General features: G+C 51.7%; 52 protein-coding genes and 3 tRNA genes (1 of these 55 running past the window's edge). 27 read left to right on the top strand and 28 right to left on the bottom strand.

Annotation, left to right across the window (positions count from 1 at the left end; genetic code table 11):
- The 4 genes from BOC67_RS17915 to BOC67_RS17900 form a co-directional block, all read right to left on the bottom strand.
- Positions 1-1,682, bottom strand: partial view of a TonB-dependent receptor gene (locus BOC67_RS17915; protein WP_291912036.1) — the 5' portion only. It extends 895 nt beyond the left edge of the window; the window shows 1,682 of its 2,577 coding nt (coding positions 1-1,682); its start codon is at positions 1,680-1,682; its stop codon lies beyond the left edge, outside the window.
- Between the two features lie 212 nt (positions 1,683-1,894).
- Entirely contained in the window at positions 1,895-2,446 is a 552-nt protein-coding gene (locus BOC67_RS17910) for a DUF445 domain-containing protein (RefSeq protein ID WP_291912035.1), read from the bottom strand.
- Between the two features lie 102 nt (positions 2,447-2,548).
- A tRNA-His gene (locus BOC67_RS17905) sits at positions 2,549-2,622 on the bottom strand.
- A gap of 22 nt (positions 2,623-2,644) precedes the next feature.
- A tRNA-His gene (locus BOC67_RS17900) sits at positions 2,645-2,718 on the bottom strand.
- A gap of 399 nt (positions 2,719-3,117) precedes the next feature.
- On the opposite strand from BOC67_RS17900, the gene BOC67_RS17895 reads away from it, so the two are divergent.
- Both BOC67_RS17895 and BOC67_RS17890 read left to right on the top strand, forming a co-directional pair.
- Positions 3,118-4,323, top strand: coding sequence for a hypothetical protein (locus tag BOC67_RS17895; protein WP_291912033.1), 1,206 nt, complete (start codon positions 3,118-3,120; stop codon positions 4,321-4,323).
- Positions 4,324-4,454: 131 nt separating this feature from the next.
- Positions 4,455-5,000, top strand: a complete 546-nt coding sequence (locus BOC67_RS17890) for a hypothetical protein (protein WP_291912031.1) — start codon at positions 4,455-4,457, stop codon at positions 4,998-5,000.
- On the opposite strand, the gene BOC67_RS17885 is transcribed toward BOC67_RS17890, so the two are convergent.
- The gene (locus BOC67_RS17885) at positions 4,997-6,097 is read right to left on the bottom strand and encodes a lipase family protein (protein ID WP_291912030.1); all 1,101 of its coding nucleotides are present in this window, start codon (positions 6,095-6,097) and stop codon (positions 4,997-4,999) included. The genes BOC67_RS17890 and BOC67_RS17885 overlap by 4 nt on opposite strands.
- Before the next feature lie 137 nt (positions 6,098-6,234).
- On the opposite strand from BOC67_RS17885, the gene aspA reads away from it, so the two are divergent.
- From aspA to BOC67_RS17865, 4 genes are all read left to right on the top strand, one after another.
- The gene (gene aspA / locus BOC67_RS17880) at positions 6,235-7,638 is read left to right on the top strand and encodes an aspartate ammonia-lyase (protein WP_291912028.1); all 1,404 of its coding nucleotides are present in this window, start codon (positions 6,235-6,237) and stop codon (positions 7,636-7,638) included.
- Between the two features lie 14 nt (positions 7,639-7,652).
- Entirely contained in the window at positions 7,653-8,801 is a 1,149-nt protein-coding gene (locus BOC67_RS17875; protein ID WP_291912027.1) for a type II asparaginase, read from the top strand.
- A gap of 43 nt (positions 8,802-8,844) precedes the next feature.
- On the top strand, positions 8,845-10,185 hold the full coding sequence (locus tag BOC67_RS17870; RefSeq protein WP_291912026.1) for an anaerobic C4-dicarboxylate transporter: 1,341 nt from the start codon (positions 8,845-8,847) through the stop codon (positions 10,183-10,185).
- Positions 10,186-10,254: 69 nt separating this feature from the next.
- A complete protein-coding gene (locus BOC67_RS17865) occupies positions 10,255-11,421 on the top strand; it encodes a porin (protein WP_291912025.1) in 1,167 nt (388 codons plus the stop codon).
- 69 nt (positions 11,422-11,490) lie between these two features.
- On the opposite strand, the gene BOC67_RS17860 is transcribed toward BOC67_RS17865, so the two are convergent.
- On the bottom strand, positions 11,491-13,914 hold the full coding sequence (locus BOC67_RS17860; RefSeq protein WP_291912024.1) for an MG2 domain-containing protein: 2,424 nt from the start codon (positions 13,912-13,914) through the stop codon (positions 11,491-11,493).
- Between the two features lie 126 nt (positions 13,915-14,040).
- Between BOC67_RS17860 and BOC67_RS17855 the strand changes: the two genes are divergently transcribed.
- Positions 14,041-15,276, top strand: a complete 1,236-nt coding sequence (locus BOC67_RS17855; RefSeq protein WP_291912023.1) for an NAD(P)/FAD-dependent oxidoreductase — start codon at positions 14,041-14,043, stop codon at positions 15,274-15,276.
- Between the two features lie 79 nt (positions 15,277-15,355).
- On the opposite strand, the gene BOC67_RS17850 is transcribed toward BOC67_RS17855, so the two are convergent.
- Together BOC67_RS17850 and folK are read right to left on the bottom strand one after the other, a co-directional pair.
- Positions 15,356-15,985 (bottom strand): deoxynucleoside kinase, encoded by a 630-nt coding sequence (locus BOC67_RS17850; RefSeq protein WP_291912022.1) that lies wholly within the window; start codon positions 15,983-15,985, stop codon positions 15,356-15,358.
- Positions 15,986-15,995: 10 nt separating this feature from the next.
- A complete protein-coding gene (folK, locus tag BOC67_RS17845; protein ID WP_291912021.1) occupies positions 15,996-16,475 on the bottom strand; it encodes a 2-amino-4-hydroxy-6-hydroxymethyldihydropteridine diphosphokinase in 480 nt (159 codons plus the stop codon).
- 86 nt (positions 16,476-16,561) lie between these two features.
- Here folK and sppA point away from each other — a divergent pair, with 86 nt between their 5' ends.
- The 5 genes from sppA (at position 16,562) to BOC67_RS17820 (ending at position 21,243) form a co-directional block, all read left to right on the top strand.
- Positions 16,562-18,319, top strand: a complete 1,758-nt coding sequence (sppA, locus tag BOC67_RS17840; protein ID WP_291912020.1) for a signal peptide peptidase SppA — start codon at positions 16,562-16,564, stop codon at positions 18,317-18,319.
- A gap of 105 nt (positions 18,320-18,424) precedes the next feature.
- Positions 18,425-19,531: an ABC transporter permease gene (locus BOC67_RS17835; protein WP_291912019.1), complete on the top strand. Its 1,107-nt coding sequence runs from the start codon at positions 18,425-18,427 to the stop codon at positions 19,529-19,531.
- 39 nt (positions 19,532-19,570) lie between these two features.
- Positions 19,571-20,104 carry an SRPBCC family protein gene (locus BOC67_RS17830; protein ID WP_291912018.1) on the top strand — a complete coding sequence of 178 codons (534 nt, stop codon included), beginning with the start codon at positions 19,571-19,573 and terminating at the stop codon, positions 20,102-20,104.
- Between the two features lie 3 nt (positions 20,105-20,107).
- Complete coding sequence (locus tag BOC67_RS17825) at positions 20,108-20,647, top strand: SRPBCC family protein (protein ID WP_291912017.1); 540 nt, start codon at positions 20,108-20,110, stop codon at positions 20,645-20,647.
- 101 nt (positions 20,648-20,748) lie between these two features.
- Positions 20,749-21,243, top strand: coding sequence for a DUF2911 domain-containing protein (locus BOC67_RS17820; protein WP_291912016.1), 495 nt, complete (start codon positions 20,749-20,751; stop codon positions 21,241-21,243).
- 98 nt (positions 21,244-21,341) lie between these two features.
- Here the strand turns inward: BOC67_RS17820 and bioA are convergent, their stop codons facing one another.
- From bioA to BOC67_RS17800, 4 genes are all read right to left on the bottom strand, one after another.
- Entirely contained in the window at positions 21,342-22,619 is a 1,278-nt protein-coding gene (bioA, locus tag BOC67_RS17815; protein WP_291912015.1) for an adenosylmethionine--8-amino-7-oxononanoate transaminase, read from the bottom strand.
- 53 nt (positions 22,620-22,672) lie between these two features.
- Positions 22,673-25,219 (bottom strand): ATP-binding protein, encoded by a 2,547-nt coding sequence (locus BOC67_RS17810; RefSeq protein ID WP_291912014.1) that lies wholly within the window; start codon positions 25,217-25,219, stop codon positions 22,673-22,675.
- 373 nt (positions 25,220-25,592) lie between these two features.
- Positions 25,593-27,542 (bottom strand): LTA synthase family protein, encoded by a 1,950-nt coding sequence (locus tag BOC67_RS17805; RefSeq protein WP_291912013.1) that lies wholly within the window; start codon positions 27,540-27,542, stop codon positions 25,593-25,595.
- A gap of 134 nt (positions 27,543-27,676) precedes the next feature.
- Positions 27,677-28,348, bottom strand: coding sequence for a response regulator transcription factor (locus BOC67_RS17800; protein ID WP_291912012.1), 672 nt, complete (start codon positions 28,346-28,348; stop codon positions 27,677-27,679).
- Between the two features lie 164 nt (positions 28,349-28,512).
- Between BOC67_RS17800 and BOC67_RS17795 the strand changes: the two genes are divergently transcribed.
- Complete coding sequence (locus BOC67_RS17795) at positions 28,513-29,367, top strand: polysaccharide lyase (RefSeq protein ID WP_291912011.1); 855 nt, start codon at positions 28,513-28,515, stop codon at positions 29,365-29,367.
- 530 nt (positions 29,368-29,897) lie between these two features.
- Here BOC67_RS17795 and BOC67_RS17790 read toward each other — a convergent pair.
- Positions 29,898-30,569, bottom strand: a complete 672-nt coding sequence (locus BOC67_RS17790) for an MgtC/SapB family protein (RefSeq protein WP_291912010.1) — start codon at positions 30,567-30,569, stop codon at positions 29,898-29,900.
- Positions 30,570-30,715: 146 nt separating this feature from the next.
- On the opposite strand from BOC67_RS17790, the gene BOC67_RS17785 reads away from it, so the two are divergent.
- Entirely contained in the window at positions 30,716-31,090 is a 375-nt protein-coding gene (locus BOC67_RS17785) for a hypothetical protein (RefSeq protein ID WP_291912009.1), read from the top strand.
- A gap of 196 nt (positions 31,091-31,286) precedes the next feature.
- Here BOC67_RS17785 and BOC67_RS17780 read toward each other — a convergent pair whose 3' ends face one another.
- Positions 31,287-32,936 (bottom strand): SusD/RagB family nutrient-binding outer membrane lipoprotein, encoded by a 1,650-nt coding sequence (locus BOC67_RS17780; protein WP_291912008.1) that lies wholly within the window; start codon positions 32,934-32,936, stop codon positions 31,287-31,289.
- Positions 32,937-32,947: 11 nt separating this feature from the next.
- Positions 32,948-36,037 (bottom strand): SusC/RagA family TonB-linked outer membrane protein, encoded by a 3,090-nt coding sequence (locus BOC67_RS17775; RefSeq protein WP_291912007.1) that lies wholly within the window; start codon positions 36,035-36,037, stop codon positions 32,948-32,950.
- Positions 36,038-36,403: 366 nt separating this feature from the next.
- On the opposite strand from BOC67_RS17775, the gene BOC67_RS17770 reads away from it, so the two are divergent.
- The 5 genes from BOC67_RS17770 to BOC67_RS17750 all read left to right on the top strand — a co-directional run bounded on the left by BOC67_RS17770 (position 36,404) and on the right by BOC67_RS17750 (position 43,242).
- Positions 36,404-37,432 carry a pectinesterase family protein gene (locus BOC67_RS17770; RefSeq protein ID WP_291912006.1) on the top strand — a complete coding sequence of 343 codons (1,029 nt, stop codon included), beginning with the start codon at positions 36,404-36,406 and terminating at the stop codon, positions 37,430-37,432.
- A gap of 66 nt (positions 37,433-37,498) precedes the next feature.
- Positions 37,499-39,805 carry a WG repeat-containing protein gene (locus tag BOC67_RS17765; protein ID WP_291912005.1) on the top strand — a complete coding sequence of 769 codons (2,307 nt, stop codon included), beginning with the start codon at positions 37,499-37,501 and terminating at the stop codon, positions 39,803-39,805.
- A complete protein-coding gene (locus BOC67_RS17760) occupies positions 39,798-42,023 on the top strand; it encodes a WG repeat-containing protein (protein ID WP_291912003.1) in 2,226 nt (741 codons plus the stop codon). Before BOC67_RS17765 ends, BOC67_RS17760 begins: the two co-directional genes overlap by 8 nt.
- A gap of 111 nt (positions 42,024-42,134) precedes the next feature.
- On the top strand, positions 42,135-42,692 hold the full coding sequence (locus BOC67_RS17755) for a lipocalin family protein (RefSeq protein ID WP_291912002.1): 558 nt from the start codon (positions 42,135-42,137) through the stop codon (positions 42,690-42,692).
- 106 nt (positions 42,693-42,798) lie between these two features.
- A complete protein-coding gene (locus BOC67_RS17750; RefSeq protein ID WP_291912001.1) occupies positions 42,799-43,242 on the top strand; it encodes a hypothetical protein in 444 nt (147 codons plus the stop codon).
- Positions 43,243-43,313: 71 nt separating this feature from the next.
- Here BOC67_RS17750 and BOC67_RS17745 read toward each other — a convergent pair whose 3' ends face one another.
- The 5 genes from BOC67_RS17745 to BOC67_RS17725 all read right to left on the bottom strand — a co-directional run bounded on the left by BOC67_RS17745 (position 43,314) and on the right by BOC67_RS17725 (position 46,826).
- The gene (locus BOC67_RS17745; protein ID WP_291912000.1) at positions 43,314-43,733 is read right to left on the bottom strand and encodes an organic hydroperoxide resistance protein; all 420 of its coding nucleotides are present in this window, start codon (positions 43,731-43,733) and stop codon (positions 43,314-43,316) included.
- Positions 43,734-43,820: 87 nt separating this feature from the next.
- A complete protein-coding gene (locus BOC67_RS17740; RefSeq protein ID WP_291911999.1) occupies positions 43,821-44,597 on the bottom strand; it encodes an alpha/beta hydrolase in 777 nt (258 codons plus the stop codon).
- A 58-nt stretch (positions 44,598-44,655) separates the two neighbouring features.
- Positions 44,656-45,423: a thioredoxin family protein gene (locus BOC67_RS17735; protein ID WP_291911998.1), complete on the bottom strand. Its 768-nt coding sequence runs from the start codon at positions 45,421-45,423 to the stop codon at positions 44,656-44,658.
- Between the two features lie 19 nt (positions 45,424-45,442).
- Positions 45,443-45,895: a hypothetical protein gene (locus BOC67_RS17730; protein ID WP_291911997.1), complete on the bottom strand. Its 453-nt coding sequence runs from the start codon at positions 45,893-45,895 to the stop codon at positions 45,443-45,445.
- 7 nt (positions 45,896-45,902) lie between these two features.
- Positions 45,903-46,826: a heme-binding domain-containing protein gene (locus tag BOC67_RS17725; protein WP_291911996.1), complete on the bottom strand. Its 924-nt coding sequence runs from the start codon at positions 46,824-46,826 to the stop codon at positions 45,903-45,905.
- 255 nt (positions 46,827-47,081) lie between these two features.
- Here BOC67_RS17725 and BOC67_RS17720 point away from each other — a divergent pair, with 255 nt between their 5' ends.
- The 3 genes from BOC67_RS17720 (at position 47,082) to BOC67_RS17710 (ending at position 49,041) form a co-directional block, all read left to right on the top strand.
- Positions 47,082-48,104 (top strand): sensor histidine kinase, encoded by a 1,023-nt coding sequence (locus BOC67_RS17720; protein ID WP_291911995.1) that lies wholly within the window; start codon positions 47,082-47,084, stop codon positions 48,102-48,104.
- Positions 48,101-48,844, top strand: a complete 744-nt coding sequence (locus BOC67_RS17715) for a LytTR family DNA-binding domain-containing protein (RefSeq protein WP_291911994.1) — start codon at positions 48,101-48,103, stop codon at positions 48,842-48,844. Before BOC67_RS17720 ends, BOC67_RS17715 begins: the two co-directional genes overlap by 4 nt.
- Positions 48,845-48,964: 120 nt before the next feature.
- Positions 48,965-49,041, top strand: a tRNA-Pro gene (locus BOC67_RS17710).
- Positions 49,042-49,191: 150 nt separating this feature from the next.
- Here the strand turns inward: BOC67_RS17710 and BOC67_RS17705 are convergent.
- A complete protein-coding gene (locus tag BOC67_RS17705; RefSeq protein WP_291911993.1) occupies positions 49,192-49,533 on the bottom strand; it encodes a helix-turn-helix domain-containing protein in 342 nt (113 codons plus the stop codon).
- A gap of 83 nt (positions 49,534-49,616) precedes the next feature.
- Between BOC67_RS17705 and BOC67_RS17700 the strand changes: the two genes are divergently transcribed.
- On the top strand, positions 49,617-50,417 hold the full coding sequence (locus BOC67_RS17700; protein WP_291911992.1) for an SDR family oxidoreductase: 801 nt from the start codon (positions 49,617-49,619) through the stop codon (positions 50,415-50,417).
- A gap of 50 nt (positions 50,418-50,467) precedes the next feature.
- Here the strand turns inward: BOC67_RS17700 and BOC67_RS17695 are convergent, their stop codons facing one another.
- The 5 genes from BOC67_RS17695 to BOC67_RS17675 form a co-directional block, all read right to left on the bottom strand.
- Positions 50,468-51,451 (bottom strand): hypothetical protein, encoded by a 984-nt coding sequence (locus tag BOC67_RS17695; protein WP_291911991.1) that lies wholly within the window; start codon positions 51,449-51,451, stop codon positions 50,468-50,470.
- 79 nt (positions 51,452-51,530) lie between these two features.
- Positions 51,531-51,890, bottom strand: a complete 360-nt coding sequence (locus BOC67_RS17690; RefSeq protein WP_291911990.1) for a DUF2200 domain-containing protein — start codon at positions 51,888-51,890, stop codon at positions 51,531-51,533.
- 93 nt (positions 51,891-51,983) lie between these two features.
- Positions 51,984-52,724: a hypothetical protein gene (locus tag BOC67_RS17685; RefSeq protein WP_291911988.1), complete on the bottom strand. Its 741-nt coding sequence runs from the start codon at positions 52,722-52,724 to the stop codon at positions 51,984-51,986.
- Positions 52,705-53,019, bottom strand: a complete 315-nt coding sequence (locus tag BOC67_RS17680; RefSeq protein WP_291911986.1) for a hypothetical protein — start codon at positions 53,017-53,019, stop codon at positions 52,705-52,707. Before BOC67_RS17680 ends, BOC67_RS17685 begins: the two co-directional genes overlap by 20 nt.
- A gap of 60 nt (positions 53,020-53,079) precedes the next feature.
- Complete coding sequence (locus BOC67_RS17675) at positions 53,080-53,838, bottom strand: DeoR/GlpR family DNA-binding transcription regulator (protein WP_291911984.1); 759 nt, start codon at positions 53,836-53,838, stop codon at positions 53,080-53,082.
- 52 nt (positions 53,839-53,890) lie between these two features.
- On the opposite strand from BOC67_RS17675, the gene nudK reads away from it, so the two are divergent.
- Both nudK and BOC67_RS17665 read left to right on the top strand, forming a co-directional pair.
- The gene (gene nudK / locus BOC67_RS17670; RefSeq protein WP_291911983.1) at positions 53,891-54,469 is read left to right on the top strand and encodes a GDP-mannose pyrophosphatase NudK; all 579 of its coding nucleotides are present in this window, start codon (positions 53,891-53,893) and stop codon (positions 54,467-54,469) included.
- A gap of 62 nt (positions 54,470-54,531) precedes the next feature.
- The gene (locus BOC67_RS17665; RefSeq protein WP_291911982.1) at positions 54,532-55,071 is read left to right on the top strand and encodes a hypothetical protein; all 540 of its coding nucleotides are present in this window, start codon (positions 54,532-54,534) and stop codon (positions 55,069-55,071) included.
- 196 nt (positions 55,072-55,267) lie between these two features.
- Here the strand turns inward: BOC67_RS17665 and BOC67_RS17660 are convergent, their stop codons facing one another.
- Both BOC67_RS17660 and BOC67_RS17655 read right to left on the bottom strand, forming a co-directional pair.
- Positions 55,268-55,852 (bottom strand): hypothetical protein, encoded by a 585-nt coding sequence (locus tag BOC67_RS17660; protein ID WP_291911981.1) that lies wholly within the window; start codon positions 55,850-55,852, stop codon positions 55,268-55,270.
- An 85-nt stretch (positions 55,853-55,937) separates the two neighbouring features.
- Positions 55,938-56,549, bottom strand: a complete 612-nt coding sequence (locus tag BOC67_RS17655) for a DUF2185 domain-containing protein (RefSeq protein ID WP_291911980.1) — start codon at positions 56,547-56,549, stop codon at positions 55,938-55,940.
- A gap of 77 nt (positions 56,550-56,626) precedes the next feature.
- Here BOC67_RS17655 and msrA point away from each other — a divergent pair, with 77 nt between their 5' ends.
- Together msrA and BOC67_RS17645 are read left to right on the top strand one after the other, a co-directional pair.
- Entirely contained in the window at positions 56,627-57,115 is a 489-nt protein-coding gene (gene msrA, locus BOC67_RS17650) for a peptide-methionine (S)-S-oxide reductase MsrA (protein WP_291911978.1), read from the top strand.
- A 240-nt stretch (positions 57,116-57,355) separates the two neighbouring features.
- The gene (locus BOC67_RS17645) at positions 57,356-57,544 is read left to right on the top strand and encodes a hypothetical protein (RefSeq protein WP_291911976.1); all 189 of its coding nucleotides are present in this window, start codon (positions 57,356-57,358) and stop codon (positions 57,542-57,544) included.
- Positions 57,545-57,671 lie beyond the last annotated feature (127 nt).

The following is a 57,671-nucleotide window of genomic DNA, read 5'->3' as shown; positions in this document are numbered from 1 at the left end:
AGGAATACGCTGGGGAAGAATCCCGGCGTAGCCTTGGTGGGTTTATAGGTGATACCCTGGTTCTCTCCGCTATAAATATATTGCTCCACCCGCAAACCGGCCTGGTAGCCGAAGTTGCCGATGGTGTTGGCAAAGTTCACATATCCTGCGTAGATCTGCTCCTTGTATTTGTAACGGGTGGAGAGGGAGTCTACAAATTCAAATTCGTTTTTGATCGTGTCCTGGTTAAACACGTTGTACTGGCTGTTGTAATTGCGCAAAGTCGCTTTAACGCCCACTTCCAGCTTGCCATTTTTACCAATCGGGTTGGTGTAGTCCGACTGCATGGTGATGAAGGTGGTTTTACCGCCGGTATTGTTGTTTTGCATCACAGGCTGTCCGAGGGGCGTGCCGGTAGCTGATTGCGCCTGGGTGATGTAATCCCCGTTGCGGCTGTTATTGCTGCGGTTAAACTGGAATGCTGCGGTGAGCTCCTGGTTTGGTTTTGCAAAAGCGTGGCGGTAATCGAGCGCCGTCGTGTAATGGCGGAAGCTCATGTTACTGTTGTTCAGGCGGTCGTTACGGCCGGTCACTACCTGGTTGGCGTTGGCAAAAGTGCTGAGGAGGTCCTCAGTGTTTTTAAAATCGCCGCCGCCGATATTTTGGGAGAGCGAGATGGTGTTCCGGTTGTCCATGTAATAGTCCACACCCACGCGTCCGAACTGGAACAGCGGTTTGTTGGTACTGTTGCTGTTCTGCGTCAGGTAGTTGGTATCCCCCTTAGCGCCGAAGTTGGTACGGTTGGTAGTTCCTTCGCCCCACATCTGGTTGGCGTTGATATTATAGTTGGCAGAGACGTTGAACTTTCCCTGCCGTACTGCCAGGTTAGCGCCGGCGTTGTACTTATTGTTATTGCCGATGCCAGCCTGCACGGAACCGTTAAAGCCTGCCTTACGGTTCTTCTTCAGAACGATGTTCAGGATGCCGGACATACCCTCTGCGTCGTATTTCGCGGAAGGGTTGGTCACCAGTTCCACGCTTTCGATGGCGTCCGCGGGGATCTGGTCCAGCGTGAGGGTGGAAGGCTTCCCGTCCACGAAGATGTTGGGAGCGGCGTTGCGTACGGTTACGTTTCCATCGAGGTCGATGTTTACGGAAGGCACGCTTTTCAGCACATCCTGGGCGGTACCGCCTACGGAGGTGAGGTTACGGTCTACGTTAAATACTTTCTTATCGATACCCATCTGGAAAGCGCTCTTCTGGCCGGTTACTTCCACGCTGTTGAGCATTTTCACATTTGGTTTCAGTTTGATGTTGCCGAGATCCTGTTCGCTGGTTTGACCGGTGATGGTCACTTTTTTCGTCAGGGTAACGTACCCCATGAAGTTGATGCGAACGATGAAGGGGCCGAAAGGCAGGTTCTCCAGGCTGAAGTCCCCATTGGATTTGGTGAGCATGCCGGTCACCACGGAGGAGTCCTTCGCGCGGAGAATGGCTACGGAGGCGTATTCTATCGGTTTGTTGGTGCTTTCGTCCAGTAATTTCCCGTAGATATGTCCTATCTGTGGCATATTGGGGCGTTGGCCCTGCTGGCGTGCCTGTCCCTGTTGGGCGGACGGTGTTTTAGCTCCGCCGGGCGCCTGCGCGTACGTATGTATCTGCCATAACATAATACCAGCAACAATTGCATAGCATTTTCTCATCCTGATCGATTTAAACCGGTTTTAATTTTCGGGTCATCACAAAATTACCGGGGGGTAGGTATGAATGGCGGGATATTATGATGAGCGGAAATTTTACGGGGAAAGTGTGGTAAAAGCGCCGTCGGAAGGTCTTAACAGTAGTTAACAGAGGAAGCGGGGAAAGGGGGCGGGCAGCGCCTTTCCAAGGGGCGCTGTCCGTATCAGTTAAAAGCTCAGGCGGCGAGCATAACCAGTAACAGGCAGAGGCCTCCGATGATCAGGCCGGATACGGCGCCCAGCACTTTGAACCCGGTCAGTTCCCTGCCCAGGAAATGGGTGACTGCCAGTTGCATTTGTTCCGCCGTGGTGTTGCGGATTTTATCGCTGATGATCTTTTCCAGGTTCAGGTCTTTTTCCACGTTACCGAGGTATTGGTGGATCATAACGGGGAAGAGGGCATCCAGTTCCGCTACCAGGTGGGATTTTATCTGGTTAATGGTACTGTCGCCGATGAACATGGACAATACCGGCATGGCTTTAGGCAGCCTGTCCCGCAGGAAGCCGTCCAGGTGGGTTTCCACCACGGGTATAATGCTTTTGATCTTTTCCGGATCTGTGAGTTTTTCTTTGATGGCGGCAAAGGAGAATTGTTGGCCGGCGAGGGCGCCCAGTTCGTTTGCCAGTGTTTCGCGGCGTTTGGGCAGTTGGCGCAGCAGTATTTGTACAGCAATGGTGTTGATCAGCCAGCCGGCCAGCGCAGCGATGATGGGTAATGTATATAGCATGAATTGCAGTGTCTTTTGATGGCGATAAAGATAGCAGAATAAGCGGAGTTGGAGCGAAACAAAAAAGGCCGATTCATGTGAATCAGCCTTTCGTTTTAGTAGGGTGGACGAGGGGTCTCGAACCCCCGACCCTCAGAACCACAATCTGATGCTCTAACCAACTGAGCTACGACCACCGTCTGTTCCAAAATTTTTTAGGGTGGATGAGGGGTCTCGAACCCCCGACCCTCAGAACCACAATCTGATGCTCTAACCAACTGAGCTACAACCACCGTATTTCCTTTATTAACGAGGATTTCACCGTTTATGAAACCCTTCTTTTCGTTGTTGGGAGTGCAAAGATAAGAGAAAGTATTTTTAAAATCCAAATTGATGTAAAAATTTTTTTCCAGCAACTTATAAATTATAGAAATCACCTATTTGGATTGTGCGCCAGTAAGATGCTACCGGACTGATTAAACACAAGCCCCGCATCATGCTTTCCGGCAAGCGGAGGTACTTCCGAAATCGCATTTTTCTGATTATCTTTGCGGACTTTCCCATTTCATTCCCGTTCTTATAAACTATTGGAAATCAATATGTTGATTTTTGAATAGCTATTGAATTACGCCATGCGTGTAATTCCACGCAGCTTATTGCTTAAAGATTTAATTTTTAATTGTATATATATTATGGATCAGCTTAAACTGAAATTACAGGAATACTATCAGCGCTATCAGCAGTTGGACCGTAAGGTAAAGCCTGGAAACGAGGTGGATGGAAATGAGGACGTGCTGGACATGGAAAACGATATTCTCTCACAGTTTGGATTGCCTACTTCGCGGCGCTTCGTACAGATCCTGCACGATTTTGTGGAGCACCGCCCGGTAAACGACCAGCTGTTGGACTACGTGAGCCGTAAACTCCGCTCGGCCGCAAGGAAATATCTGCTCGCCCCCGTGGTATCGGATATTGACCTGCTGCAGGCCGCCCGTGAACAAAAAAGATCCCCGTACGACGTGCTGCCGGAACTCGGTTACCCGGCGCATGAATACGCCATCTTCCTCATTGGCGAGTTATTCTACCGCAGGAATATACCGGCCACTGACATACTGGATGAACTCAAACAGATGCAGCATCATGACAGCTGGAACGACCTGAGCATCCTCAGCAAAATGAATAATTACACCAGCAACGAACTGTACACGAAATTGAAGAAGCAGGGATTACGCTTTGTGGATGATTACATCCAGAACAGCCGCCGCCAGGAAACTTCCAGGCTGGTAAATAAAAGACCAACGCCTTCTGAAGAAGGTTACAAACCGAACTACCGCACCATTACCAAAATACAGGTGGAAGATATCATCTTCGATGAAAACACTTCTCCAAGCCTGTTCGGTAAAATCAAAAACGGCCGTAGCTACAGCCGTATCACCATCAGCCTGGAATACTCTGAGCTGAACCAGATACTCATGAGTTGCGACGACCTCGGCGTAGACATCAGCAATCATATTAAAAAACGCCTGGCCAACCCTACACCGGATAAGCCAATGGTGATAGATTTGAAAGCGGAATTCGGGGATGTACTGAAACTGGATAACTGCTACCTCGAAGTATATAAACCGCAACACCGCGAAGGCAACAAGTGGGTGGAAGATAAAGACAACTTCTACTTCGTGGATAAGATCCTCACCAAAAAGGAATTTGAAAAACGCGCCAAGGAAGAAGAAGTAAAACACAAGATACAGGAATGCCTGGAACTGATCGGAGGCTCCTACGTCTATTATCAGCGCCTGCGCCGCCTCGGCATTACCGACGAGGAAGCGAAGCTGAGAGCCGGCCTTTCCGATGAGCTGCTGTTTAAATTATCCTATTTCCTGAACAAGGTAAAGGAATAACCACACCATGCCGCTTTGACCGTGCAAAACATTTGGAGGGACAGTGCCGCCGGCGCTGTCCCTCTTTTATTTATCCCTGCCCAACGGGTTCAACAAAGCAAAAAGTTCTTTAAGTTTATACAAAAAAACAGATGGAAGAACTGACCTTAGGCATTGGCAGCAGAGTGCAGCATGCGCATTATGGCCCGGGCGTAATCATTGGAATCAGGTACGCGCAATACCAGGTTACTTTTATGGATCATGGGATTAAACTGGTAGATAAAACAGACCCGCTTTTCGAAGTGCTGGTGGCAGAAAATAAAACCACTGAAGTAGAAACCCTGTCGGAAGTGGAAACCTCGATCCTCAAGATATTGCGCCTATGGGGCGGCATGACCGAGGTGGTACCCCTGGGGGATAAATGGAGAAACGGTACCCTCGTCCTGCAACCCGGCGATCCGTCGCTAAAAGCCAAGGAAGTGCCGATAGATGCCTTCTTCCACAAGATCGTCATGCTGCGCGACCGCCTTCGCGTACTGGAGCAAAACATCAACAGCCACAAGGTACTCACGGATGAAGAGAAGATAAACCTTCAACAGTATATCACCCGCATCTACGGTTCGCTCACCACTTTCAACGTATTATTCCGGGATAAGGAACACTGGTTTGTAGGAGAAAAGGCAGGCAGCAGCGATTAATTTGCTGCCGCCTTCCCGTAAATCTGTTCCGTCAGCCACATGTAATTGGGGATATTGTGGTGCCAGAAAATATTCTTGCCATCGAAAGGAAACTTTTCATCATACCCCGCCACCGGATACAATATGACCGGCGCGCCCGCAGGGGAATAACTGTGGCTGGTCACAAACGGAGGCCGCTCATATCCCGGCAATACCTGCTGCACCCGCTTGTACAACGTGTTGCCCAGTATCCGCTGCATACGCCTGCTGGCCCTTTTGGACGGCCTGTCCAGCCGGCCGTATAAATACTTCAATCCTGCCCTTGCCGGCCATTTCTGCTTCTTCAGCGCTTTCTTTATATCTGTAAACGGATTCACCGGCGCAAAATCCCGTGTGGTCTGAATAGAGAACGGCGTTTCCGGTACCCAGTCCCGCGGATTCACCACTCTTAAACCCCATCCATTCCGGGTAATATAATCATAGTCGTATGCATAGTTCAGGTTGCCCGGTTTAGGGGCGGCGCTGCTGTATGTTTTATATACAATATCCTTCGGCATATCCGGCAAGTACTGCAGCCAGCTGCGCAGCAGGAAGGTGATGGCGCCTCCCTGGCTATGGCCGGTGATGATAAAATCGTGTACGCCCTGCCGGTAGTATTCCTTAATCTTCCCTGCAATATCCGGCCCCATGGCCGCCAGGGCAATCATCCAACCTGCATGCACATACGCCTGCGGATCATTGGAAAGCGTATAATCAAACCGGGTACTGTCGCTTAACCGGAGAGAGCCCCTGGCGGGGATCATGCCGGCATAAAAATTTTCCATCCAGGAAACCATGGAGCCAATGGTACCTCTTATATGTATGATGGCCACCTTATCCTCCCGCAGCCACAGGTCCCAGCGGTTGACCATCCCTACTTCCGGGGAGCGGTACACCATTTTGCAATGTTCCGGCATAGGGGTTTTTACCTTCGTCCACGGGGTATCGCCTGACCTGTTTACAATTAACAGCAACTGTTGGTATTCGGCAGCATCAAAGCCGGGTTTTAGCTTTTGTGCATGGATTTCCTGCGCGAATACAAAAATCAGAAAACATAAAAGATAATAACGGTATTGCATGTTTTTCTCCAAAAAAATAAGGTTATAATGTTGAAGTTACTTTAAAATATTGCTGATAGTTGCATAACTCAAAACAATTTGTTAACTGTCATTGTTGTAAAAGCATTTACCTTCCTGTTTTAAATCTTTTAAACATTATGTCAAAAAGAATCGAACATGATTTCCTGGGTGAAATGGAAATCCCACAGGATGTTTACTATGGTATCCAAACCCTCAGAGCGCTGGAAAATTTCCATATTACCGGTATTCCTTTGAAAGTGGAACCCCTGTTTGTACAAGCCCTGGGTTATGTGAAGAAGGCCGCCGCTATGGCGAATCGCGACCTCGGCGTACTGGATAAAACTATTGCGGAATACATCATTAAAGCGAGTGACCGTGTGATCAGCGGTGAGTTTAACGACCAGTTTCTCAGCGATCTGATTCAGGGCGGCGCAGGTACTTCCGTTAACATGAACGCGAATGAAGTTATCGCTAACGTGGCCCTGGAAATGATGGGTAAGAAGAAAGGCGAGTATGAATTTTGCCACCCCAACAACCACGTCAACTGCTCACAATCCACTAACGACGCATATCCTACGGCTTTCCGCATTGCGCTGATCAATAAGCTGACCAGCTACAAACAAACGCTGGCCGAGCTGGGGCAGGCCTTCGAAGCCAAAGGCAACGAATTCAGCAACGTGCTGAAAATGGGCCGTACCCAATTGCAGGATGCCGTGCCTATGAGCATGGGCGATGAATTCCGCGCCTTCGCTACCAACCTCGGGGAAGAAGTGCCAAGGGTGGAAGACAGCAAGCGCCTGATCTCCGAGATCAACATGGGCGCTACTGCCATCGGTACCGGGGTGAATGCACCCAAAGGGTATTCCGAACTGGTAACAAAATACCTGCGTGAAGTAACCGGCCTGGAACTGTCGCTGGCGGCGGACCTGATCGAGGCTACCTACGATACCGGCGCGTACGTACAACTCTCCGGTGTGCTGAAACGCACTGCGGTAAAGGTTTCTAAAATATGTAACGACTTGCGCCTGCTCTCCTCCGGACCACGCACAGGGCTAAACGAAATTAACCTGCCGCCGATGCAGCCGGGATCTTCCATCATGCCGGGTAAAGTAAATCCTGTTATTCCGGAAGTGGTTAACCAAACGGCGTTCTACGTGATCGGGGCGGACCTTACCGTGACGCTGGCCGCGGAAGCCGGACAATTACAGCTCAATGTAATGGAGCCGGTACTGGCATTCTCCCTCTTTACCGCCATCTCCTACATGACCAATGCATGCAGAACCCTCAAGGATAAATGCGTAGTGGGCATCACCGCCAATGCCGAACATACCCGGCAAATGGTGATGAACAGCATCGGCATCGTTACGCAGCTGAACCCTGTTATCGGCTATGAAAAATCCGCAGGCGTGGCCCGCGAAGCCCTGGAAACAGGTAAGTCCGTGCACGACCTGGTGGTGAAAGAGAAGAAGTATATCACCCAGGAAAAATGGGATGAGATCTTCACTTTCGACAACCTGATCCGACCTCAATTCATCCAATAAAAACTATAACAGGTATGTTACGTTCTTCTGTTTTCGTTTATGGCTTACTGTTAGCCTGCATGACGGGTATTTTCCAGGTAACGCCCATGGAGGCACAGGCACAAAAGAAAAAGAAACAACGGGCAGCAACTACCTCCGCAGCGGGCGTCGCCACCCGCCCTGAAAAAAATAAAAACCTGCCTAATATAGTTATCCTGGCTACTGGTGGCACCATAGCCGGCGCCGGCGCTTCAAGCGTTGCCGCCGGCTACACCGCCGGGAAGTTGCCCATCGAAGACCTCCTCAGCGCCGTACCGGAAGCCAATAAAGTGGCCAACCTCGAAGGCGAACAGGTAGCCTCGGTAGGCAGCCAGGCCATGACGGACAGCGTATGGCTCAAACTCGCCAAACGGGTGAACGAGCTGCTGCAAAGCGCTGAGGTGGACGGCGTAGTGATCACCCACGGAACGGACACCCAGGGCGAAACCGCCTTCTTCCTCGATCTCACCGTTAAATCAGACAAGCCGGTAGTACTGGTAGGCGCCATGCGCTCCGCTACCGCCATCTCCGCGGATGGCCCCAAAAACCTCTATGACGCCATCGTGGTAGCGGCCAATAAATCTTCCGCCGGCAGGGGAGTGCTGGTAGCCATGAATGAAGAGATTTTCTCCGGGCGGGAAGTAAACAAAATGAATACCACCAGCACCGCTACCTTCCAGGCGCCAAACACCGGCCCGCTGGGCTATGTGTTTGACGGCAAGGTAGCCTGGTATCATGCCACGTTACGCAAGCATACCACGCAAACCATCTTCGACGTCAGCCAGGTGAATGAGCTGCCGAAAGTGGACATCCTCTATGGCTACTCCAACCCCGATCCCACGCTGGTAGACTGCCTGGTAAACAACGGTACCAAAGGCATCGTCATCGCGGGGGTAGGCAACGGGAACCTTTACCCCACCGTAGAAACGAAAGTAAAGCAGGCCACGGCCAAAGGCATTGTGGTAGTGAGAGCGGCGAGAGTGGCCAGCGGCCGCGTGACGCTCAACGGCGAAACAAATGACAAAGCCCTCGGCACGATTGTTTCAGATGACCTCAACCCCGAGAAAGCAAGAGTATTGTTACAATTGTCATTGCTGAAAACTTCCGACCCTGCCACCATCCAGGGATACTTTTTCGAATACTAGCCTGTTCCGTAGTATTTAATATCACTGTTTATATTCATTAGCTATGATCTGGATCCAGTTTGCCATTTTATTAATGGCTATTTTGATCGGTGCGCGCATGAAAGGCATTGGCCTTGGTGTGATGGGCATGGTGGCGCTCATGATATTCGTATTTGTTTTCCGCATGGCCCCGGCCGATCCGCCGATCGACGTGATGCTGATCATCCTGTCCGTAGTGAGTACAGCGGCCACCCTGCAGGCTGCCGGCGGTATGGAATACATGGTGCGCCTGGCGGAAAAGGTGCTGCGCAGCAAGCCTTCCCTGATTGTGCTGATAGCTCCGTTCACTACTTTCGTCTTCTCCGTATTTGCCGGCACGGCGCATATCACTTACTCCCTGCTGCCCATTATCGCAGAGGTATCCACCAAAAAACGGATCCGCCCGAAAAGAGCGTTGAGCATTTCCGTGATCGCTTCCCACCTCGCCGTTACGGCCAGCCCTATTTCCGCGGCCACCGCGGCGCTGGTATCCATCCTGGGCGGGGCGGTCAGTTTGCCGCAGGTGATCATGGTGAGCATTCCCGCCTGCATCGTCGGCATCCTGTGCGGCGTGGCAGTGTGCTGGAAGAAGGGCGTAGAGCTGGAAAAGGACCCGGTATTCCTGGAAAAGATGAAAGACCCTGAATTTGCCCGCAGCATCGACCTTGATACTTCCGCTACCAGGGAGCCGTTGAAGCCCGGCGCAAAAACAGCCGTCGCGATATTTGGTTTGGCCGTACTGCTGATTGTGCTGGTAGGAGCTTTCCCTAAAATGCTGCCTACGTTTGAACCGGGGCATGCCAACCTCGCCATCAATAACCTCGGCAATATCAAAATGGCTGCCATGATTGAGCTGATCATGCTCAGCGCGGCCGCTGCTATCATGATCTTCACCAAAACCACTGCGGAAGCGGTTTCCAAAGCCAGCCTGTTCACCGCAGGCGCGGTGGCGGTTATCTCTGTATTCGGCGTGGTGTGGATGAGCGCTACGTTCATGCAAACCAACCAGGTTATTATCGAGGGCGCCCTGGGCAATATGGTGCGCTCCGCGCCATGGACGTTTGCCATCGCCATCTTCCTCCTGAGCATGTTGCTCTTCAGCCAGGCTGCCACTACCCAGGCGCTGGCCCCGCTGGGCCTCTCGCTCGGTATTAGTCCGGCGCACCTGGTGGCGATGTTCCCCGGGGCCAACGGCGACTTTATTTTACCCGGCTATCCTACACTGCTGGCGGCCATTAACTTTGACCGCACTGGCAGTACGCATATAGGTAAGTTCCTCGTCAACCACAGCTTTATGATTCCCGGTTTAGTGGCAGTGGGCATGTCGGTGGCGGCGGGGTTTTTCTTTGCAGGTATTTTCCTGTAAGGAGCTGCAGGCAGCTTTCAGTAAGTAATCATTAATAACCATCCTTCATGTACCCTTAATCTAACGTAAATGCGTACACGTAACCGGCTATTACCCATCCTGTTGCTGCTGCCCTTCGTTGCGGCCGCGCAGCAGCAGGAAGCGCAGGATACTATCTTCAAACCCCTGATTAATACCTCCAAGGCTACCCTGTTGCAAAACATTGACCTGATCGCGAATATGCGCTTTGCCGAACGTAACCAGTTCGTCAACGGTACCTTCACCAACGCCAGGTTTGTGAACGAGCAGTTCCGCCTGGAAATCAGGGGCAAGGTAACGGACAAGCTGTACTTCCGCTTCCGCGACCGCTATACCCGCGATCCGGAAACCCAGTCAATTGATAATATCAGTCGCTCTACTGACCTGGCGTACCTCCGCTTTGACCCCACCGAACACTGGAAGATTTACGCCGGTAAGCTCTGTGCAGATTGGGGCGGGTACGAATTTGACGCCAACCCGATCGACATCTACGAATATTCCGACATCATCGAGTATGCGGATAACTTCCTCACCGGCGCCGGCTTTGGCTGGCTGCCCAATAAGCAGCACGAGTTCACCGTACAGTTGCTGAACAGCCGCACCAAATCCTTCTACGAAATTTATGACACCATTCCCGGTATCGACGAGGCGAAGTTTCCTTTCGCCGCAGTGGCCAACTGGCGGGGGAGCTTTGCAGGCGGCAAGTTCCAGACGATTTGGTCGTACAGCATTTTTAAGGAAGCCACCCAGCAGTACATGAACTATTTCGCTTTCGGTAACCAGCTGCAGCTAAAGGGCTTCCGCCTGCAGTACGATTTTAAACTCAGCCTCGAAAACCTGGACCGCAAGATGATTGTAACGGATATGGTGCGCAGCCGCCTGCACACCACCGCCCAGCAGGCGCGCTACATGAGCCACTGGGTCAGCGCGGATGTGCAGCTGAGTAAGATCGTGCATCTGGCCTTCCAGGGCATGGTGGACTTTGCCTACTGGGATGGCAACCCTGACCCCGCCGCTCCTGCCAAATTACGCACCGCCTGGGGCTATATCCCGGGTATAGAAGTCTATCCGCTCAGGGATGTGAACCTGCGCGTATTCTGCAATATGGTAGGGCGTATCTACCGGCATTCCGATTATGCCAAAATTGTACTGGGGCTGGCCAACCATGATAACTACCGCTTTTCCATCGGCATTGTAACGCCGTTGATCGTATTATAACCTGCAATTGTAAAACTAAAAAGGAGCGGCCTTATGGCCGCTCCTTTGTGTATATAGATGGGAATCATCCTAGAATTCCTGTTCGAGGTGCCCTACGGAACCGTCTTCCGCCATACCTTCCACCACCATCCTGAATTTCTTCGTGAAATCGTTGTTGTAGAATTCAATGTTGGCGGTATGCGTGAGCGTATCTACCGTTACGTTCGGATTCCAGTAAAGCGTCAGGCGTTTATCAGGCAGCGCATGTACTTCTTTTTTCACACTGTAATCCGGTGAGTAGAACTGCTTCACAATCGCATAACCGGCTTTTTTATAGAGTTCAAAACCGCGGATGCTCGGATCGTTCTGCGGTACGTTATCGCCGCCCTTCTTCGTGTAGATGGCGATAGCGCCGTTTGCGCCTCCGATGCCCATAAACGGCGGGCGGATCACTTTAATGAGCGCAATGTCCGTCACCGGCAGGGAGGAGAGCATGGAAATATCCGTCTGCATTTCGTTCAGGTATAAGCCCGGAGCGCCGCCACGCCAGCTGATAGACGGGTTGTTGATATCCCCCGTGATTTGGAGGCCCGCTACTTTGGATTGCAGGTACTGGAACACGTTCATAGCAATCGGCGTTTCTTTCGTAAGGTCGAAGGTAATACCATCGCCGCCGGCAAACATCCCGCTCACATAGCGCTTCTCCGTGGTTTCCTGCGGCTTTTCCTTCTTCGCATTTACGTTCACCTCTTTGAGGTACACCATCTTGTTATTGATAGCGCGGTTTACCTTGTTGCTTTCCGCCGCGTTGGCGAGGAAGGATTTCAGGGCCGTGTTATCGATGGGCGGCGGTACCCGCAGCGGGGAAGGCAGTTTGATCAGGGAAGGCTTTTCAAAGAAGTGGTTGTTGAATTTAACGCTGACGTCTTTGTTCTTCTTCGCGATATCATTACCCTGGTAGTAGATGTAGGCCGTATCCGGGAACACCATGCCGGTGATGTGGAACTCTCCTTTTTCATCTACAGGGGCCTGGGCAAAGAGGCTGGAGCTATCAGCCGGCACTTTGATGATCATGTCGATCTGCCCGTTGGTGAGCGGGCGGCCCGTGCCGGACAGCGCTTTACCGTCCATGGAAAGGCCCTGTTCGTACGGGTATTTGATTTGCGGGTAATCGTTGTTCAGGATCTTTTCCCAGCTGAAACGGGTCCAGCCGTTGGTGAGCATCACCAGGTCCAGCGCCTGCAGCGTTTGCGCGGAATCGTTCCGGAAGTACCAGGCAGGGTTGTACACAAAGCCCTTGATGTCCGAAGTGAGCAGCAGGTTGGAGATGATGTTGTTCACATTTTTTGACTCCACAGGTACCGCATCCGCGTCTGTAATCGATACGGAGATGCTGGTATTGATCGTATCCGGGAGGCGTAACACCAGGGTGTTCTTCGTCCTGGCGTCGCGGTGGATATCGGATTCCAGCACATCCATTTGCAGGAGATCGTTTTTCCGCACGAACACCAGGCGTTGCGCAACGGGCAAGCCGGATTTGGTGAAGAGGGACAGCTGCAGGATACCGGAAGGAATATTGTTGGCCGGAATGAAGCCGCTGATGCGGCCATCGGCTACATCCAGGTTGGCTTTATATACCATCTGCTGGTTCATCTGCGCGAGTACCAGCAGCTGATTCAGGCTGGTATCGTTATCCGGGCCGGCAACGGCCTGGTAGAATATCCGGGAGCCTTTGTTATAAACTTTCAGCGTTACGCCTTTGGTTTGCGCGGCCGGCAGGTCAATGGTTTTGGACTGGCCTTTGGCGCTCTTCACTACGGCCTGGTATGTTTCCCCGGCAGCCGGCGTATAGTCGAAGCTGCCCATACCGTCGTGAATGGATTTGATCACGGCCGTTTGTTCTCCCTTGCCGTTCTTCACCGTACCGGTTACCTCGATGGGATAACCGTTCTGGTCAATGGCTTTGAAGGCAACCGTATTTCCCTGGCCTGCGATGGCGTTACCGCCCTCGGGGAAAAACTGCACGGAAAAGTCCTGCGCAACGGTATCCGCATCAGGCGTTACTTTTTTGGCAGGGTCGAATATTTCGAAATTTTTCGTGAAGAAGAAGGCAGGGTCGAAGTTGTTCATCCAGGCGGTGTAAGCGCGGATCTGGTAGGTACCGGGTTTTTGCGTTTCAGGCAGTTCAAACGCCCCGGGCGACATACCACCACCGGCGGCGAAGAGTTTCTTCTGAATAATATTGTTATTCTTGTCCAGCAGTTCTACGTAAAGGTTAGTGGCCTGGGTAGAGGGAAGGCCCTGCAGGGTGATGTATGCCCGGAACCAGATGGTTTCGCCGGCGGCATAGTAGTCTTTGTCCATATGAAGGTACACTTTCTCCTGCGGGTAGCGCCTCACAAATTGCTCCAATGCTTTAACGATGCGGTCCGACCAGTCATCCGGCGGCGGCGCAATGAAAGCCATTGCGGTTACAACTCCTGTCAGCAGCGCTATTGGAAGTTTCCATTTCATGGTTGTCGATTTATCTACAAATTACTAATTAGTCTTAATTGTCCTAAGGAATCCTTAAAAATAGCAAGTTCAAAAGATTAAAGTTATTATTGCGCGAAATACTGGATTTTTTTTAACAAGATTTTAATGAGTTCCAAGGGAAAACGACTGGTAGTGACAGGCGGCGGCGCCGCCGGATTTTTTTGCGCGGTGAATGCGGCCCGTATGAACCCCGGCCTGGAAGTATGGCTGCTGGAAAAAACCGGCAAGCTGTTATCCAAGGTAAAAGTAAGTGGGGGCGGGCGTTGTAACGTTACCCACGACGCGCCTGACATCGCGTATATGGCTAAGCGTTATCCCCGTGGAGGCAACTTTGTAAAGAAGGCCTTCGGGCAGTTCTTTGTGCCGGATACCATCCAGTGGTTCGGGGAAAGGGGCGTGAAGCTGAAAGCGGAAGAGGACGGGCGCATGTTTCCCGTTACGGATTCCTCCCAAACGATCATCGATTGCCTCCTTGGCGAGGCGGATAAATACCTTGTCAATATCCGTACAAACGTGGAGGTGCTGGCCCTTGCACGTGCCGCAGATGGCCGCTGGCGGCTGACGTTAAGCCAGGGCCCTGCCATGGATGCCGATTTTGTGTGCATCGCTGCCGGCGGCTATGCCCAGGAAGGGAAGTTTCAGTGGCTCAAACAACTCGGGCATACCATTGTGCCGCCTGCGCCTTCCCTGTTTACCTTCAATATGCCCGGCCATCCCATCACGCAGCTGATGGGCGTAGCTACCCAGGCCAGCATCCGGATTGCCGGCACCAAACTGCAGCAGGAAGGCCCGCTGCTGATCACGCATTGGGGAATGAGCGGCCCCGCCGCCCTGCGCTTATCCGCCTGGGGCGCCAGGGAGTTGCAGGAAATGCAGTACACCTGCACCGCCATCGTCAACTGGGCGCCGGCGTATAACGAAAACAGCCTGCGGGAAGCCTGGCAATCCCTGCGCTTTGAGCTGGGCAAACAAAAAATTTACAACCGGAATCCCTTCCAGCTGCCGCAGCGCCTCTGGCATTTTTTACTGCAACAGGCAGGCATAGGGGAGGAACTCCGCTGGGCGGACGTGCCGGCAAAAGAGCAGAACAAGCTGCAGAAAATGCTGGTGGCCATGGAGTTTCCGGTGAAAGGCAAAACTACTTTCAAGGAAGAATTTGTAACCTGCGGCGGCGTGGCGTTAAACGAAATTGATCCCGCCACGATGCAGAGCAGGGTTGCGCCGGGGCTCTATTTTGCAGGGGAGGTAATGGATGTGGATGGGATCACCGGCGGTTTTAATTTCCAGCATGCCTGGACCAGCGGCTACATTGCTGCAAAGCATATTACCGGAACACCGTAAAAAAAGGCGGGGCCGTTGCCACGGCTCCGCCTGAACGAAAGTATGCTGGCCCGGACGATGCGGTACGCCTGCCGGGCAACTAGATCTTCATATAATTAACCCCCAACTCGTACTCCTCCTCGAGCGCTTCGAGCAATAACCGGAAGTCGTCCGGATTACGGAGGAAATCCATTTTCGTCATATCCACCATGAGCGTGCGTACAGGATGCTGCTTGATGTACTGCATATACATGTCGTGTACATTGAGCAGGTACTCATCCGGGATGGCCTGCTCGTACGGGCGGTTGCGGTGGCGGATGTTCTCCTGCACCTTGGATACCGGCGCATTCAGGTAAATCAGCAGGTCCGGCTGCACCAGCTGCGGATTGATGATATCAAAAAGTTTCTGGTAAAGGGCGTATTCTTCTTCCGGCAGGTTGATTTTGGCAAACAGCAGGCTTTTGATAAACAGGTAATCGGAAATGGTGCCGTTGGAAAACATATCTTCCGACTGCAGCATGTCCTTCAGTTGTTTATAGCGCTCCGCCATAAAGAACAATTCCAGCGGAAACGCGTACTGCTGCGGGCTTTTATAGAACAGGGGCAGGAAGGGGTTGTCCGCAAACTCTTCCAGGATCAGTTTGGATGAAAAATGTTTGGCGAGCATGCCGGCAACGGTGGTTTTACCGGCTCCTATATTTCCTTCTATCGTGATAAATTTATAGCGCATGTATCTTCTTTTATAATTTGTGGACCGGCGAATCGTCCGGGCAGGATTCCCATAACTGGCGCACCGTTTTATGCATCACCGGATGCAGGTAGTCCGGAATGATATCGTTCAGCGGCCCGAGTACAAACCGGCGCAGGTGCATGCGCGGATGCGGCACTTTCAGGTCTGGCAGGGAAATAATATCCCCGTTAAAAAATATCAGATCGATATCAATCACCCGCGAACCCCATTTCTCCTGCCGCACCCGGCCAATCGTCCGCTCTATTTCCAGCGTGCAGGTAAGCAGGCTATGCGCATCCAGTTCCGTGGCTATTTCCAGCCCCTGGTTAAGGTAATCCGGTTGATCGATCACCCCCCAGGGGGCCGTCTGGTACAAGGCAGATTGCTGTGCCACCCGGCCGGCTCTTTCACCGATCAGTTGAACGGCTCTCCGAAGGTTGCTTTCAGGATCTCCCAGATTGCCACCTATAAGTAATATTGCAGTATTCATGTATAAATCAGGTCCCAAAAGTAGCCATATTCCTTATTTTTGAAAAAAATGTATCTTTCCCAATAGTTTCATATTAACTCGACAACATGCGTTTTTTTAAAGTATTCTTTGCAGCCCTGTTGGCCTTGATCGTGTTCACCGCCATTGGAATGATAACCCTCATGGTGCTGATAGGAAAGGCAATAACCCCCGAAAAAGTGAGTCTTTCCCCAAACAGTGTATTGGTGCTGGAAACCGGCCAGGGATTCCTGGAACAGGAGCAGTCTAACCCGCTGGCCGGCTACCTGGGCGACCTGGAGACGGACGTTCCCGGCCTCTACGAAGCCATCCGTTTGATTGACCATGCCGCCGATGACGATAACATCAAAGGCATCTACCTGAAAATAAATGGCAACGGCAACGGGTTTGCCACCAATGAAGAACTGCGTAAAGCGTTACTGCAGTTCAAAAAATCCGGCAAATTCGTATATGCGTACGGGGAAGTAATTGACCAGGGCGCTTATTTCCTGGCCACCGCAGCGGATAAAGTGTACCTGAACCCCCACGGAGGCATGGACTTCAGAGGATTTGCCACCGAAATCATGTTCCTCAAAGGCGCGCTGGATAAACTCGAAATCAAACCTGAAATTTTCTACTGCGGCAAATTCAAAAGCGCTACAGAGCCCCTGCGGGAAACGAAAATGACGGACGCCAACCGCGAGCAAACTACCCTCTTCCTCGGTCAGCTCTACGGCAACTTCCTCAGCGGTATTGCCGCCAGCCGGAAAATAGATACCGCCACCCTGCACCGCTACGCCAACGAAGCCCTGATACAGGAGCCGGGCGATGCGCTGAAGTACAAGCTGGTGGATGGTTTGAAGTATGACGATGAAGTGACCGCCGAGCTGAAGTCAAAACTGAATATCAAGTCCGACGATAAGATCAACTTCGTATCCCTCTCCAAATACGACGACGCTACCACCCTCAGCAATGGGGACGGGGACAGCAAGATAGCCGTGATCTACGCGCAGGGCAACATCGTTTCCGGGGAAACGGATAAACCTAATTTCATCGCCAGCGATAATTACGTGCGCGACATCCGCAAGGTGCGGGAAGACAAGAACGTGAAAGCGCTCGTCTTCCGCGTGAACTCCGGCGGCGGCAGCGCCCTGGCGTCCGAAGTGATCTGGCGGGAACTGAGCCTGACCAAAAAGGTGAAGCCGGTGATCGTATCCATGGGCGACTATGCAGCCAGCGGCGGGTATTACATCTCCTGCATGGCGGATAGTATTTTCGCGGAACCCAATACCTTAACCGGTTCCATCGGGGTGTTCGGCGTGATGATGAACCTGTCCGACTTCTTCAAAAATAAACTGGGCGTTACTTTCGACGGGGTAAAAACAGCTACCTACGCGGACCTGGGCAGCACCGGCCGGCCTATGACCGATGCGGAAAGACAGCTGATCCAGAACAGCGTGGACGCTACCTATGCGACCTTCAAATCCAGGGTGGCTGCCGGCAGGAAGCTGCCCCCGGCCATTGTGGACAGCATTGCGCAGGGCCACGTATGGAGCGGTACGCAAGCGCTGCAACTCGGCCTGGTAGACCGTTTGGGCGGTATGGACGATGCCCTGGCATCCGCGGCCAAAATGGCCAAACTGAGCAATTTTAAAATAACGGAATACCCGGATGTGAAACCTTCCGTGAGCCGCCTGCTCCGCAATATGGGCGATAAAGTGAGCGCCCGTATGGTGAAAAAAGAGATGGGCGCAGATGAATATAAGACCTACCAGGAGCTGAAGGCCTTGAAGGACCTGCATGGCCAGGTGCTGGCGCGGATGCCGTTTGATTATATCATACGTTAACAGCGTTTAAAAAGATATGGGTAATTGGGAATTGCCGTCAGAAATGATGGTAATTCCCAATTTCTTTTTATGTAGTTTTACGCGGTTTTTAAAATTGCAGATCAGATGAATGGAGCTAAGTACAGTCAGTGGAGAGCGATGTTGGCCATTACGAAAGGTAGCCTGAGAGCGACTTTCAGAAGTCCGTCTTCCGTAGTTTTCAGCCTGGCCTTCCCACTGGTATTTATCCTGGTGTTTGGATTCATTGGAAACAGTACCGTATCTGTAAAGGTGGGTGTAGACCGCCATACAGACATCAATACCACCTATTTTAAGCAATTATCCGCCAATAAAACGCTGAAGCTCATTACGGACGACAGCGAGGCTGAAATGGCCGAAGACCTGAAGAAAGGCAACCTGGTGGCCATTTTGAACATTGAGCAGCAGCGCGCTGCGGACGGGCAGGAACATTACAACCTGCATGTTAAAACCTCTACCGCTACCGATCCCAATAAAAAAGGTATCCTGATGGCCGCTTTGCGCACCGTAACCGGGCAGCTGGACAGCCAGGCCTATCCCCGCCCATCCGTGGCCACCATCCTGCCGGAAGAGGTGCCGGGCCGTATTTACAAAACGATCGACTTCATTCTACCCGGCCAGCTGGGCTTTGCACTGATGAGCGGGGCCGTGTTTACCACCGCCTTCCTCTTCTTCGGGCTGCGCCAAACCCTGGTGCTGAAACGGTTTTTTGCCACGCCCATCAAACGGTTTTACATCGTATTGGCGGAAGCGCTGGGCCGTACGGTATTCCAGGTGATCAGCTCCATTGTGATCATCGCGCTGGGCCATTTTGCCTTCGGGTTTACGCTGGTGAACGGCTTTGTGACGTTTTTGGAAATGCTGGCATTGTCCGCCTTCGGCTGCCTGATATTCCTGGGCTTTGGCTTTATCGTGAGCGGCATAGCGAAAAACGAAAGCACCATCCCCCTGTTTGCCAACATCATTACCCTGCCGCAGTTCCTGCTGGCAGGCACCTTCTTCCCGATAGACTCCTTCCCATCCTGGCTGCAACCGGTCTGCCGGCTGATGCCGCTCACTTACCTGGCGGACGGGCTCCGCGAGGTAGCCTACGAAGGCAAGCACCTCTGGGATATCGGGTTCGACCTCGGCATCCTCACGCTCTGGGGGATCGTCGTGTATATCGTGGCCGTGAAAGTATTCCGGTGGGAGTAAGCGGGGCATTTGTTAGCTTTGTAGTATAAATCCCTGCACATGCAAGCCTTTTTCATCATATTGGGGGCGCTGATTGTATTGGTGCTGGCATTGTTCGTCATCAGCATGATTTTGCCCTCCACCGTGAAGGTGGAGCGTACGCTACAGATCCCTGCCAGCGCGGCTGTACTGTTCCCTTACGTCAATACCCTGAAAAACTGGGAGTTGTGGTCGCCCTGGCAGCAGATGGACCCGCAGCTGAAAATTACCTACGGCGAAAAGGCCAGCGGCGCAGGGGCCGGTTACAGCTGGGATAGCCGTAACCGCAACATCGGCAAGGGCAGCGTAGTGATCACCGTTTCCCGGCAGGATCAGTACATTGCTACCGAAACGGATTTTATGGCCATGGGAGTAGCCAAAGGTTACTTCCGGTTTGAACCCGTACCGGGCGGCACGGTAGTAACCTGGGGGATGGTGGCCGATATGGGCCAGCACCCCGTCCGCAAACTGATGGGGCTCATGATGGACAAATGGGTGGGAAAAGACTTCGAAAAAGGTTTACAAAACCTGGCAAAGATTAGCAGCAAAAAATAAACTATGAGATTTGTAAAATTAGGGATCATCAGTATCGTCGTATTCAGCACACTGATTTTCCTTGGCTCTTTATTACTGCCTTCCACGGCCGTGGTAGAACGTACCGGCGTAATCCAGGCGCCTATTGACACCGTTTACGCCCACATCGGCAACCTGAAAGCATGGGCGGACTGGAACCCCTGGTTTAAGCCGGATACCGCCGCCACCCTGCAGTTTTCCGAATCCGGCAGCGGCGCAGGCGCGTGGTACACGTGGACGGGTACACGCAGCAGCGGCAAGGTGACGGTGATTGACAGCGATCCGAAAAAAGGCATCCATTACAGCATGGATGTGAAAAATATGAAGCCGGTGGACGCGGGTATCGAACTGAAGCCCACGGCGGATGGCAAGGCTACCGCCATCTTCTGGCATATGCAAACGAAACTGGGCATGCTCCCCTGGTGGAAATTACGCGGGTTTATGGCCGACCGCATCTTCGGGCCCGCCATGGATAAGGGTTTGAACACCCTCAGTGCGATTTGTGAAGGGACGCATGAAAACTGATGGAGCTATTTTGCCATTAATCCATATTAACAATTTATTGCACTTATTATGATTAAATTGGCTAATCCTTCTAAACGCTAACTAAATAACGCACATCCAACATGAAACAGATCATCATGGCTACTTTCTTCGTTGCCACCGCAGCTTTGGCTTTCGGTCAGGAAAAGGCAAGAAAGAGCCCAAAAGTAACCGCTGAAGGTAAAGATATCAAAGTAGTGTATGGCCAGCCTTCCAAGAACGGAAGAGAGATCTTCGGTAAACTGGAACCATACGGAAAAGTTTGGCGCACCGGCGCTAACGAAGCTACGGAGATCACCTTCGCGAAAGATGTGAATTTCGGCGGCAAGCCCGTGAAAGCAGGCACTTACACCCTGTTTTCCATTCCTGATCCCAAAACCTGGACCGTTATCCTGAACAAGAAACTGGGCCAGTGGGGCGCTTACGATTACGAAAAGGTGAAAGACCAGAACGTAGCGGAAGTGAAAGTGGAACGTCAGGCGCTGTCTACCCCGGTAGAAAAGCTGACTTTCACACTGCCTGGAAATGCTGTGGTGTTTGAGTGGGATGATACGAAGATATCCGTTCCCGTGAAGTAGAAGCTGATAACAATTTTTTTTAGGGGGAGAGAATTAATGCTGCGGCATTGATCCTCTCCCCGTTCTTTTTACGTATATACGTCCGCGTTATGCCGTGGTCAAATGGTCGCCAATAGGTCGGCAATACACTGGTAAACGCTTTGCAATTGTTCCGCTGTAATGCAGTATGGCGGCAGGATGTAGAGGGTGTTCCCCAGCGGGCGCAGCATAACCCGGCGCTCCCGGAAGAAGCGGTGCAGCTGGTCCGCAATGTTATTCGTGTACCCGTCTGCGTTAGGGGTAATAATGTCGAACGCAAGAATGGTTCCCTGCAGCCGGGGCGCTTTTACTTTGGGCGACTCCCGCAGTTGTTGCAGGAACTGCGCATGCGCTTCGTGTATGCGTTGCCGGTTGGCGGCGCAGGCCGGATCGGTAAAGAGGTCCAGGCTGGCCAGCGCTACGGAGCAGGCCAGCGGGTTGGCTGTAAAGCTATGCCCGTGGAAGAGCGTTTTCAGTTTATCGTTGCTGAGGAAGGCTTCGTATATCCTGCTGGTGCAGGTGGTGACGCCCAGGGCCATGCTGCCGCCGGTCAATCCTTTGGAGAGGCACATCATATCCGGCTGGGTAGCGCAGTTTTCCATAGCGAAGTTTTTCCCCGTTCTGCCGAAGCCGGTCATTACTTCGTCCGCAATGAGCAGCACGCCGTTGGCTTGCAGCCAGGCCAGGAGGTTATCCAGCGGGGCGGCTTCGTACATCAGCATCCCGCCTGCTCCCTGTACGAGCGGCTCAAAGATGAATGCCGCGATGGCGCTGAGGTCCAGCGCTTCGATGGCGGCTTTCAGGGCATCCAGGTTGTCGTGCGCCGGCAGGTCAATGAAGTGAACTTCAAACAACAAATCATCGAACACGCGGGTAAACACGCTGCGGCCGCTTACGCTCATGGCGCCGAAGGTATCGCCGTGATAGGCGTTTTTGAAGGCGATGAATTTGTGGCGGCGCTGCCCTTTGTTATCCCAGTATTGGAGGGCCATTTTCAGGGCTACTTCCACGGCCGTGGAGCCATTATCCGAATAAAATACGCGTTTTTGGCCGGCAGGCAGCAGGGGGAGGAGGCGTTCGGCCAGTTCCACCGCGGGGGCGTGCGTGTAGCCGGAAAAGATGATATGTTGAAGCTGATAGGCTTGCCTGGACAGCATCTCAGCGATATGCGGATGTGCGTGGCCGTGAATATTTACCCACCAGCTGCTGGTGGCGTCGATGTAGGCATTGTCCTGGTCGTCGAACAGGAGGGCGCCTTCCCCGCGGGTGATCGCGATGGGCTGCGGCGCTGTTTGCATCTGCGTGTACGGATGCCAGATTACCTGCTGGTCACGGGCTGCTAAAGTCGGTTGCTGCATCGTCATTAATTTAGGTAGGCAGCGAAGGTACAACAACCGGCAATAATGCGCTACTACTCGTAGTATTTGGCGAGGGCCTTGTAGAGGTCAACGGCGGCGTAGGGTTTGGGCAGCAGGTCCGTTACGTGGAGGATGGCCAGCTTTTCCATGACATCCGGCATGATGTCCGCCGTGAGTACAATGATGAAAGCGTCCGGCTGTATCATTTTTATATGCGGGATGGCTTCGTAGCCGTTCATTTCGGGCATATGCAGGTCGAGGATAATGCCGTCAAAGGGTTGCTCCTTGAGGCGTTCCAACGCCTGTTTGCCGTTGGTGGCGGTGGTAATGCGGGCGCCAGATTTTTTGAGCTGCATTTCGATGATGCGGACGTTGATCACATTGTCTTCCACTACCAGCAGCTTCATGTTTTCCAGGAAGCCGGGCGGGAACTGTTGCGGGGTCTGTTGTTTTTTATGGAGTACAGGGATATCGAATCCAAGGGTGAAGTGGAAGGCGGAGCCTTTGCCCGGCGCGCTCTCTACGTGTATATGTCCCCGTTGTATTTCCACCAGTTTTTTCGTGATAGCGAGGCCCAGCCCGGTGCCGCCGTGGCGGCGGGTAGTGGCGGCTTCCGCCTGCACAAAGGTTTCAAAAACCTTGTCCTGCATTTCCGGCGGTATGCCGATGCCGGTATCCCGCACGGTGAACTGGATATGCGTGCGGTTGCCATGGCATTCCTGCTGGTGTACCTCTATGGATACGGAACCTTTCTGCGTGAATTTGATGGCGTTGTTGATCAGGTTATTGAGTATCTGCCCGAGGCGCACGGGATCGCCGAGGATGTTTTGCGGCAGGTCGTGATCCACGGCGGTGTACAGCTTGATGCCTTTGGCTTTGGCCAGGGGCTGGTAGTTGCTGGCGATGCCGTTGATGAATTCCGGCAGATGGATGGGAATATGTTCCAGCTCAATTTTGCCTGCTTCTATCTTGTTGAAGTCGAGTATATCGTTGATGAGGCCCAGCAGGTGTTTGGCGGAGAACTGCAGGCTCTGGATCACCTCCGCGTTTTCAGGCAGGTGGTTATCCTCCAGGATGCCGGCGATGCCGATGATGGCGTTCAGGGGCGTCCTGATTTCGTGGCTCATGACGGAGAGGAATTCGCTGCGCGCCTGCGCGGCTTTTTCCGCGCTTTCCTTGGCTTTGACCAATTCCATTTCCGTGAGTTTCTGGTTGGTGATATCCATGATGATACCCCTGAAATGGGTGATGATCCCGTTGGTGTAAACGGGGACGCCGACCGTCTTTACCCAGGTGGGCGTGCCTTTGGAGGAGATATGCCGGAGTTCCAGGCAATAGGGTTTATGGTGCTGGAAGAGGTTGCGCCGGGCTTCCTCAAATATGGGGCGGTCTTCCGGGTGGTAGAAGGAAGCGGAGCTTTCCAGGGTAATGGGGTAATCGTGCGGCACTTCCCTGAGTTCAAAAATCTGTTTGGTCCAGAATAATTCGGACGTGGCGGTGTTGAATTCCCAGCCGCCGATCGCCCCCATTTGCTGGCTGATGTTGAGCAGGTGGAGGTTTCGCTCCAGCTCTGCCTTCGTCTGCCGGAGGGCGATCTCGTCCTGCATCCTGGCGGTGATGTTTTTGATCATGATCAGGATGCGTTTGCCGGGGCCGTGGTGGTTTTTCAGGAGCGACATTTTCAATCCGTACCAGTTGTTGATTTCCTCCCGGATGTCGCGGTACTCATATTCCTGTGTTTCTCCGGTACGCAGGAGGGTGTCGGCCAGGTTATCGAACACCGGCGCCATGGAGCCCAGCGCTTCGGAGATGCTGCGGCCTATGATCTGGTCCTTGGGGTGAAAGAGGAGGCAGTCGTTACTACACCAGACTTTGGTGAAAACTTTCTGGTCGTTCATTTCCATCACGATGTCGTCCAGCGTGCCGATGAGCGCGTCGAGGTCGGCCCGTGTTTGCTGGTTCGCTTTTTCCGCCCTGTTCCGTTCTTTTTCCTCGTTATGGGCAAAGAGCAGCAGGGCATAGCTTTGTATCAGGGGCTGCAGCGTATCGATGATGGCAGGCGCGTATCCGCCGGGCCTGTTGCCCAGGCCGATGACGCCTAATATTTTATTATTGTAGATGACGGGGATGCCCAGGAAGGAGGTCAGCGCCAGGCATTGGTCCGGGTAGGCGGCAGCGCTCTCATCCGGTCCGGGCGCGTTGTTGATCAGGGGCGCGGCTTGCCTGATCACCTGTTTGGTGAGCGTGTCCATATTGAGGAATTCCAGCCCGTGCTCCTGGTCTTTGAAGTAGCGGCGTTTCATTTCCTGCAGGTAGCCTGCGGGCGCCGCGGCATGTAGTATGAGTTTGGGAATATGTTGATAGCTCATGGTCATTTCTCCGACGTAGCCGGTGGCGCTGCCTGTGATGGCAAGCAGGTTTTGAAGAAAGTGTTCGAGGGTGAGCGATAAATTTTTATGCAAAGCGAGTGTCTGGTGCATCTCGGAGAGGGAATCGAGGATGCCGGACAGCTGCTGTAATTTGTTTTTTAGCGCTGAAATTTCAGTAATATCTTCCACCGCCGCTTCAGGCAGCAATACAGGTAAAGTCGAGGCCAGCATGAGCGATCAAATTTTAGTTGAATGTTCTGGTTTCTCAGTTTTTCTGCTTGACTCGGAAAATCTCAGTTTTACGCTACTCGTGGGCAACGGTTACGATAAGGAAACAGGTGCGTCTTCAAATGGGTTAATCAGGTAAATAAATTTACTTAAAATATTTTCACAGCCAAGTTTATTTTTCGCACATGCGATGTGCAGATCCTGTGCAAATCAGGGATGTTTGTTGTAACAGTTTTGGGAGGGGATTACCCGCAAAGCAGGGATTGGCTGCTTTGCGGGTAGGGATTTAAAGTGTATAGCGGAGTTGTTGCTTGAGGGGCAATGCGGTTATCATTTACGCATGCCGCCTTTTCTGCTTTACCGGTAAACGGAAATACTATTTACGCATGCCGCCGTTCTTAAACAGCGTATAAGCAGTCTGGTAATTGGCGATGGCTTTGCGCAGCAGCACACTGTCCATCGGTTGCGGTTGCAGGTCGCCGGTGCTATCCTTCACATGAAACGTTTGCGCCTGGTGCTGCGGCCCGAGGATCATCAGCTTTCCGGGTTCCAGGTAGCCGAGCAGCTGATAGGTGCTGATCATGGCGCGTGGCTGGTAATCTGCGGCCAGTACATCCCTTCCGTACAGATTGGTGTTATAGGACCAATTGAGGATTCCTAACAAGGTTGGGTAGATGTCCAGCTGGGAGCACATCACGGGGATTTCGCGGGGCGCCTGGTTTGGCACGTTATACAGGATGCAGGGAATATGGTATTTATTCACTTCAATCTCGTTTTTACCCGCTACGCTGGCGCAGTGGTCTGCCACGAAGATGATGATGGTATTCTTAAACCAGGGCTTTTGCTGCGCCTGTTTCAGGAACTGGCCGATGGCGTAATCCGTGTACTGCACGGCGCCTTCGCGGCTGGTATGGGACGGTATGGCTACTTTTCCTTCCGGGTAGGTGTAGGGGCGGTGGTTGGAAACCGTCATCACGAAATCGAAGAAGGGTTTGCCGGCGGCGTACTTCTCATCGGCTTTCTGCAGTACGGCATGGTAGATGTCCTCGTCGCAAACGCCCCATGCATTCTCAAAATGTACGGCGCTGTCCGGGAAGTTGAACCGTTGCGTCGGGAAGTTGTCGCCCACCAGTCGGTGGCGCAGGCGGTCGTAAATATCAAAGCCATTGTTGCCGAAGAACTGGTTCATGTTATCGAAGTACCCATCGCCTCCGTAGAAGAAGGTACGGTCGTACCCGGCGTGGCCGAAGATGGTGCTGAGGCTGAAGAGTCCTTCGTTATGCTTGCGGCGCACGATGCTCTGGCCCGGCGTGGGCGGCACGGCGAGCGTCAGCGCTTCCATACCCCGCACGGTCCTGGTGCCGGTGGCGTACATGTTGGTAAAGAGGATGCTTTGTTTGGCAATGCTGTCCAGCACCGGCGTGATATGTTGCGTATTGCCGAAACGCTCCATGAAGGTGGCGCTGAAACTCTCGATCGTCACCATGATGACGTTGGGCTTTACGACCGTTCCGGTATCGGCAATGTGGCGGTATATGCTGGAACCATCTTCCAGGAATGTGGCGCCGTCCGATTGTAACAGCTGGCGCATGGCTGCAAACGCCGCTTTATCATCTTCCAGTAAATAATATTTATCGTAGGGCAGTTCATTATTGACGTAGGCGGAGCCGAAGCTGTAAATGCCGGCTTTTGAAAGCTCTTGCTGGTAGCGGTTTTTGCCTGTTTCCGCCCAGCTGTTGCTGACCAGGTAGAGGTGTAAGCCCGCAAAGGCGATGGTCAGGCCGGTGATAAGGAGCCGTACCCGCATAGGGGTGTTGGACTGGAAGCTGGCCCTGAATATACCTGCCCTGGCAGCGAGCCAGGTAAGCAGTGCGGTGCCGGCCAGTACGCCACCAATCAGCAGCGGCAGCGGATAGGATTGATTGATGTTGTTGATTACCTCGTAGGTGTAGAGGAGATAGTCGACGGCAATGAAGTCGAACCGTGCCTCATATTCCCCCCAGAAGGTGAATTCCGCAAAGAAGGAGAAAATGACGATGAGCAGGGCCAGGAAAAATCCGAAGTAGGTAAAGCCCTTGTTGAACCATGACTTATTCCATCGCTGCGGCAACAGCAGCAGGTACACGGAATAGGCAACGGTAAAGAATACGGCCACGCCGAGGTCAAATACCAAACCTTTTCCGAGTATGGAAAGGATGTTGAGGAAAGACAGGGAGGCAACAGGGAAGGCCCAGCATAATAGCGCTAATCGGACAATCGTGGACAGGATAAGGAATAAGGCAGTAAATCCGAACTGCACGGCATACCTGTTAGGTGTAGGTTTCATTATGAAAAATTGATGGGCGAAGGTAAGCTGTTAGATTAAATTTGAATTAATTTTTTTATGAGCGTAATGGGCGCGCCTTTGCAGGCAGGGCTTAGATTTTGAAGATTTTCTGAATTTATCAAGCGGGGTAAATTTCAGCCGAAGCGGTAGCCGGTACCGTACACGGTTTTGATATAGTCGTTGCCGCCGGCTTCCATCATTTTCCGGCGTAGATTTTTGATATGCGTGTAGATAAAATCGTAAGTCCCGGCCTGGTCGTATGCATCGCCCCAGAGATGCCCGGCGAGGGCTGATTTGGTAATGAGCCGGTGCTGGTTGGCGATGAGGTAGAGGAGTAGCTGGTATTCCTTGCCGGTAAGGCTGAGGGGTTGATGGTTGACTTCCACGGTTTGCGAAGCGGGCGTGATGGTGATTTCGTTGAAAGTGATGCTGGTATTGCCGTTGAAGTTTTTGCGGCGCAGCAGCGCGTGGATGCGGGCATTTAATTCGGACAGGTGGAAAGGTTTGGTCAGGTAATCGTCCGCGCCCAGTTGCAGGCCTGCCAGCTTATCTTCCAGGGCGTCTTTGGCGGAGATGATGATGATCCCTGCGTGGGATTGCATGCGTTTCAATGCTCTGATGATGTCCAGCCCATTGCCTTTGGGCAGGTTGATATCCGCTACGATGCAGTCGTATTCGTAATCGTGTACTTTGTGGATCGCTTCCTGAAAATCGCCCGCTGTTTCGCAGATATATCCCTGTCCTTCGAGGTATTCGCGGATCGAGTTACGGAGGGCGATTTCATCTTCAATAATGAGGATCTTCATAAAATAAATATAACGATAATTATTCATTGACAATCATTTATGAAATCGATTGCAAGAAATCGATTGCATTACTAGGAAATTTGGAAAACAGCGCTTATCTTTTTAGTGAAAATTGCAGTTCGATACTGTAGTAGCTATTTCAAAACCCACAAAATTTAAATCGCATGATTTCCACGTTTCGCATGCATGCATTTGCCGTATTAGCGGCCGCCTGTCTATTTTCCTGCAAGAAGGATCAAACCCTGCAAACGCCGGCCGATGATGGCAAGGCTGCGGGAGCGCAAACAGAAGCCATTAAGAGTACCTGGACCACCAACTGGGACAACTACGCTACCGGCACCTGGCTGTCGCAATCGCAGGCCGCCAACGACTTCGGTAACGTCAGCGGTTGGAACTCCGGCCGTACCTACATTTCCAATGGCAACCTGCGCATCACGCTGGAGCCGAATGCACTCAGCGCTGCCGGCGGGGTGGTGGCCAACATTGATGTATCGGACGGTACGGAGTACGAAATGGATTATGACATCCGCTTCCACAGCCAGTTCGACTGGAGCCGTGGCGGTAAAGTAGGCTTTGGGTTCAGCGTTGGTGAAGGCAACACCGGCGGTGATCCGGGCTGGGATGGTAACGGCGGATCCTTACGCCTGATGTGGTATCAGACAGATGCCGGCAGGGTATTCTTCCAGCCTTACATTTACTACAAAGATCAGCCGGGCCAGTATGGGGACACCTTCGGCAAGAGTTACCCGTCTTCCGGCAGCATCCAGAAAGGTACTACCTACCATGTACACATGTACATCAAGAGTAATACCGGCAGCAACACCAATGGCCACGTACAGATCGTGATCAACGGTACGGTTGTACTGGATCAGGACATCCGCTGGACCACCAACGATGCACAGCGCCTGATCAAAGGAGTAACCTTCCACACTTTCCGCGGCGGCAGTCAGAGCTACTGGGAATCTTCCACAACGGGTTATATCTATTATGATAACCTGTCTGTACACAAGATCAACTAGCACAACAAATCCCTCATTCCCGCTCGCACGGGAATGGGGGATTTAATGAAACAGTTCTTTTTATCAGGTATTATCTTTATCCGGTATGGCTGGCGGGATTGAAACGTGGGTAAATGCCCGGCCGGCGGAAATCGCGAAAGGATAATGCGGTGTTGAAAATGGCCGTATGCCAGGCCTGATGTACATATAATCGGTAAAATCAGAGAAGATCTGAAAAGCGCCCCGTCAGCTGCCGATGACGGGGCGCTGTTATTTTCAAAAGGTCTGTGGCGTTAAAAAAACAGGAATACCAGCGCATGGCCCATGCCTTTACATATCCCGGCTAAGGTTTTCCAGGTATGAACAGTAGCATGATAAAGGGTTTTTCTTAAAGCGCCTGGCATAGTACAGTGGTTGTTACAACTATGAAGGCGAATGTCAAAGCCGGATATTGTACGTTTCATAATACAAATCTCGCAGCGGGGTATGACAACCCTGTGTCAGCAGGTTTTTACACTTCAAAAAAAACTTTTTTATACCGGTGGAATGCTTCACTTATTCCACCCAATCTCCCGCACATCCTTCTCCTGTTGCAGCAGCTTTACCAACTGCAACATCGCCTCGTTGTTTATCTTGTCAAACTTCAGCTCAAGGGTATAGTAATCATCTTCCTTCTCCATGAAAAATGCCGCCAGGCTCAATTCCTTCATCGCGGTTACCTGTTGCAACACATTATTGGCGACAACGCCCGAAGGCGTCACCACCCGCAGCGCGTTTTGCCGGAAGCGCCGGGAAACTTTTTTTTCCAGCGGCTGCATTGCCCAGAGTATAATGATAGCTACCAGCGTTGTAGCGCCTGCCGCAAAGTACATGCCGCCGCCGGTGGCCAGGCCAATGGCCGCTACCGTCCATAACCCCGCCGCCGTAGTGAGCCCGCGGATAGTCCCCTGCTTCATAAACAGGATGGTACCCGCGCCGATAAAGCCGATGCCGCTGATCACCTGCGCCGCCACCCGCGAGGGGTCCAGCACCACGCGCTCCGCGCCCAGCGCATCCGAAAAGCCAAAGGCCGATACCATCATAATCAGGCAGGACCCTACGGATACCATCATGTGCGTACGCATGCCCGCGGTCCAGTCCTTCCGTTCCCTTTCCAACCCGATCAGCGCCCCGAAAAGCGCCGCCATCGATAGTCTGATTGCGATTTCCTGCCAGGTTAACATATGCCAAGTTTTACTTTAAGTTAACGAAAACCAGGCTTTTTTCCAGCAAGTGCCACCCGGCTTTCACCCAAAAAAAGGGTGATAATACGGTTGTCAAAAAGATAAAAAGATTGGAATTTCGGGGTCGCCATATCACTTTAGAATGCATGAGTTTATATCAATACTCCAAAAGCTTTTACGTGGGTATAAACATCTTATTAGCAGCAAGTCCATCCTTATACCGCTTCAAACTTCAGCGGTTGTTGTCTGTCTGCGACGGACTGCAGGTTGCCGCATTGCCGGCAAACGAATGGCTCAGTCCTGAAACCATCCACCGGGAGTACGACCTGGTGCTGATCGAAAGCAACGCCGTATTCCGCCGGATCGAAAGTCAGCCCTGGAACGCCCCTTCCGCCTGGCTTCGTTTATCCGTAGCTGTTCGGAAATCATACCCATTATCATGCTGGGCGATGGCAGAAATGAACAGGAAAAGATACACGGACTGCAAAACGGCTGCGACGATTTCCTGGATCGCGCGGTGAGCATTGAGGAATTGGAATGCAGGATATGCAACCTGGTGAGGCGGGCGCGCCGGCAGCGTATGCTGGCGCGGTGAGCGGAGGAATAAGTCGTTCCGTGTAAAATAAACTGCCAATTATCATACAAAAAAAAAGAGCAGGGCCTTACCCCTGCTCTTACAAATTACTCCATCCTTTGCCGCTCTGCGAGCAAAAAAACTCACGGCTTATCCCACCACACCGGCTCCGCCAAATACGTCGGCTTCGCCGCATTCGGATTCGCTTTCAGCACCTGGTCAATATTAAAATTGATCTCATAGCTGGCCACGGCAAAACGGCGCGGATAATCAGTCGGGGAAGGATACCCTTCAATATACACATGCGACGGGCGCTGGTAGCCTTTATACACCCCTGCAGCCGGGTTGTACACCCCGGAAGCATCCGCGCAGAAGTTGTTGCGGCGCATATCCGCCCAGGTTTCCACGCTGAACGACATCGCGATGTATTTCTGGATCATAATATGGCTCAGGGTCAGGCTGCCGGCATTCTGCACCACGGAAGTACTGGCCAGGAACTGGTCTATTTTGGCCGGCGGTATCCCCAGGATGTTCATATGGGAACGGATGCCCGCCTTGTAAGCGATCAGCGCCCCGTTGGCATCGCCCTGGCGGAACTTCACTTCCGCTTCAATAAACCGCATTTCCGCATTGGTCAGCAGCAATCCCTTGGCGTCCCTTTTCGTGTACCAGGAACCGGTAGAGAGCACCCGCTGGCCGGCTGCCGGCGCATATGGATTCTTACGCAGCGGGATGTACACGGAGTCGCCATTGGCGAACTTATTCGTGGTGGCGTTGTAAGCCGGGTTGGAAGGCCCTGTCTTAGGCAGGTCGGATGTCATATCCATGCCTTTGGTCACCAGCCAGCCGGTATCCACCTGCATACGCGGCAGGATACTGTCTATACGCGGGTCCCGCATGTTATTCGCCCCGGTAGGCGCGCCCTGGTAGTTATTCGTCAGGTAATCGATGTAGAGTTTGGTGAAGCGCACGGTAGTACCGGTATTGCTGTATTGCAGCGCTTCTTTGGCGGTGCTGGTCACGGCCGGTCCTTCATCCACATACTGGCGGATGCTGCTTTGCGCGTCCGTCTGCGGCGCATTGGCCAGCGCGTCCAGCACAGCCTGTGCATTAAAGCTGCCTTTCTTGGTGGTATGCAGCAGGAAGCGGGCTTTTAACCCATAGGCCAGGCGGATCCAGTTATCCACGGAACCGTTGTTGAGTACATCCGCCTTGGAGAGTGGCGGCGCTGCCGGGCCCTGCGTCTTTTTCAGGTCGGCGATGGCCTCGTCCAGCAATGCCAGCACTTTTCCATGTATATATTCCCCATCGTCGAATTTCGGCGTATAGGTGCTGGCCATGGCAAACTGATCATACGGCATCATGCCATAGAAGTCCGCCAGGGTGCCAAAGCCCCAGGCTTTGATCACTTTCGCCGCGCCGATGTAATGCCAGGCTTCCACCTTTTGCGCCGCGGTAATCAGCGGGTCCACGTTCACGGCGGTATTCACATACCAGCACTGCCAGGGCCAGTTGGCGCTGGAGGTATTGCTGTACCAGCGGGTGAGGTTCCAGTTATTGTTCGTAGCGGCATTGGTAGCCGGGTACACCACGGCAATCTGCTGCGTGAGGAAGGAGGCGCGGGTGCCGGAGCTTTCGTACGCATCGGAAAACTGGCTGATCAGCGGCGCCAGCCTCATATCGGCCGTAGGCACATCAGTCGTGGCCGTGTTTGGATTATTGTTGACATCCAGCCATTTCTTACAGGAACTAACGGCAACGGATATACTTATAAGGATGAATATTCTTCTCATGGTAGCAGTAATTAGAATTTAAAGTTTAAGCCGAAGGCAAGTCCTCTCGTGGCAGGCACGCCTACATAATCAATACCCACTGATCCGGAACCGGTTACGCCGGCGCCGGCAGCGCTTACCTCAGGATCCATACCGCGGTAGTTGGTAAACAGCAGCAGGTTGGTGCCGGAAATGGTAGCAGTAGCGCCTTTCAGCCAGCCGATGCGGGTCAGCACATTCGCAGGCAGGGAGTAGGAGAGCGCTACGGAACGCAGGCGCATCCAGTTTACGCTCTGGATGAAGAACGGCGCATTGTTGGCATAAACGTCGCGGTAATACTTTTCAGAAGCTTTCACCGTACGGGTCACCTGCTCATATTTCCCGGTAGAAGGGTTCAGCGCCACGCCGGAGAAGGTGAGGTCACTGCCACGGTTCAACGTAGCTTCGGATAAACCGTTAACCGTCATCAGCCATTCGGTGGCGTTGTACACGTCGCCGCCCAGGCGGAAGTCCCACAGCATGGAGAAGTTGAACGACTTATAACTGAAGCTGTTGTTCAGCCCTCCGATCAGGTCTGGCTCCCTGTTGCCCACCGGCAGGGTGGTAAGGGAGGAGATGGTCGGATAGCCGGTGTTATAATCCAGGATAACATTGCCGCTGGAATCGGTGGCCCATTTGGAGCCGCTCAACCCCATGAACACGCCTTTGTTAAAGCTTGCTGCCTTACCCGGGCCTTCCTGTACATCCGTTACATACAGGATGCTGATAGCGCCCGGCAGTTCTTTTACCCTACCCTTGTTTTTGGACAGGTTCAGGGTTACGTCCCAGTTGAAGTCCTTGTTGCGTACAGGGTTGGCGTTGATGGTCAGCTCTATACCCTTGTTCTCGATCACGCCGGCGTTCACGGATTTCAGGATATAGCCGGTAGCGTTACTCACGCGCGGGGAGAGGATCTGGTCCACGCTCTTGTTGTTGTACACGGTGAAGTCCACCCCGAGGCGGTTGCCGAGGAACCGCAGTTCCGTACCAAATTCATACGAGTCGGTATTTTCAGGCTTCAGCTCCGGGTTGCCCTGCTGCCAGTAGTTCCTGTAACCGCCGCCAATGGTGAGCTCCGGTCCGAACAATCCGGTGGAGGTCACGTAAGGATCGGTGTCCTTACCCACGCGGGCCCAGGAGGCGCGCACCTTACCGAACGACAATACGCTGTTCTTCGGCAGCAGTTCGCTGAACACGAAGCTTCCGCTAACGGAAGGATAGAAGAAGGAGCGGTAAACGATGGGCAGGGTGCTGCTCCAGTCGTTACGGCCGGTAATGCCCAGGTACACGAGGCTTTTATAGCTGGCCCTGAACTCGCCATACGCACCCACCAGTCGTTTCCGGCTGACGTTATCCTGCGCGTAACGGTTTTTATTATCTGCGTTGTTGATGGAAATCAGGCCTGGGATGGAGAAGTTTTCCGCCCGTACGGAACCTGTTTTCGTATAGTAGTCCTCTGTATTATGCCCCAGCAGCAGGTTGAAGTCAAAGTCCCCGAACTGTTTGTGCGCGTTCAGCATCAGGTTGCCGCTGGTGAAATTGTAACGGCGGGTGGTTTCGGAGAGCATCCCGTTCTGCCAGGCAATCTTCACGGCTGATCCCGGCCAGGTGAGGCTGGTAAACTGCGTCACGAAGTTATCGATACCGAGGCGGTAGGTCGCATCCAGCCAGTTGGTAATTTTCACATTGGCGTAGATGTTACCCAGCATACGGGTGGTCTTATCGCTTTGCGGACTCTTATTAACGGTCCAGTTGGCGTTGTCGATATCGTCTTCCAGCGCTACGTTGGGCAGGAGGCGGCGCTTGCTGCCGTCCGGGTTTAACCAAACGGACATATCATCGTCCGTAGGCCAGGAGAGGATACTTTGGAGGTAGCCGGAGCCGCTGGCATTGAAAAGGCCGCTACCGGTGAGCGTTTTCTGCGTATTGCTGACCGCGTAGGTGGCATTCACGCCAAAAGTAAATCGGCCCACCTGCTGCTCCCCGTTGAAGCGTACGGAGGTGCGGTTATAATCGGTAGTAGGCACAATACCCGTTTGCATGATATTGGAACCGGAGAGGAAGAACTTACTGTTTTTCGTACCGCCGGAAACGTTAAAGCTGTTATCAAAGGCATGCGCCGTCTGGAAGAAGTTGCGCAGGTTGTCGAAGGCGGATTCGCCGGGGCCGAATTCAGGACCCCAGGAAAAGTAGGTCTGATCGGTGAACTGGCCGCTGTAGGAGGTACCGCGTTTAAACCGGTCCTGCACCTTGGGCAGTTTGTTAACCCAGTTGGTGGTAAAGCGGGGCGTTACGCTGACGATGGTGCTGCCTTCCGCGCCTTTTTTGGTGGTGATCACGATGGCGCCGGCAGCGGCCTGCAGGCCGTATAACGCGGCAGCGGCAGGGCCTTTCAGCACGGTGATGGATTCCACGTCTTCGGGGTTGATGTCCATCGCGCGGTTGCTGTTCGTGGTAGACATGTTTACCGAGCCGTCGAAGGCGCTGTTATCGCCCTGGCCGGTGGAGTTGTTCATCGGCACCCCGTCGATGATGAAGAGGGGCTGGTTGTTGCGTTCCAGGGATGTACCGCCGCGGATGATGATGGAAGCGGAGGAGCCCGGAGCGCCGCCGGAATTGGTGATGTTCAGGCCCGCAATTTTCCCGTTCATGGAGTTGATCAGGTTAGGGTCTTTGTTTTTCATCAGTTCATCCGCCTTGATATCCTGGACGGCGTAGCCGAGGGCTTTACGTTCCTTTTTGATACCCATCGCCGTCACGATCACCTCGTTAAGGCCGGTACGTGTGGGCATCAGGGTTACGTTGATGGTGGCGGACTCGCCAACGGTAACCGTTTGGGAGAGGTAGCCGATGTAGGTAAATTCCAGCGTTTGCCCGGGCGATGCCTTGATGGAATATTTACCCGTGGCGTCTGTAATAGTGTTGGTATTATTTTCCCGGATCCGGACGGTCACCCCCGGCAGCTGTACTTTTTCATCAGAGATCACTGTCCCGGAAATGATTTTTTGCTGTGCCAAAGTAAGGTTGGGCAACAGGAGCGTCATTAACGACAGAATCGCTAATAACCTGAGTTTTGTTCTCATGTTAAACGTTTTAGATGTTGGTTGACTCGCAGTTAATTCTTATCAGATTATAATAGGAGAATAGTATTTCCATCTACATACAAGTTGATTCCCACAATAAGCAAAATTGATAATGTTCCGTTGCAAATTACAGTTTGAAAAAATGCATTTAGCATTGGTACTAATATAGGCTGTTATAATATAATTTTCAAGACTATTTTTAAAAACGGCGCGGTGGCCGGAGGGGGGGAGGGGGGAGAATAAAATGCCGCTTTGCCCTGCGCGTACGTCCGGGCAGACGTACCTTCCCGGCGGTATGCCGAAAAACACCATGAATTTCTAAGCTTTTTTTCAGAATTTAGGAGCTTAACAAATATCGGACACGTTATGAATCGTAAGTCAGGCAGCTACTTGATAAGTATAGCTTTATTGCTGCTGCTCTTCACCGGGAGGAAGGCGGAGGCGCAAACGGCCAACCCGCACCAGTACAAGTATGTATTCACCGTAGCGAAAGACGGCTCGGGGGATTTCAGGTACATACAGGATGCCATTGATGCCATGCGGGTATATCCGCTGATGCCGATTGTATTGTATATCAAAAACGGGGTGTACAACGAGAAGATAGAATTGCCCGCGCCTAATACGGATGTACGTTTCATCGGGGAGAGCGTGGACAGTACCATCATTACCTTCGACGATTATTCCGGCCGCGGAAAGCTGACGACTTTTACCAGCTATACGGCCAAGATTTCCGGCAACCGCTTCATGGCGGAAAACATCACGTTTGTAAATGCGGCCGGGCCGGTAGGCCAGGCGGTAGCCCTGTACGTGGATGCGGACAAGGCGGTGTTTAAGAACTGCCGCTTCCTCGGCCACCAGGATACGATATTCACCGGCGGGGAAGCTTCCCGGCAGCTGTTTGTCAACTGTTACATCGAAGGCACCACCGATTTTATATTCGGCCCGGCGACGGCCGTGTTCCAGCAATGCACGCTGCATTGCAAAGCCAACTCCTACATCACCGCTGCCAGCACTACGCCGGGAAAAGCGTACGGATACGTGTTTATGGATTGCCGCATCACGGCTGATCCGGACGTGAAGTCCGTACAACTGGGGCGGCCATGGCGGGCGGCTGCCAAAACAGTTTTTTTACGTTGCGAGCTGCCAGCCGCTATCGCTGCGGCAGGGTGGAGCAACTGGAGCAACCCGGAGAATGAGAAAACCGTGTATTACGGGGAATACAAGAGCAGCGGGCCTGGCGCCAATGCCGCCGGCAGGGTCAGGTGGAGCCGCCAGCTCACTGATAAGGAAGCCGCACCATATACGCTTGCGAATATTTTTCGTGTAGCCGATACCGATAGATGGTACGAAAACCTTGCTATGCCTGCATTTCAATGGCCTTCCAAAACAAAATAATTTTTCCTTGGTGTTTCATAAATTACACAGCATATTTGCATTTTAGCACCATTATTTGTGTAATTCATGAAACACCTAAAGTTGATTCTTCCATTGCTGTTCCCTGCTGCGCTTACCCAGGCCCAGCAAATTACCCATGCCGCCTACCTGGATCGTTTTGAAGGCTTGTTTGCCGAAGTAAAGATCAACAACCGGAAAGTACTCCTCCACAGGTCCGGCCTCGTCACTATCGATAAGCTGGAAAACCAGGGCTTCTTTAACACGGCCGTAGGGATCAGGAATAACGCCTACGGCGCTGTCAACTACCAGGGGCAGGTCATCGCGCCGTTCACCTTCGATGAAGTGCGCCTGGCTGATGAAAATGACGAGTACGAACCTGCCAATAACTACTGCTTCGTTATCACAAAGCTAAACGGGAAATACGGCGCGGTCGACACGCTGGGCAAAGTAATCTGCAAGCCGGAGTACCAGCTGGTAGAGCCGCTCAACGCCCGCCTGCTCAAAATCCAGCGCAATGGCCGCTGGGGCTGGGTCGAAATCGCTACCGGCAAAGTATTGCAGGAACCCGTTTATACCGATGTAGGTAAAAGTTATGTGAGCCCCTATGTAGAAATTGATAACAACGGGAAGAAAGGGCTTGCAAAAGAGAATGGGGAAGTAGTAGCCGCCCCTGAATACAGCATCTTCCATTACCCGGGGATAGAAAACAGTCCGCAGTTTGGCTATGAAATAAACGGAAAGATAGGCCTGATGGACCTCTCCGGTAAAAAAATCACCCCCGCCCAATATACCCGCCTGCAACGCGGCCCGGTAGCCGGTACTTTTGCCGTAACGCTTTACGGCAAAATCGGTATCATTGATTCTACCGGCAAAGTGCTGGCGCCGGCGCAATACACGGAAGCCAGTCCCTACGGCAGTTTCATGCTGGTAAAGCAGCAGCTGAAAGCCGGCGTGCTGGACAAGGAAGGCAAAGTAGTGCTACCCGCCGTATATGATAAGATAGATTTTTATGACGGGGAAGGGCAGCCGCAAAGCGCCTCCATGTCCCTGCAAAAGCGCTGGATACCGAAAGAGCCGGGCTACTTCGTCGCAAAGAAGGGGCCTGTTATGGAACTGTATGACAGCACGGGCAAAAAACTTTTCGCAGGTAACTATACCGACCTTGCGTTGCTGGCCTCAAAGAAACGCGTCTTCGTGATGACGAAAAATGCAAAGAACGAAATCGGCCTGCTTCGTACAGACGGTACCGTTATACTCCCCGGCGGCTTTGACCAGCTGGTAGACGGCTATATGTCCCAATACTGGTACACGGACGATGCCATCGGCCTGCGCCGGGAGGATTATATCGCCATCGGCGCCGGCGGCAAAATGGGGCTTTATCATATTCCTTCCGGTAAAATGGTATTGCCGGTTAAATATACCCGCATCGAATGGCAGACGGACCGCCTGCTGAACGTGCGTACCGGGGAAGATAAGACCGCGATGGTGGACGTGAGCGGGAAAGTGATTAAGCCCGAACGGCAATACGGGGACTACACCGCCGTAGCGCCGGACCGCATCATTGAAACCAGGTATGAAAACAATAATAAGATCACTACCCTGACGGACCTGGATGGCAAGGTGCTGTACACCAGTAATAACTGGGATTTCAAGCCAAACGCCTTTACAAGATTGTTCAGGACGAAGGGGGAGGAGCCGGACCAAATCCGGTATTCGGATGGACTGCTGAAAGTCTGGGGCGCCGGTGAAGAGCATCTCTTCCTGGACAAACAAGGGAAGGAAGTGAGGTTTAACGACTACCAGTTCGTCAGCGATTTCAATAACGGCATCGCCATTGCAGGTAAAACGGATGGGAACCGCAAAACCAAATATGGCCTCATCAACCGGGAAGGAGCGGTCATTTACCCGGTGAAGGCGGATGATATGAAGGCGCTGGACAGCCAATATGTGCTGATCCAGGCGGATACCCTGCAAGGTTTGCTGCGGAAGGACGGAAGCATATTCGTGCCGTTGAAATACAGTGATATCAATACCTTTTACGATATTCCCTATTACAAAGTGACGCTCAATAACGGGTATGGCGTGCTGGATTCCACTGGTAAAGAAATCATACCGCCGATATACCAGGAGATCTATTATTACAAGGATAATAAAATTTTCCAGGTAGTGTCCAAAGAGGGCCGCTACGGCCTGTTGGGTATAGACGGCAAAGTAATACTGCCTGCTGAGTACGAGGAGTTGAACCGCAATACTGGCTACAGCAGCGGCGTCTTCCCCGTAATGGTGAAGAAGGATAATAAAGTTTTTTATATCGATGAACAGGGCAGGGAACTCCCTTACGTTGCTCCAAAATCAAAAAGTTACAATGATTAAATATTTGATCGCTGCCGGATTGCTGTTGAGTACAGCTGCGAGCGCGCAGCAGGGCTCCGTTTTTGTGGGCGGGCTCGCCAGGATCGAGGAGAACGGTAAAAGCTGGTATATCAATACCCGTGGGGAAAAGGTGAGCGACCAGGCGTTGTACGTGTTAAAGGAAGAGCAGGACCTCAGCCAGGCGTTTTACGTGTTCTCGCAGCGGGGGAAGCTAGGCTTGATGAATACGGCACAACGCATTGTGCTGGCGCCCGAATACGATGAGGTAACGCGGATATGGCAACAATTCTTTCAACTAAAAAAAGAAAATAAAACCAACCTCGCAGACGCAACGGGTAAGGTGCTATTTCCCTGGCAATTTGAGGAGATCGGCTACATCGACGGCAATTATTTTGACGTGCGGATGGGCAAGCAATGGGGGATTTACAGTGTGGAAGCGCAACGGCTGGTTATACCCGCGGCGTATGAGGAATTTGACTACTGTGGCGGCTGCGGGCAGAAAGGCGATTACCTGTTTGCCAAAAAGAACGGTAAATGGGGCGTGATTAATTTCCGTAACGAAACACTGCTGCCGTTTGAATATGAGCACGAACATTACTTTATGCGCAGCGATAACTGGATACGCAGCTTCAAACGGGGCGGCCAGGAGGTAGTGATCAACCTCGCCACCAAAAAGGAGTATAACGGTAACGAATATACGGAATTTGATATGCTGCCGGGAGGGCTGCTGAAAGCGAAGCGCAACGGGCTGTTCGGGCTCATTGATGCGGAAGGCCGGCAGGTAGTGGATTTCCGTTATGATGATATCTACAGTCCTTACGACGAGCGGTATAGCGGTCCGCTCATCGGCGTGGTAAAAGACGGGAAGCACGGCATTATACTGCCATCCGGGAAGGAAGTGATACCACCGGCTTATGCCAGCGAAATCCGCTGCTGCGGCGAACAGATGATCGTGGAGGAAGAAGGGATGTACCAGCTGCTGGACAGTGCCGGCAAGCCTTTGCTGAGTAAGCATTACACGGCGATTGAGCCGGCCTATACCGGCCGCGGAGAGGATAAGCAACTTATTTTCCTGCTGAAACAGCAGGCGGTGACGGGTTTCTATAATCCGCGCACCGGCAGGACGGCGGCGCCGGCCTTTTACGAACTGGAAGCCACTGCGGATGGCAGGAGGGCGATTGTGGAATACCAGGGCCAGTACGGGTTGTATGATCTCGGCGGGGAGATCCTGCTGCCTGTTTCCTACAGCGAAATCGTGGAATTAGCGCCGGATTTATTTTTGGTGGCCGATGAACAGAACCGCCGTGGGCTCTACGATGCCGCCCACCGGAAGATGCAGATACCGCAGCAGTTCAGAAGTATTCTCACCATGCCCGGCAGCCCGGAAGACTTCCTGACCCTTGTTGATCATGAAGACGGCGTCTACCGGTATGGGATATACGATAAAGATTATAAACAGCTCCTGCCGGCGGTGTATGCGGATATACTAAGCCTCGGCAAAGGAGCGTATATGCTGAGAGAGGTAAAGGGGGATTCGAATGTTTACAGCCATTACAACATCCGCACCAAACAGCTGCAGCCGCTGAAATGCCTGTATGCGCAGCAAACGGAGGTACCCGGGCACCTGATGCTCACCGGCGCCGATGCCGCAGGGGTGATCGATGAAAATGGCAAACCGGTGCTGCCTATGGAAAAGCAAATGATCCATCCGCTGAAAAACCGGACCTACCAGGTGATTAAAGTGCAGAAAGATGGAAGCTACAAATATGGCTATGCCGATAGTACCGGCAAAATGATTGTGCCGGTGATCTACGATTATTCGGGTAACGACAGCGATTTTGAAGGGGACGGCCTGCTGCTGGTGCGGGATGATAAGGAGGTGAGTCGCAGCAAGGTGGGCCTGGCTACCACGCAGGGCCTGATCAAACTGCCCATCGCCTACCAGGCCATTATGGAAGGCAAGCCAGGGCCGGGGTATATTGTATTAAAGGGCAAGCAGTTCCAGGTACTGAATGCGGAAGGTAAGCCGCTAACGCCCATGATGTTTGACGATGTGGCGCTGGATGAAGTTCTTTACCGCAACGCTACGCTGGTGCCTTATTCCCTGCCGGTAATGGTGCGCACCGGTAACGTGTACCAATACCTGACTGCAGAGGGTACGTTTCTGCCGCTCAAGCTGACGGGGGTGATTCCTTTTCAGCCGTCATATGAGTATTAAATCATAATTGGGGAAAATATACACAGGCCCCTGAACAGGAAACTGAATGCCAGCGCCGCTTTCCGGGGCTGGCATTTGCTTTGGAGGCTATTCCGCTAAAACATCATTGCTATGGCCATGCGTAAGAACCTGCTTATAGGAGGCGCCGCAGCGGTGGCTGCTGCCGGCGTCGCGCTCTACCTGAAAGGGCGTAGTGTTTCCATTCCCCGCGGCGCTACCGCCGTGCAGCCATTCGACCTCGCGAAATACCTGGGTAAGTGGTATGAAATTGCACGGAAGGACTACCGGTTTGAAAAAAATATGAGCAATGTAACGGCTACCTACAGCCTCACGCCTAAAGGCGAGGTGCGGGTGGATAACCGCGGCTTCGACGAAGCGGCGGGCGAATGGCGGGAGAGCGCAGGCAGGGCGAAATTTGTAAAGGATAAATCCCTGGGGAGATTTATGGTGTCGTTTTTCCCGTTTATCTGGGCGGGTTATAACGTCATTGAGGTGGATGACGACTATCAGCATGCGCTCGTCGTGGGCGATAACCTGGATTACATCTGGTTCCTCTCGCGTACGCCGGAATTGCCGGAGCCGGTGAGGGAGCGGTTTATGATGAGGGCAGAGGAGTTGGGGTACGGACTGGGTTCGCTCATTTGGACGGTGCATGACAGGGGCCTGTAGGACCGGCCGCATCATTTGCTGCAAAAAGAACTAATTGTGAAATTTCCTCCATTCTTTTTGAAAATCGAAAAACAACGCTTTATTTGCCCTACTAAACCGGAATGTTATGATATTGGAAGTGCAGCCATATGTAAGGCTTGGTCAATATAAAATCGGGGCGGGGAAGCAGGAGATCAGCCGGCAGCTGGGCGATGACTCGCATGACGAAGCCGGGGAGGCATCCCGCGAGGCTTATCCGCACCTGGGGCTGACCTTTGATTACAACGAAGAAGGCCGCTGCGTGAGCATTAGCGCGGCAGTACCCGCCGCCGCCGTGTATGAAGGCATGAACCTGCTGGAAGTGAGCTTTGCGGCGATCAGGGAACGTTATCCGAACTATACCCGCATGGGGAATAACGCAGTGCTGCTGATGGATATTGGCATCGGGCTGACGTTTGGGAACCCTGATCACCTCGACAGGCAGACGCCTAAGCAGGTGAGCGTGTATGCGCGGGATATTATAGATGAACAGGTGAGGGATCTGGAGAGCTGGTACCGGATGTCGTGCTAAACAGAGATGTAATTATATGCAAACAGGCAGTGAAATTTTCACTGCCTGTTTTTATTTATGAAGATGGTTGGTTAAACCAGGTTGATGGCAACCGGTATATTACTCTTTACCGCTTTGGAATACGGGCAGGTGTTATGGGCGGTGTTAACAATCTGCTGCGCCACCTCTTTGGCAAGGCCGGGCAGTTCTACGTTTAGGCGTGCCTGTAAGCCGTAGCCGTTTTCGGAAGTGGCGAGGTCTACTTCCGCATTTACCGCTGTATCAGCCGGGAGTTTGATGCCGAGTGTATTAGCCGCAATGCCCATGGCGCCGATGAAGCAGGCGGACCAGCCGGCAGCGAACAGTTGTTCAGGATTGGTGCCTTTACCGCTACCGGGCACGCCCAGTTTGATTTGCAGTTGCTGATCGCTGCTGGTAGCTGCGCCTTCGCGGCCGCCGGTAGTACGTGTTTTACCTGTGTATAATACTTTGGTGTTGGATGTTGTTTGCATGATTTTATTATTTAAAAAGGTGATTGGATGATTGATTTTATTATTGTTGGATGATTGTTGCGAGCTGGCTGCGATGATCATTGTTGTTTATTGCTGTAAACTCGCTGCAATAATCACTTTTGCCACTGCTTCAGGCTGAGAGATAAACACTGCGTGACTGGCTTTGATAGCGGTCACTTTGTCGCCCGCTCTTTCATACATTTTACGCTGTACCCAGGGGGACAATGCATGATCTTCTGTAGACAATACCGCATAGGAAGGTTTGGTTTTCCAGGCGGCGTGAGTCACCGGCGTGGCGAAGCAGGCGGCGTAGATAGGCGTTTGCGAGGCGGCCATGAAATCGGCTTCTTCTTTACTCAGGTCGGCAGCGAATCCTTTGTGGAACTGCTTTCTGTCGAAATACAGGATGCCGTTTTCATCCGGAGGAAGGATGCCGGAGCCTTCCATTTTAGGCGCTCCTTCGGATTGCTGTGCGGTGTTTTCACCGGCATCCGGCTGAAATGCCGCGATGTACACCAGGGAAGCCACTTTAGGATGTACGCCTGCCTCGGTGATCACCGTGCCGGCCCAGGAGTGGCCTACCAGCACGGTGGGGCCGTCTTGTTTGTCCAGCGTCCTGGTGGTAGCGTCCACATCATCTTTCAGGGAGGTGAGCGGATTTTGTACTACGGTTACGTGATAACCTTTCTCTGTTAATATTTTATAGAGCTTTTTGAATCCTGAACCATCCGCGAAGGCGCCATGCACGAACACGATGTTTTTGATGGGCTTGTCGCCAGGGCCCGCAGCCAGTACGGAAAGGGCGGGGATGCATAAGCAGACGAACATAGCGATCTGGAAGAACTGGGCAAATGTTTTTTTCATGTGAATAGTGTTTTAAGAATTGCCGGTTTTAGTATAGCCGGTACAGTGATAATTATTATTAGTTGAGTTTTGTTTTTGCTGCTGCAATGATTTTACCGTCGCTGTTGCGTTGGAGGAACCCGATCAGTTCCCAGTCCTCCGCGTTGAAGCCGGCGGGGGTAGGCACCAGGGCCAGGCTGGACCGCTTAGGATCAATGGTGGTGAGCTGTTTCACGATCTGCACATGCGACAATTTCCGTCCTGCATTTTCACCTGCTCTTACATTGCTTTGCGCATTTTTTTGCACGAGTGCCAGGAGTAGCCGGGTATTTTTTGGAGAAGCCAGGGGCGCCCAGGATACGGACAGTCCGCCTGCTTCCTGCGAGGCCCGTAGGTTCAAACTCAGCTGCGGCGTGGCTTCCAGGGCCTGGTTGATGGCGTAGGTGATGTTGGCTACGTCGGAGCCTACATACTGACTGGCGCCATTGACAATAATCTGCGGCGTATAGACGGTGTTGAGGTTGAGCCAACCGGCGTATGCTTCCTGTCTTTCCGAAAAAATATGCTGGCTAAAGCTGTCTTTCCAACCCTGGTGATCCCAGTAGTCCACATGGAAGGCGAGGAGGTACAATTGTTTTCCATCAGCTTCCTTTTCCAGTTTGGCCAGCAGTTCATCGGCCGGCGGGCAGCTGGAACAACCTTCGGAGGTAAAGAGCTCCACTACGGCGAAACCTTTGGAGCTGTCGGCCGCGGCCACAAGCGGGCGGTTACTGTTGCTGTACAGCGGGTTGCAGGCGGCGAACAGCGCGGAGAATGATAATGCGGCGGAGATGATTATTGCTTTCATATGATGAATGTTTTAAGAATCAGTAAGGATCGCATGGATACCATGCGCGGTCTAATGTTTGGATAAATTGCGTTCTGGCGGCGGCGTCGGCTGGCGTATAGGCGGCCTGGTTATACACATCCACGGAGTAGGCGGGGGCCTGCCCTTTGGCGGTAGGCTGCATATTTACCGTTTCCACGCGGAGCAGTTCCCCGTTGATATAGCTGCCGAACCAGAATTTGCTTTCCTGTTCCCGGTAGGTGACGAGCTTATACGCTGCTTCCGGGTTGCTGGCTGCATTTTGTCCCAGGGCCGCTTTATTGCCGTACAGCATGGATACTTCGTTATCCTTTTCGTTGATGACGGTGGTGATGACGTGCAGTCCGCTGTCGTTAAAGGCAAAAGGGCGTATGGCCGGTATGTCTTTCTTTTCAGTGCAACTGGCGATGGTAAAGGCCAGTGCTGCGACGGTGAATAGGTTGATAACGCGCATGGCTATATTAGTTTAAGGTGGAGAGATCGAAGATGCCGCCTGTTTTAGCTGCCGCCCTATGGCAGGAGGCGCAGGATTGAGCTTCCAGCAGAGTAGGGGAAGGCTTAAGGGCAGGCGTTTCAAACTTTGCGTAGCCCCAGCCGCCGGTTGTTTCGTAGCGTTCGGCGTTTCGGACCATGTATTGTACGTTCAGGAATTTGCCGGGTTGGATGATTCCGTCCTTGTCCCGCACTTTTTCCCATACTACCTTGGCGATGATGGCGCCGTCCGGCCATGGGTTGATCTGCTTGTTGCGGATGGCCTGCATGGCGATGGGATTCGCGTACATGACGCGCATGGTGGTATTATCGAACCGGGAGGTGGTGCTCATTACCTGCCATTGCCTGAATTCGGGCATAAACTGTATGCCGGTGGGCGCGGTAGGCAGCGCTTTGGGCAGGGCGGCTGCGGTTTGCGCTACGCTGTCCTGTTTTACGGCGGTTACGTTTTTCTTTTTGGTGAGCAGGTAGTTGCGCAGGGTGCTGAGTTCTGCGGCGCTTACCTTTGCATCGCTATGCACGGCGGCATAGGAAGGGAGCGGCATTACGCCGGAGTTGATCATATTATACGCTTCCCAGAGCGCTGCGTCCTGCGCGGCGGGGGTAAGCTTATCCCATTCGGAGAAGTTGAGATGCTTACGGGCGGTAAGGATATCTTTTCGCACGAGGGAGGCTACGCCCGGCAGCCTGTCGAACCATTTCAGGTGTACCGTGTTGGAATGGCATGGGTAGCATGCGCGGCTGAAGATTTCCTTTACTGCAGCAGGCGCCTGGAGGTCGCCGGTAACAGGAGGGGCGTCTACCACCCTGGTCGTGAACGACAATGCTGCCGTTACTACGAGTGCGATGCCTGCGGATGCGCTGATAATTTTGAGCCGGTTAGATATTTTCATATGCCGAAGTATTATGACACAAAGAGAAGGATTGTTGGCCCGGCGTTAAAACGGAATACCCTGTATCCGGCAAAAACAGGGGTGAGGCGGACAGATTCAGGGCTGAACAGCCAGCTGGTTTTTCAAGGGAAAATCGCCTGCTGATAATGGGTTGCCGGGTTTGCCGGCGGTATTGTCCGGTTCAGGGGGCAAATGGCCGGATTCGGCCCTGATTTGTACCCCGGGGAGCGGAATTACGATTATCTTTGGCACACTATGAAGAAAAAGCAATCATTTAAAATATCGGGCAGGATCATTTGGTTAAGCTCCCTGTTCCTGGGAGTCATTGTTTCCTTGCCCAGCCTGATCCAGCACCAATACAACCTATACGAGGTGATAGCGAATTCGATGATCACCTTTTTATTTTCATTGTTTGTATGGTATTTCAATATATATACCTTGCCGGTGTACACCTCTAAGGAGATTGCCCGGGGCTTTGCCATTTATCCGCTGGTGAGGAACCTGCTGGTAGGCGTGGCCGTGATGTTCCTGTTATCGTACATCCAGCAGCAGATACTGACGCATATTAATTTCGGGCCGGTGATGCTGATGTTTGAGGTGAGGGGGGTGTTGATCAACCTTACTTTTTACATGTTCATTCACCTGCTGTATCAAACCTACCAGGGGCAGCGGGTCAGCATTGAGCTGGAACGGACTAAAATGGATAACCTGGCGGCCCAGTTTGAGTTGCTGCGCCAGCAGGTGAACCCGCATTTCCTGTTCAATACCCTCAACACGTTAAAGTACATGGTGGAAAGCGGGGATGAGAACAGTGTGGATTTTATCCTGAAACTTTCCGATTTTTACCGTTTTACCCTGGAAAACAGGAAGCTGGACCTGATCCGGATGTCCGAGGAGCTGAAGATACTGCAGGCGTATATTTATTTGCTCAAGGCCCGCTTTGAGCATGGGTTTGAAGTGGACCTGCAGATCAGCGAACAGCACCAGGCCAGCTCCGTTCCCCCGTTTACGTTACAGCTGCTGGTGGAAAATAGTATCAAACATAATGTGGTGTCGCCGAACAAAACCCTCTATGTAAGGATTTATTCAGAAGGGAATTATATTGTGGTGGAGAATAATGTGCAACCCAAGATCACGCCGGAGTCATCCACCGGTATTGGCCTGGAAAATATTAATGAACGATATCAACATCTGTTGGGTAAGAATATTGAAATCTTGCCGGCGCCTACAAAATTTATCGTAAAACTTCCTGTAATCGATGAGGATAGTAATAATTGAAGACGATTAAGGCGGCGAAGTCGCTGGCAGGGCTGATTGCGAAAATCCGCCCGGAAGCCACGGTGGAAACCATGTTACATAGCATTGAACATGCCGTCAGCTATTTAAATTCCAATCCGCCGCCCGACTTGCTGTTCATGGACGTACAGTTGTCGGACGGCCTGTGCTTTGAAATATTCCGGCAGGTCAAGATCACCTGTCCCGTGATATTCTGCACCGCTTTCGGCGAGTATTCCATGGACGCCATTAAATCCAACGGGGTGGACTACCTGCTGAAGCCTTTTTCCGCTACCGACCTGGAAGCCGCTTTTGCGAAGATGGATAACTTCAGGAACTTCTTCCAGCAGCGGGAGCAGTCGGACTGGCAGGAGCTGATCCGCCGGCTGGACAAGCCGGAAGGCAAGACCAGTTTCCTGATCTTCCACAACAACAAGTACATCACGGTGCGTACGGAACAGATAGCCTTCATTTATATCAAATATGATGCGCCGTACGTCGTTACGTTCCAGCAGCAGAAATACATCATCCCGCAGACCCTGGAGCAGCTCCAGGCTCAACTCTCTCCCCGCCAGTTTTACCGGCTTAACAGGCAGTATTTAATCAATTTCGATGCGATTAAGGAGGTGGAGCATTACTCCGGCCGCAAGCTGGCTATCCATCTGGCAGTGCCGGCGGAGGAGCAGCTGACGGTAGGGAAGGATAAGATGACGCAGTTTTTGCAGTGGATGGAGAATAGGTAGGAGGCAGGGAGCGGCTGGGCAATCCCTGGGGGGAGGGGTTTGGTCCACTGGTACTACGAGAAATTTTTTTTGAGAATATTTGCCGGAAACAAAAAGATTTATAATTTAGCCGCATCCAAACGGGATGTAGCGCAGCCCGGTAGCGCGCTTCGTTCGGGACGAAGAGGCCGCTGGTTCGAATCCAGTCATCCCGACCAGGCAGGACAAATGGGGGAATTTCCCGTTTGTCCTGTTTTTTTAACCACAGCGTGTATATAATGCAGCGCTGTCGCACTGGTCCGTCAACGGTTAATTTGTACGGATACACCAGGCAAATTACTTTCCCCCGCTTTCAGGCAATAACTCCGTTACTTTCCACTAATCTTTTTCTTGTGCTTTCTGCCCCAGTTTTCCAGTGGTTTTGCAATTTCTTCCAGGCCCAAGCCATAATCAGTTAATGCGTATTCAATTCTAACAGGGTAGGTGTCCACCACTGTTCGCTTAATCAATAGGTTTTCTTCCAGGTGTTTTAATTCTTTGGATAAAACCCGGTTGGTAATTTTCGGAATAGCCTTCGAGATATCGTTAAACCGCTTATTGCCGCTGTAAATGGAGAGGATAATAGGTATTTTCCACTTGCCGCCAATTACAAACATGGTGTCCTGGATGGCATTGATTTTTTCCTGGAATCGTTTTTCTCCATTTGTCATAAGTTAAGTATCCTTTTGGATACAAGTATCAAAGATATACTTAATGATTTTACTTTTACATCATAAACAAAGTAATTAATAATATGAAGACCATCTTTATAACAGGCGCCTCATCAGGTATCGGGAAAGCGACTGCCAAATTATTTCAATCGAAAGGATGGCACGTCATTGCTACCATGCGGAACCCTGAAAAGGAAACAGCCTTAACCCAGTTAGAAAATATAACTGTCCTGCCGTTAGACGTTACAAATGTTAAGCAAATAGCATCAACCGTAGCCACGGCTGTTTCATTAGCCAAAATAGACGTGGTAGTGAATAATGCCGGTTATGGTTTGATGAGTTCTTTGGAAGCCTTGACTGAAGACAATATTGTAAAGCAGGTGGACACGAATTTTTTGGGAACAGTGCGTGTTACAAAAGCATTCATTCCTTATTTCAGGGAGCGCAAAAGTGGTTTGTTTATTAATGTAACTTCCATTGGCGGGCATACAGGCTTTCCTTTTACAAGTATTTATAATGGCACAAAATGGGCGGTAGAAGGTTGGAGCGAATGTCTGTCAATTGAATTATCAATGTTTGGAGTTGGCGTTAAAACGGTGGCGCCAAGCGCTACAAATACAAATTTATTTAGCCACCATTCAGACGTAGCACCGCTTCCGTATTACGAAGCAGTTGAAAAGAAAATGTTGGGTATGATTAAACCTGCAAGTTTACCCGAAGAAATTGCGGACGTAATCTATGAAGCGGCAACAGATAACAAAGACCAGCTGCGATATTTTGCGGGTAAAAGCTCACAGGCGATTTATGACAGGCGTATGGAAATTGGGGCAGAGGCATCAAGAAAGGAAATTAAAAGCATATACTTTGACGGGTTAAAAACGTAAATAAAACCAACCGGCCCGGTATCAAGCCGGTTGGTTTTATTTAAAGGGTCTTATGAATTTCCCGCAGGGGTATTCAGTTCCGCCAGGATCTTATCCCGCTGGTCGCGTAATTCCCTTAACGCGGCATTCAGGGAGTCCATGGTGGTATAGAAATTTTTTTCCAGGTCCGCTTTAACCTGCAGGAGGTCGCTCTGCGTGCCGTCTTCCGCAACTACTTTGGAGGGGTCCATTTTGTTGCTGACGATGGTGTTAATGCTGGCGGTGAGTTCCTTATTGGCTTCGGAGAATTCAGACTGGGATTTGGCGATCTGGGCGGTGAGCTGCGTTTCTATACAGTTGAAGAGGCCAACAATGAGCGGGCGTATTTTCTCCTTCTGCTCTGTTTCCAGTTTCTTACCATTTTCGTTGATGTTATCAGCAACCTGGTTGATGACCTGGGCCTTTTTCTCCAGGCTGTCCGAAGGGCCTTCCTGTGGAATCGGGTTTTGGAATTTGAATTCCGGGATGCTGAGAATGACATCCTTGCGCTGCATCTTGATTTCCGGGATTTTGGTGACGATTTTAGAAACCGCCATTTTTACTTCCGGGAATTTGAATGAATACTTTTTAGTGCCGTTCGTAATTACGAGGGTTTTGGTTTTGATACCGAATCCGACTTCCGTTACCTTCCATTCGCTCTTGCTGTAAGGCAAGGAGAAGGATTTTGTTTTCATCGTGAACTGCGGTACAGTCATGGACATTTCCTTGTTGCGCATGGTAACTTCCGGCACATCGAAGGAATAGCGTTGTTTCTTAAAGGTAATGTCCCCGGAGATGTTTACCCCGTCGGTTTTGAAACCGGTGTCGCCGGTGCTGTCCGGGATCAGTTTTTCCAATTCTTTCGATTGGGCTTCCAGGTCAACGAACCTGGCCTGGTAAAGTTTTTGAAGCTCATCGAGTTTTGCCTGCTCATTGACGCACTGGGCATTTGCCAGCAGCGAGGAGGATGCTACAATAGCGCCGGTCATCCAGCATTTCAGTAGGGATACTTTCATGTTTATGGGATTAAGTGAATAAAATAGACGATTGGGGAGGGGTATCAGGGATTGCCGCAGGCGTTGTAGCAGCCAGACGTTAGCTGCGTAATATTTTCTCCATTTTCCGGCCTTTTGCCAGTTCATCCACCAGTTTGTCCAGATACCGGACTTTTTGCGTTAAGGGATTCTCGATTTCTTCCACACGGTAGCCGCAGATCACGCCTGTAATGAGATGGGCGTTGGGATGTAGCGTTGCCCGGTCAAAGAAGGTTTCAAAGGTTGCTTTTTCCGCTATTAATGCTTCCTGTTGTTGCTTGTTGAAGCCAGTCAGCCATTCGATCACCTGTTGGAGCTCTTCTTCGGTCCTGCCTTTTTTCCCGACTTTTTCCACGTACAGGGGGTACACGGAGCCGAAGATCATTTTGGCGATGCGCTGGTCGTGAGTATTGGAAGTCATAATTGTATGGATCAGGTTGAAAAAGAATGTGGATTAAAAATACCTTCTTTTTTTGAATAATGGAATTTGAGGAGGATGGAGAAATTGGTTTATTTAGAAGTCAAATTTTGTTAATATGTAGGTAAAAAACCAGGCAGGGATTTCATTTGTTTCAATTCTTATGATGTTATTGTTTTCTATCTCTGCAATCAGCCTATAAGCTTCCCCGGAATTATCAAAGAAAAAGCATCTGTGACAAAATGGAAGCATGTCTGCAACCAAATCCATGGATCGTGAATAACGCTCCCGGATTTTTTGTTCATTCACAGGGTGACCTCCTTTCTCAACTCTTTGTCTAACGCGGTTTACATTAATATCTGGTGATTCAGTGGAAATGAAATACAGATAATTCTTAAATCCGGCCAGATGAGCATTTCGGAAAATATCCAATTTGGAAGGATGGGACATTACTGTTTCGAATGAAAAAGTTTCTCCCTTAATAATTAATAAACGCCTTAGAAATTCTGTAATTAATGCTGCTTCGTAGCTATTGGAGTCAACTCCGGTCTTAATTACGTTATTGGAGAGTTTCAAATCAATTACGTAACCTTCACTTTGCGCTTTTTTACGCAGGGAAGAATTTTCAAGGTATGCTTCAAATGAAGTCGTATCGGATTGCAGGTTGAAATCTCCCAGGTTAACAAAACCTTTCTCTTTGGAAGATTTTTCAATGTCATCCGCATTTATATATATCCCTGTTTGATAAATTTTCTGGATCTCTTTTATGATTGTACTTTTACCCGAACCATTAGGTCCGGCAAAAACACGCATTCTCTTAATTTTTTCTCCGGACATGAATTACCGCTCCTTTAACAAGGTTCATTTTTCTGAATTGCTCCTGCTGTATCGTATGGACTTGGGACAGTTTTTTGGTAGTGCCATCCGGCATCTCCATTACCACCCACCCATCCCTTACGATGGTAATGGGCAGATTCAATGCTCTATTCTCGTTTATTGCGTTTGAAGCCGCCTGGCGTCCGATATTGTTTAAAAAATCTGCCGGCATATTAGCTTCAAAATCAAGAAGTTTGGAAACTCTATCTCTTCTGCGATTTTGAAAGTATTTAGCTCTGCTATGTTTTCCAGCCATTTTTTATCTGTTTAAGTCGTTCCTATAAAGGTACAAATTTGTTGCAAGTCTAACCAATGATTAACTTATCACTTTCACCCCCTTCTCACTCAACGCCTCCTTCTCCCGTACATTCACCTCCTTATCCGTCACCACCACATGCACCGCCGACAACTTCGCAAACTTCAAATAACTGTCCCGCCCAATCTTAGTCGAGTCGCAAAGCACAAACACCTTATCCGCACCGGCCGCCATAGCGCTGCTAATCCCGGCCTCGGTTTCACTGAACGCCGTCAGCCCGCTTTTGGCGGACAGCCCATCCGTACCGATAAACGCCTTATCCGCATGGTAGCTTTTAATATGCTCCACCGCCTTGCTGCCGTGGATAGCTTTGCGCGCCCCGTCCATTTCCCCGCCGGCCAGGTTTACCTGTATCCCCGGCAAATCCATAAAAGCCGCCGCCACAGGGAGGGAATTAGTGATAATGCGCAGGGGAGTAATATCCTTTAAATGCGCGCACATAGTAAACACCGTGCTGCCACAATCCATGAAAATGGTATCTCCCGGCTTTACCATCGCTGCCGCCAGTTTCCCGATGTATTTCTTTTTAGCGGATGCCACGTTTTCCTTGTCCGCATAAGCAGTGAAGGGATGCCGCACAGGGGCCTTCATCGCCCCGCCATGGGTGCGGATCAGCAGCTCTTCCTCTGCCAGCTGCTGCAGGTCCCTGCGGATGGTAACTGCCGAAATGCCCAGCGCATCGGCAATTTCCTGCACTTCCATGCTTTCCTTTTTGTCCAGTATCCTCAGGATTTGTTTTTTTCTTTCCGGGTATCCCATTTTGAATTACATTTGATAAAAATAATCAAATTTGATCAAAAGTAATCATTTTATGAATCCGGAAGTAAAGATTGTTTCAAAAGAGGTCCTGTCGGACAACTGGTACACGCTGTATAAAGTAAAGTACGATTATAAAAACAGGCGGGGCGACTGGCAAGCGCAGACGCGCGAAGCGTACGACCGTGGCAACGGCGCAGTGATATTGCTCTTTAACCCCCTTACGGGCAACGTAATCCTGACGCGGCAATTCCGTCTCCCCACCTATATCAACGGTAACCCCAGCGGTATGCTGATAGAAGCCTGCGCAGGCCTGCTCGATGAAAACAACCCCGAAGCGTGCATCCGCCGGGAAGCAGAGGAGGAAACCGGTTTCCGCATCAAAGACGTTAGGAAAATATTTGAGGCATATATGTCCCCGGGATCAGTTACCGAAATATTGCATTTCTTTATCGCCGAATATACGCCCGACATGAAAGCCGGCGACGGTGGCGGGCTGGAACATGAGCAGGAAGAAATTGAAGTGCTGGAACTACCCGTGGAACAGGCGATGGCAATGATTGACCGCGGAGAGATAAAGGACGGTAAGACGATCATGTTGTTGCAGTACGTAAAACTCCATGGGTTGATGTAGGCGGGTATTATAAATTTTCCTCCCTATCTTTGCCCCTCATTTTTCATCATAACCCAAACACTATGCAAAAACACTGGAACCTGCTGCTGGCAGTACTCTTCTCCTGGACGTTAACCTCCTGCACGCCTGATTCTCCGCAAAAGTTTTTTGAACAAGCCGTACTCAATACCAACCTCGTTAACGACTTTGACCCGAAAACATTTGGTAAATCGCTGGAGCAATACACCATCGAATATCCCAACGTACCCGCAAGCAAAAAGAAAGGCAACGAAGCGCAGGAAGTCGTAAACATGAAAGTGCTGTCCGTAGAACGCGCCCTTAAAAACATCAAGGCCCTCAGCGCTACGGACGACGAAACAAAGGCGATCAAGGAAAACTCCATCGCCCTCTTCGAAACCGTGCTGCCGGTGTATAAAAACGAATACTTGCAGTACGCTAAACTCTGCGACCAAAAAGGCCCGGCGGACCAAAAAGCGGCCCTGCTGGATAAGATCGAGCAAAACTATGCTCCCAAAGTGTACGAACTCCTGGACGCCCTTTACCAGAAAGGTAAAGTCTATGCGGAGAAAAATAATATAAATGTAAATTGGGGGAGAAATTAACCGCATCGCCGCTGCGAAGTCCCGTCCTATTGCCATCGGAGCCACGCCTGGTTCCGATGGTAGCATTCCCCGCTAATGCTTTCACCCTTAAGATAAACCCCTTGCTTTAAACCCCCGGGATGACTGCAAAGTCCATAGCCGGATTTTAACCTGCCTGCCGCCAACTCATCCGCCTTAGCAACCGCACCGCGGCAACTCAGCCAAAACAAGCAGCAATACCGCTGATCTCTTCCAGCACCCGCGTTGCTATATCCTCCTCTTGCACGCTCGCCTGCTCCAGCAGCACAGCGCATTGCAGTAATATATCCGCCGTATAATAGAGCCAGGAATAATACGCCGGCCCGAAGTTGTATTCCTCCCAATTCATTTCATCCTGCTCTTCGCTCACAAATGGCGGCCAGAGCTGCGCTTCTGAGAGCAGCTCCCGGATATCCCCGGGTACCTGGGGCTTTTCCTTGTTCCTGAACCCTTCCAGCTGAAACCGCGTTGCCTTCGCTACCGCCAGTATCTGTTCCGTAATGAGTCGCCGGTGTTCGTGCCGGAATCCCAGCAAGCGGAAAAGGAACAATAGGGAAAACGGCGTCGCCATTATAATCCCATCCTGGTGTTCAATATTGCCGCCAATGTTCAATATGGCAGCCTTTTGCGCCATCAGGTGGCCGGCAACGGCGTCCCTGAAATACGCCGGGAAATTCGTGGCACGGCCATACCAATGTACCACGCGATCCCATGGGATGTCATCTATGCCAACAGAAAAATAATAATGCCTGTTTGAATTCATCTCCTGCAGATTATTGGAAATTCATGATTCATCAGCTAAGGCTTATGCTCACCATGCCGAAAGCTCCGCCCTGAAATCCCCCTCATTACTCCTCCTCGCTCTCCTCATCCGCCACCGGCACAAAATCATTCGCGGCCGCATCCCATTCAAACGCCGGATGGTCAGACGCAAATACAAACTCCAGCCGCGGCTCTATATGCAGCACTTCCTCCAAACTGATCAGCGTCGCATTCCCGGGGTCAGCCAGGTAGGCCTCATCCTCATCCCCATGAAACAGCTGCCAGCCGCTGTCCTCCGGGTTGTCCGGCTCCGCGCACAGCGCCCAGTTGACGGCCCCTTTCTCCAGCGCACGCAGGGTGATGATCGCCATTTTAGCGGCGTCAAACCGGGGCTGCACAAGGATCGTAGCAATATGCTGACTGTTGAAGAGGATCACGTCCCCTTTGTTCAGGTCCTTGATGTAATGCGGTTGATTGTTTAAATACCCTTTGAACTGATCGCCGTAAATCTCTGCAATCTCCACCCACATCCTTTCAGCCCGGCAATTATCCGGCGTCGTGAAGTTGAATACAAAAAACAGCCGCACCAGGTTGCCCGGTTGCAGACTGGCAATTTCCTCCGGCGAGGGCGCCAGGAAATGACGAGGGTACAAAGCAGCTTCCTTACGGATATCCTGTAAATAGTACGAGGCGGACATAGATTCAATTTGCCCTGCAAGTTATTATTTTCCTCCCCAAAATGAACTACCTTCATCCTCCACAAACGACAAATAATATGAGTACCGAAAAAGCCATTCTCGCAGGTGGTTGCTTCTGGGGAGTAGAAGAGCTGATCCGCCACCAGCCCGGCGTTACCGCCACCGTAGTGGGGTACACCGGCGGCGATGTGCCGAATGCCACCTACAGAAACCATGGGACACATGCCGAAGCCATCGCCATCACCTTTGATCCTGATATACTGCCTTATCGCAAACTGCTGGAATTTTTCTTCCAGATACATGACCCTACCACCCGCAACCGGCAGGGCAACGATATCGGCACGTCCTACCGCAGCGCTATCTTCTACCTCAGTGAGGCACAACGCCAAACAGCCGAACAGCTCATTGCGGAAATGAACGCCTCCGGCAAATGGCCCGGCCCGATTGTTACAGAGGTGGCGCCCGCCGGCGACTTCTGGGATGCCGAAGAAGAACACCAGGACTACCTGCAGAAGCACCCCTTCGGCTATACCTGCCATTACATCCGCCCGGAGTGGACATTATAAAACCTCCTTTACTGCCTGCCCCGCGCAGGCAGTATCTCCCCCTTCATACCCCCGTTTTAACAGTTCATGCCCCAATATTTACGTTTAAGGCGGAAAATACACCGCTGTTTGCCGTTTAATCGCCAAATTTGTAAGTAAGTCCGGCTGCAATCGGCTGCCTGATCATCTCCGAATCCAGTATCGAGTTCCCGGACAGCGTTACCCGTACCAACAGTTTGTCCGCCGTATCTAAAATTTATTTTGGGAGAAAATAACCGCTACTACATCCAACATCCATCGGGACTGGTGCTGACGGCCGGCGGCCAGCTGCCGGATCACAACGCCGTGCTGACCTTTTCGGAGTGCAGCCGGAGCGTATGGCAGCAATGGGAAGTCGTTCCTCCGCCGGGCATGGTATGGGGCCGGGTGGCCGATGTAGCCATTACGTAAAACGCAAAAAAAAAGGCAGCAATAGAAATGAAGTGCCCCCAAAAAGTTAGACACTTTTGGGGGCATTTTTTATGGATAAAAGAGTCAGATACAGTTATCAGCAGAAACTGTCCATTGTCAAGGCCAT

The organism is Chitinophaga sp. CB10, from assembly GCA_001870995.2.
GTDB lineage: Bacteria > Bacteroidota > Bacteroidia > Chitinophagales > Chitinophagaceae > Chitinophaga.
Note: the sequence above shows the minus strand (reverse complement) of the source record. Positions and strands in the feature narration are given on the sequence as shown.

Bases quoted from the DNA above. Each gene is read 5' to 3' on its own strand.
- BOC67_RS17705 (WP_291911993.1), bottom strand. From the start codon at position 49,533: ATGACAAATGGAGAAAAACGATTCCAGGAAAAAATCAATGCCATCCAG.
- BOC67_RS17690 (WP_291911990.1), bottom strand. From the start codon at position 51,890: ATGACTTCCAATACTCACGACCAGCGCATCGCCAAAATGATCTTCGGC.
- BOC67_RS17675 (WP_291911984.1), bottom strand. From the start codon at position 53,838: ATGGGATACCCGGAAAGAAAAAAACAAATCCTGAGGATACTGGACAAA.
- BOC67_RS17685 (WP_291911988.1), bottom strand. From the start codon at position 52,724: ATGTCCGGAGAAAAAATTAAGAGAATGCGTGTTTTTGCCGGACCTAAT.
- BOC67_RS17680 (WP_291911986.1), bottom strand. From the start codon at position 53,019: ATGGCTGGAAAACATAGCAGAGCTAAATACTTTCAAAATCGCAGAAGA.
- BOC67_RS17850 (WP_291912022.1), bottom strand. From the start codon at position 15,985: ATGCGCTATAAATTTATCACGATAGAAGGAAATATAGGAGCCGGTAAA.
- bioA (WP_291912015.1), bottom strand. From the start codon at position 22,619: ATGCAGCAACCGACTTTAGCAGCCCGTGACCAGCAGGTAATCTGGCAT.
- BOC67_RS17860 (WP_291912024.1), bottom strand. From the start codon at position 13,914: ATGAAATGGAAACTTCCAATAGCGCTGCTGACAGGAGTTGTAACCGCA.
- BOC67_RS17770 (WP_291912006.1), top strand. From the start codon at position 36,404: ATGAATCGTAAGTCAGGCAGCTACTTGATAAGTATAGCTTTATTGCTG.
- folK (WP_291912021.1), bottom strand. From the start codon at position 16,475: ATGAATACTGCAATATTACTTATAGGTGGCAATCTGGGAGATCCTGAA.
- BOC67_RS17855 (WP_291912023.1), top strand. From the start codon at position 14,041: ATGAGTTCCAAGGGAAAACGACTGGTAGTGACAGGCGGCGGCGCCGCC.
- BOC67_RS17755 (WP_291912002.1), top strand. From the start codon at position 42,135: ATGGCCATGCGTAAGAACCTGCTTATAGGAGGCGCCGCAGCGGTGGCT.
- sppA (WP_291912020.1), top strand. From the start codon at position 16,562: ATGCGTTTTTTTAAAGTATTCTTTGCAGCCCTGTTGGCCTTGATCGTG.
- BOC67_RS17725 (WP_291911996.1), bottom strand. From the start codon at position 46,826: ATGAAAATATCTAACCGGCTCAAAATTATCAGCGCATCCGCAGGCATC.
- BOC67_RS17765 (WP_291912005.1), top strand. From the start codon at position 37,499: ATGAAACACCTAAAGTTGATTCTTCCATTGCTGTTCCCTGCTGCGCTT.
- BOC67_RS17695 (WP_291911991.1), bottom strand. From the start codon at position 51,451: ATGAAAGTATCCCTACTGAAATGCTGGATGACCGGCGCTATTGTAGCA.
- BOC67_RS17720 (WP_291911995.1), top strand. From the start codon at position 47,082: ATGAAGAAAAAGCAATCATTTAAAATATCGGGCAGGATCATTTGGTTA.
- BOC67_RS17825 (WP_291912017.1), top strand. From the start codon at position 20,108: ATGAGATTTGTAAAATTAGGGATCATCAGTATCGTCGTATTCAGCACA.
- BOC67_RS17760 (WP_291912003.1), top strand. From the start codon at position 39,798: ATGATTAAATATTTGATCGCTGCCGGATTGCTGTTGAGTACAGCTGCG.
- BOC67_RS17730 (WP_291911997.1), bottom strand. From the start codon at position 45,895: ATGCGCGTTATCAACCTATTCACCGTCGCAGCACTGGCCTTTACCATC.
- BOC67_RS17660 (WP_291911981.1), bottom strand. From the start codon at position 55,852: ATGAATTCAAACAGGCATTATTATTTTTCTGTTGGCATAGATGACATC.
- BOC67_RS17865 (WP_291912025.1), top strand. From the start codon at position 10,255: ATGCGTACACGTAACCGGCTATTACCCATCCTGTTGCTGCTGCCCTTC.
- BOC67_RS17795 (WP_291912011.1), top strand. From the start codon at position 28,513: ATGATTTCCACGTTTCGCATGCATGCATTTGCCGTATTAGCGGCCGCC.
- BOC67_RS17740 (WP_291911999.1), bottom strand. From the start codon at position 44,597: ATGAAAAAAACATTTGCCCAGTTCTTCCAGATCGCTATGTTCGTCTGC.
- BOC67_RS17805 (WP_291912013.1), bottom strand. From the start codon at position 27,542: ATGAAACCTACACCTAACAGGTATGCCGTGCAGTTCGGATTTACTGCC.
- BOC67_RS17885 (WP_291912030.1), bottom strand. From the start codon at position 6,097: ATGCAATACCGTTATTATCTTTTATGTTTTCTGATTTTTGTATTCGCG.
- BOC67_RS17775 (WP_291912007.1), bottom strand. From the start codon at position 36,037: ATGAGAACAAAACTCAGGTTATTAGCGATTCTGTCGTTAATGACGCTC.
- BOC67_RS17745 (WP_291912000.1), bottom strand. From the start codon at position 43,733: ATGCAAACAACATCCAACACCAAAGTATTATACACAGGTAAAACACGT.
- BOC67_RS17895 (WP_291912033.1), top strand. From the start codon at position 3,118: ATGGATCAGCTTAAACTGAAATTACAGGAATACTATCAGCGCTATCAG.
- BOC67_RS17800 (WP_291912012.1), bottom strand. From the start codon at position 28,348: ATGAAGATCCTCATTATTGAAGATGAAATCGCCCTCCGTAACTCGATC.
- BOC67_RS17665 (WP_291911982.1), top strand. From the start codon at position 54,532: ATGCAAAAACACTGGAACCTGCTGCTGGCAGTACTCTTCTCCTGGACG.
- BOC67_RS17870 (WP_291912026.1), top strand. From the start codon at position 8,845: ATGATCTGGATCCAGTTTGCCATTTTATTAATGGCTATTTTGATCGGT.
- msrA (WP_291911978.1), top strand. From the start codon at position 56,627: ATGAGTACCGAAAAAGCCATTCTCGCAGGTGGTTGCTTCTGGGGAGTA.
- BOC67_RS17700 (WP_291911992.1), top strand. From the start codon at position 49,617: ATGAAGACCATCTTTATAACAGGCGCCTCATCAGGTATCGGGAAAGCG.
- BOC67_RS17750 (WP_291912001.1), top strand. From the start codon at position 42,799: ATGATATTGGAAGTGCAGCCATATGTAAGGCTTGGTCAATATAAAATC.
- BOC67_RS17835 (WP_291912019.1), top strand. From the start codon at position 18,425: ATGAATGGAGCTAAGTACAGTCAGTGGAGAGCGATGTTGGCCATTACG.
- BOC67_RS17910 (WP_291912035.1), bottom strand. From the start codon at position 2,446: ATGCTATATACATTACCCATCATCGCTGCGCTGGCCGGCTGGCTGATC.
- BOC67_RS17735 (WP_291911998.1), bottom strand. From the start codon at position 45,423: ATGAAAGCAATAATCATCTCCGCCGCATTATCATTCTCCGCGCTGTTC.
- BOC67_RS17830 (WP_291912018.1), top strand. From the start codon at position 19,571: ATGCAAGCCTTTTTCATCATATTGGGGGCGCTGATTGTATTGGTGCTG.
- BOC67_RS17655 (WP_291911980.1), bottom strand. From the start codon at position 56,549: ATGTCCGCCTCGTACTATTTACAGGATATCCGTAAGGAAGCTGCTTTG.
- aspA (WP_291912028.1), top strand. From the start codon at position 6,235: ATGTCAAAAAGAATCGAACATGATTTCCTGGGTGAAATGGAAATCCCA.
- BOC67_RS17790 (WP_291912010.1), bottom strand. From the start codon at position 30,569: ATGTTAACCTGGCAGGAAATCGCAATCAGACTATCGATGGCGGCGCTT.
- BOC67_RS17875 (WP_291912027.1), top strand. From the start codon at position 7,653: ATGTTACGTTCTTCTGTTTTCGTTTATGGCTTACTGTTAGCCTGCATG.
- BOC67_RS17780 (WP_291912008.1), bottom strand. From the start codon at position 32,936: ATGAGAAGAATATTCATCCTTATAAGTATATCCGTTGCCGTTAGTTCC.
- BOC67_RS17820 (WP_291912016.1), top strand. From the start codon at position 20,749: ATGAAACAGATCATCATGGCTACTTTCTTCGTTGCCACCGCAGCTTTG.
- BOC67_RS17890 (WP_291912031.1), top strand. From the start codon at position 4,455: ATGGAAGAACTGACCTTAGGCATTGGCAGCAGAGTGCAGCATGCGCAT.
- BOC67_RS17785 (WP_291912009.1), top strand. From the start codon at position 30,716: ATGAGTTTATATCAATACTCCAAAAGCTTTTACGTGGGTATAAACATC.
- BOC67_RS17810 (WP_291912014.1), bottom strand. From the start codon at position 25,219: ATGCTGGCCTCGACTTTACCTGTATTGCTGCCTGAAGCGGCGGTGGAA.
- nudK (WP_291911983.1), top strand. From the start codon at position 53,891: ATGAATCCGGAAGTAAAGATTGTTTCAAAAGAGGTCCTGTCGGACAAC.